At 61.6% G+C, this 55976-nt stretch carries 68 protein-coding genes (2 of these 68 cut by a window edge); 67 read left to right on the top strand and 1 reads right to left on the bottom strand.

What is annotated here, in order from left to right; all coding sequences use genetic code 11:
- The 14 genes from atpG to fabZ form a co-directional block, all read left to right on the top strand.
- Positions 1 to 565: the 3' portion of an ATP synthase F1 subunit gamma gene (atpG, locus tag AMA01_RS02260; RefSeq protein WP_067846647.1), read on the top strand. 299 nt of this gene lie to the left of the window's left edge; 565 of the gene's 864 nt are visible here — the last part of the coding sequence; the start codon falls outside the window, past its left edge; the stop codon is at positions 563 to 565.
- Positions 566 to 595: 30 nt separating this feature from the next.
- Complete coding sequence (gene atpD / locus AMA01_RS02255; protein WP_067846643.1) at positions 596 to 1999, top strand: F0F1 ATP synthase subunit beta; 1404 nt, start codon at positions 596 to 598, stop codon at positions 1997 to 1999.
- A 27-nt stretch (positions 2000 to 2026) separates the two neighbouring features.
- The gene (gene atpC / locus AMA01_RS02250) at positions 2027 to 2473 is read left to right on the top strand and encodes an ATP synthase F1 subunit epsilon (RefSeq protein ID WP_067846640.1); all 447 of its coding nucleotides are present in this window, start codon (positions 2027 to 2029) and stop codon (positions 2471 to 2473) included.
- 106 nt (positions 2474 to 2579) lie between these two features.
- Entirely contained in the window at positions 2580 to 2831 is a 252-nt protein-coding gene (locus AMA01_RS02245) for a DUF1146 family protein (protein WP_067846637.1), read from the top strand.
- Between the two features lie 141 nt (positions 2832 to 2972).
- Entirely contained in the window at positions 2973 to 3827 is an 855-nt protein-coding gene (locus tag AMA01_RS02240) for a YwmB family TATA-box binding protein (RefSeq protein WP_067846634.1), read from the top strand.
- Between the two features lie 57 nt (positions 3828 to 3884).
- Positions 3885 to 5186, top strand: coding sequence for a UDP-N-acetylglucosamine 1-carboxyvinyltransferase (gene murA, locus AMA01_RS02235; RefSeq protein ID WP_067846631.1), 1302 nt, complete (start codon positions 3885 to 3887; stop codon positions 5184 to 5186).
- A gap of 207 nt (positions 5187 to 5393) precedes the next feature.
- On the top strand, positions 5394 to 6410 hold the full coding sequence (locus AMA01_RS02230) for a SpoIID/LytB domain-containing protein (RefSeq protein WP_067846627.1): 1017 nt from the start codon (positions 5394 to 5396) through the stop codon (positions 6408 to 6410).
- A 76-nt stretch (positions 6411 to 6486) separates the two neighbouring features.
- Entirely contained in the window at positions 6487 to 7164 is a 678-nt protein-coding gene (locus AMA01_RS02225; RefSeq protein WP_067846624.1) for a M23 family metallopeptidase, read from the top strand.
- 228 nt (positions 7165 to 7392) lie between these two features.
- Positions 7393 to 7713 carry a sporulation transcriptional regulator SpoIIID gene (spoIIID, locus tag AMA01_RS02220; RefSeq protein ID WP_067846621.1) on the top strand — a complete coding sequence of 107 codons (321 nt, stop codon included), beginning with the start codon at positions 7393 to 7395 and terminating at the stop codon, positions 7711 to 7713.
- A 93-nt stretch (positions 7714 to 7806) separates the two neighbouring features.
- A complete protein-coding gene (gene mreB, locus AMA01_RS02215; RefSeq protein WP_067846618.1) occupies positions 7807 to 8826 on the top strand; it encodes a rod shape-determining protein in 1020 nt (339 codons plus the stop codon).
- Positions 8827 to 8841: 15 nt separating this feature from the next.
- Positions 8842 to 10053: a flagellar basal body rod C-terminal domain-containing protein gene (locus tag AMA01_RS02210; protein WP_067846615.1), complete on the top strand. Its 1212-nt coding sequence runs from the start codon at positions 8842 to 8844 to the stop codon at positions 10051 to 10053.
- 17 nt (positions 10054 to 10070) lie between these two features.
- Positions 10071 to 10859 (top strand): flagellar hook-basal body protein, encoded by a 789-nt coding sequence (locus AMA01_RS02205; protein WP_067846612.1) that lies wholly within the window; start codon positions 10071 to 10073, stop codon positions 10857 to 10859.
- A gap of 12 nt (positions 10860 to 10871) precedes the next feature.
- Complete coding sequence (pgsA, locus tag AMA01_RS02200; protein ID WP_067846609.1) at positions 10872 to 11411, top strand: CDP-diacylglycerol--glycerol-3-phosphate 3-phosphatidyltransferase; 540 nt, start codon at positions 10872 to 10874, stop codon at positions 11409 to 11411.
- A 26-nt stretch (positions 11412 to 11437) separates the two neighbouring features.
- The gene (gene fabZ, locus AMA01_RS02195) at positions 11438 to 11884 is read left to right on the top strand and encodes a 3-hydroxyacyl-ACP dehydratase FabZ (RefSeq protein WP_067846606.1); all 447 of its coding nucleotides are present in this window, start codon (positions 11438 to 11440) and stop codon (positions 11882 to 11884) included.
- A 23-nt stretch (positions 11885 to 11907) separates the two neighbouring features.
- Here fabZ and AMA01_RS02190 read toward each other — a convergent pair whose 3' ends face one another.
- Positions 11908 to 12519 (bottom strand): RNA polymerase sigma factor, encoded by a 612-nt coding sequence (locus tag AMA01_RS02190; RefSeq protein ID WP_067846603.1) that lies wholly within the window; start codon positions 12517 to 12519, stop codon positions 11908 to 11910.
- A gap of 381 nt (positions 12520 to 12900) precedes the next feature.
- Here AMA01_RS02190 and AMA01_RS02185 point away from each other — a divergent pair, with 381 nt between their 5' ends.
- From AMA01_RS02185 to secY, 53 genes are all read left to right on the top strand, one after another.
- Positions 12901 to 13371 (top strand): CtsR family transcriptional regulator, encoded by a 471-nt coding sequence (locus tag AMA01_RS02185; RefSeq protein ID WP_067846600.1) that lies wholly within the window; start codon positions 12901 to 12903, stop codon positions 13369 to 13371.
- 16 nt (positions 13372 to 13387) lie between these two features.
- Positions 13388 to 13909: a UvrB/UvrC motif-containing protein gene (locus tag AMA01_RS02180; protein WP_067846597.1), complete on the top strand. Its 522-nt coding sequence runs from the start codon at positions 13388 to 13390 to the stop codon at positions 13907 to 13909.
- Positions 13910 to 13921: 12 nt separating this feature from the next.
- Entirely contained in the window at positions 13922 to 15001 is a 1080-nt protein-coding gene (locus tag AMA01_RS02175) for a protein arginine kinase (RefSeq protein ID WP_067846595.1), read from the top strand.
- Positions 14998 to 17436, top strand: a complete 2439-nt coding sequence (locus tag AMA01_RS02170; RefSeq protein ID WP_067846592.1) for an ATP-dependent Clp protease ATP-binding subunit — start codon at positions 14998 to 15000, stop codon at positions 17434 to 17436. Before AMA01_RS02175 ends, AMA01_RS02170 begins: the two co-directional genes overlap by 4 nt.
- A 189-nt stretch (positions 17437 to 17625) precedes the next feature.
- Positions 17626 to 18972 carry a DNA repair protein RadA gene (gene radA, locus AMA01_RS02165; protein ID WP_067846589.1) on the top strand — a complete coding sequence of 449 codons (1347 nt, stop codon included), beginning with the start codon at positions 17626 to 17628 and terminating at the stop codon, positions 18970 to 18972.
- Between the two features lie 9 nt (positions 18973 to 18981).
- Positions 18982 to 20061, top strand: a complete 1080-nt coding sequence (gene disA / locus AMA01_RS02160; RefSeq protein ID WP_067846586.1) for a DNA integrity scanning diadenylate cyclase DisA — start codon at positions 18982 to 18984, stop codon at positions 20059 to 20061.
- A 21-nt stretch (positions 20062 to 20082) separates the two neighbouring features.
- Positions 20083 to 20811, top strand: a complete 729-nt coding sequence (pssA, locus tag AMA01_RS02155; RefSeq protein WP_067846584.1) for a CDP-diacylglycerol--serine O-phosphatidyltransferase — start codon at positions 20083 to 20085, stop codon at positions 20809 to 20811.
- A 191-nt stretch (positions 20812 to 21002) separates the two neighbouring features.
- The gene (locus tag AMA01_RS02150) at positions 21003 to 22094 is read left to right on the top strand and encodes a PIN/TRAM domain-containing protein (protein ID WP_067846581.1); all 1092 of its coding nucleotides are present in this window, start codon (positions 21003 to 21005) and stop codon (positions 22092 to 22094) included.
- A 108-nt stretch (positions 22095 to 22202) separates the two neighbouring features.
- A complete protein-coding gene (locus AMA01_RS02145; RefSeq protein WP_067846899.1) occupies positions 22203 to 22934 on the top strand; it encodes an IspD/TarI family cytidylyltransferase in 732 nt (243 codons plus the stop codon).
- Positions 22912 to 23406: a 2-C-methyl-D-erythritol 2,4-cyclodiphosphate synthase gene (gene ispF, locus AMA01_RS02140; RefSeq protein ID WP_067846578.1), complete on the top strand. Its 495-nt coding sequence runs from the start codon at positions 22912 to 22914 to the stop codon at positions 23404 to 23406. Before AMA01_RS02145 ends, ispF begins: the two co-directional genes overlap by 23 nt.
- Positions 23403 to 24887, top strand: coding sequence for a glutamate--tRNA ligase (gene gltX / locus AMA01_RS02135; protein ID WP_067846575.1), 1485 nt, complete (start codon positions 23403 to 23405; stop codon positions 24885 to 24887). The genes ispF and gltX overlap by 4 nt, the downstream gene beginning before the upstream one ends.
- A 7-nt stretch (positions 24888 to 24894) precedes the next feature.
- Positions 24895 to 26319, top strand: coding sequence for a cysteine--tRNA ligase (cysS, locus tag AMA01_RS02130; RefSeq protein ID WP_067846572.1), 1425 nt, complete (start codon positions 24895 to 24897; stop codon positions 26317 to 26319).
- The gene (locus tag AMA01_RS02125) at positions 26316 to 26729 is read left to right on the top strand and encodes a Mini-ribonuclease 3 (protein WP_067846569.1); all 414 of its coding nucleotides are present in this window, start codon (positions 26316 to 26318) and stop codon (positions 26727 to 26729) included. The genes cysS and AMA01_RS02125 overlap by 4 nt, the downstream gene beginning before the upstream one ends.
- The gene (gene rlmB, locus AMA01_RS02120; protein ID WP_067846566.1) at positions 26726 to 27493 is read left to right on the top strand and encodes a 23S rRNA (guanosine(2251)-2'-O)-methyltransferase RlmB; all 768 of its coding nucleotides are present in this window, start codon (positions 26726 to 26728) and stop codon (positions 27491 to 27493) included. Before AMA01_RS02125 ends, rlmB begins: the two co-directional genes overlap by 4 nt.
- Complete coding sequence (locus AMA01_RS02115; RefSeq protein ID WP_067846563.1) at positions 27468 to 28010, top strand: YacP-like NYN domain-containing protein; 543 nt, start codon at positions 27468 to 27470, stop codon at positions 28008 to 28010. The genes rlmB and AMA01_RS02115 overlap by 26 nt, the downstream gene beginning before the upstream one ends.
- 115 nt (positions 28011 to 28125) lie before the next feature.
- Complete coding sequence (gene sigH / locus AMA01_RS02110; RefSeq protein WP_062305105.1) at positions 28126 to 28797, top strand: RNA polymerase sporulation sigma factor SigH; 672 nt, start codon at positions 28126 to 28128, stop codon at positions 28795 to 28797.
- A 102-nt stretch (positions 28798 to 28899) separates the two neighbouring features.
- Positions 28900 to 29049 (top strand): 50S ribosomal protein L33, encoded by a 150-nt coding sequence (rpmG, locus tag AMA01_RS02105; protein ID WP_008339831.1) that lies wholly within the window; start codon positions 28900 to 28902, stop codon positions 29047 to 29049.
- A 34-nt stretch (positions 29050 to 29083) separates the two neighbouring features.
- Entirely contained in the window at positions 29084 to 29317 is a 234-nt protein-coding gene (gene secE / locus AMA01_RS02100; protein WP_231862780.1) for a preprotein translocase subunit SecE, read from the top strand.
- Positions 29318 to 29353: 36 nt separating this feature from the next.
- Positions 29354 to 29899: a transcription termination/antitermination protein NusG gene (nusG, locus tag AMA01_RS02095; protein ID WP_067846556.1), complete on the top strand. Its 546-nt coding sequence runs from the start codon at positions 29354 to 29356 to the stop codon at positions 29897 to 29899.
- A 151-nt stretch (positions 29900 to 30050) separates the two neighbouring features.
- Positions 30051 to 30479, top strand: a complete 429-nt coding sequence (gene rplK / locus AMA01_RS02090) for a 50S ribosomal protein L11 (RefSeq protein WP_067846553.1) — start codon at positions 30051 to 30053, stop codon at positions 30477 to 30479.
- 59 nt (positions 30480 to 30538) lie between these two features.
- Complete coding sequence (gene rplA / locus AMA01_RS02085; protein ID WP_067846550.1) at positions 30539 to 31240, top strand: 50S ribosomal protein L1; 702 nt, start codon at positions 30539 to 30541, stop codon at positions 31238 to 31240.
- Between the two features lie 221 nt (positions 31241 to 31461).
- The gene (gene rplJ, locus AMA01_RS02080) at positions 31462 to 31971 is read left to right on the top strand and encodes a 50S ribosomal protein L10 (protein ID WP_067846547.1); all 510 of its coding nucleotides are present in this window, start codon (positions 31462 to 31464) and stop codon (positions 31969 to 31971) included.
- A gap of 68 nt (positions 31972 to 32039) precedes the next feature.
- Entirely contained in the window at positions 32040 to 32414 is a 375-nt protein-coding gene (gene rplL / locus AMA01_RS02075) for a 50S ribosomal protein L7/L12 (RefSeq protein WP_231862779.1), read from the top strand.
- A gap of 64 nt (positions 32415 to 32478) precedes the next feature.
- On the top strand, positions 32479 to 33078 hold the full coding sequence (locus AMA01_RS02070; protein ID WP_067846541.1) for a class I SAM-dependent methyltransferase: 600 nt from the start codon (positions 32479 to 32481) through the stop codon (positions 33076 to 33078).
- A 385-nt stretch (positions 33079 to 33463) separates the two neighbouring features.
- Complete coding sequence (gene rpoB, locus AMA01_RS02065; protein ID WP_376738330.1) at positions 33464 to 36982, top strand: DNA-directed RNA polymerase subunit beta; 3519 nt, start codon at positions 33464 to 33466, stop codon at positions 36980 to 36982.
- A 48-nt stretch (positions 36983 to 37030) separates the two neighbouring features.
- The gene (gene rpoC / locus AMA01_RS02060) at positions 37031 to 40669 is read left to right on the top strand and encodes a DNA-directed RNA polymerase subunit beta' (protein WP_067846535.1); all 3639 of its coding nucleotides are present in this window, start codon (positions 37031 to 37033) and stop codon (positions 40667 to 40669) included.
- 124 nt (positions 40670 to 40793) lie between these two features.
- Positions 40794 to 41051, top strand: a complete 258-nt coding sequence (locus AMA01_RS02055; protein WP_067846532.1) for a ribosomal L7Ae/L30e/S12e/Gadd45 family protein — start codon at positions 40794 to 40796, stop codon at positions 41049 to 41051.
- A 113-nt stretch (positions 41052 to 41164) separates the two neighbouring features.
- Complete coding sequence (gene rpsL / locus AMA01_RS02050) at positions 41165 to 41578, top strand: 30S ribosomal protein S12 (RefSeq protein ID WP_067846529.1); 414 nt, start codon at positions 41165 to 41167, stop codon at positions 41576 to 41578.
- A gap of 69 nt (positions 41579 to 41647) precedes the next feature.
- Entirely contained in the window at positions 41648 to 42118 is a 471-nt protein-coding gene (gene rpsG / locus AMA01_RS02045; protein ID WP_067846526.1) for a 30S ribosomal protein S7, read from the top strand.
- 27 nt (positions 42119 to 42145) lie between these two features.
- Positions 42146 to 44221, top strand: a complete 2076-nt coding sequence (gene fusA, locus AMA01_RS02040; RefSeq protein ID WP_067846524.1) for an elongation factor G — start codon at positions 42146 to 42148, stop codon at positions 44219 to 44221.
- Between the two features lie 13 nt (positions 44222 to 44234).
- Positions 44235 to 45422 (top strand): elongation factor Tu, encoded by a 1188-nt coding sequence (gene tuf, locus AMA01_RS02035; RefSeq protein ID WP_067846519.1) that lies wholly within the window; start codon positions 44235 to 44237, stop codon positions 45420 to 45422.
- A 277-nt stretch (positions 45423 to 45699) separates the two neighbouring features.
- Positions 45700 to 46008, top strand: coding sequence for a 30S ribosomal protein S10 (gene rpsJ / locus AMA01_RS02030; RefSeq protein WP_067846516.1), 309 nt, complete (start codon positions 45700 to 45702; stop codon positions 46006 to 46008).
- Positions 46009 to 46062: 54 nt separating this feature from the next.
- The gene (gene rplC / locus AMA01_RS02025; RefSeq protein ID WP_082743888.1) at positions 46063 to 46698 is read left to right on the top strand and encodes a 50S ribosomal protein L3; all 636 of its coding nucleotides are present in this window, start codon (positions 46063 to 46065) and stop codon (positions 46696 to 46698) included.
- A gap of 28 nt (positions 46699 to 46726) precedes the next feature.
- Positions 46727 to 47347 carry a 50S ribosomal protein L4 gene (rplD, locus tag AMA01_RS02020; RefSeq protein ID WP_067846513.1) on the top strand — a complete coding sequence of 207 codons (621 nt, stop codon included), beginning with the start codon at positions 46727 to 46729 and terminating at the stop codon, positions 47345 to 47347.
- Entirely contained in the window at positions 47347 to 47634 is a 288-nt protein-coding gene (gene rplW, locus AMA01_RS02015; RefSeq protein ID WP_067846510.1) for a 50S ribosomal protein L23, read from the top strand. Before rplD ends, rplW begins: the two co-directional genes overlap by 1 nt.
- Before the next feature lie 30 nt (positions 47635 to 47664).
- Complete coding sequence (rplB, locus tag AMA01_RS02010; protein ID WP_067846507.1) at positions 47665 to 48495, top strand: 50S ribosomal protein L2; 831 nt, start codon at positions 47665 to 47667, stop codon at positions 48493 to 48495.
- A 39-nt stretch (positions 48496 to 48534) separates the two neighbouring features.
- The gene (gene rpsS / locus AMA01_RS02005) at positions 48535 to 48816 is read left to right on the top strand and encodes a 30S ribosomal protein S19 (RefSeq protein ID WP_067846504.1); all 282 of its coding nucleotides are present in this window, start codon (positions 48535 to 48537) and stop codon (positions 48814 to 48816) included.
- A 61-nt stretch (positions 48817 to 48877) separates the two neighbouring features.
- On the top strand, positions 48878 to 49234 hold the full coding sequence (rplV, locus tag AMA01_RS02000) for a 50S ribosomal protein L22 (RefSeq protein WP_067846502.1): 357 nt from the start codon (positions 48878 to 48880) through the stop codon (positions 49232 to 49234).
- Between the two features lie 15 nt (positions 49235 to 49249).
- Positions 49250 to 49930: a 30S ribosomal protein S3 gene (rpsC, locus tag AMA01_RS01995; RefSeq protein WP_067846499.1), complete on the top strand. Its 681-nt coding sequence runs from the start codon at positions 49250 to 49252 to the stop codon at positions 49928 to 49930.
- Between the two features lie 6 nt (positions 49931 to 49936).
- Positions 49937 to 50374, top strand: a complete 438-nt coding sequence (gene rplP, locus AMA01_RS01990) for a 50S ribosomal protein L16 (RefSeq protein WP_067846496.1) — start codon at positions 49937 to 49939, stop codon at positions 50372 to 50374.
- On the top strand, positions 50361 to 50558 hold the full coding sequence (gene rpmC, locus AMA01_RS01985; RefSeq protein WP_008339776.1) for a 50S ribosomal protein L29: 198 nt from the start codon (positions 50361 to 50363) through the stop codon (positions 50556 to 50558). The genes rplP and rpmC overlap by 14 nt, the downstream gene beginning before the upstream one ends.
- A gap of 17 nt (positions 50559 to 50575) precedes the next feature.
- Positions 50576 to 50845 carry a 30S ribosomal protein S17 gene (rpsQ, locus tag AMA01_RS01980; protein ID WP_067846493.1) on the top strand — a complete coding sequence of 90 codons (270 nt, stop codon included), beginning with the start codon at positions 50576 to 50578 and terminating at the stop codon, positions 50843 to 50845.
- Positions 50846 to 50876: 31 nt separating this feature from the next.
- Entirely contained in the window at positions 50877 to 51245 is a 369-nt protein-coding gene (gene rplN, locus AMA01_RS01975; RefSeq protein ID WP_067846490.1) for a 50S ribosomal protein L14, read from the top strand.
- A gap of 38 nt (positions 51246 to 51283) precedes the next feature.
- Positions 51284 to 51595, top strand: coding sequence for a 50S ribosomal protein L24 (gene rplX, locus AMA01_RS01970; RefSeq protein WP_067846893.1), 312 nt, complete (start codon positions 51284 to 51286; stop codon positions 51593 to 51595).
- Between the two features lie 27 nt (positions 51596 to 51622).
- Positions 51623 to 52162: a 50S ribosomal protein L5 gene (gene rplE, locus AMA01_RS01965; protein WP_067846488.1), complete on the top strand. Its 540-nt coding sequence runs from the start codon at positions 51623 to 51625 to the stop codon at positions 52160 to 52162.
- Positions 52163 to 52181: 19 nt separating this feature from the next.
- Entirely contained in the window at positions 52182 to 52367 is a 186-nt protein-coding gene (locus AMA01_RS01960) for a type Z 30S ribosomal protein S14 (protein WP_008339767.1), read from the top strand.
- Between the two features lie 27 nt (positions 52368 to 52394).
- Positions 52395 to 52790: a 30S ribosomal protein S8 gene (gene rpsH / locus AMA01_RS01955; RefSeq protein ID WP_067846485.1), complete on the top strand. Its 396-nt coding sequence runs from the start codon at positions 52395 to 52397 to the stop codon at positions 52788 to 52790.
- Between the two features lie 25 nt (positions 52791 to 52815).
- A complete protein-coding gene (rplF, locus tag AMA01_RS01950; RefSeq protein WP_067846482.1) occupies positions 52816 to 53355 on the top strand; it encodes a 50S ribosomal protein L6 in 540 nt (179 codons plus the stop codon).
- 39 nt (positions 53356 to 53394) lie between these two features.
- On the top strand, positions 53395 to 53754 hold the full coding sequence (gene rplR / locus AMA01_RS01945; protein ID WP_067846479.1) for a 50S ribosomal protein L18: 360 nt from the start codon (positions 53395 to 53397) through the stop codon (positions 53752 to 53754).
- Between the two features lie 24 nt (positions 53755 to 53778).
- Positions 53779 to 54273, top strand: a complete 495-nt coding sequence (gene rpsE / locus AMA01_RS01940) for a 30S ribosomal protein S5 (protein WP_067846476.1) — start codon at positions 53779 to 53781, stop codon at positions 54271 to 54273.
- Between the two features lie 16 nt (positions 54274 to 54289).
- Entirely contained in the window at positions 54290 to 54478 is a 189-nt protein-coding gene (gene rpmD, locus AMA01_RS01935; protein ID WP_067846473.1) for a 50S ribosomal protein L30, read from the top strand.
- A 16-nt stretch (positions 54479 to 54494) separates the two neighbouring features.
- Positions 54495 to 54938 carry a 50S ribosomal protein L15 gene (rplO, locus tag AMA01_RS01930; RefSeq protein ID WP_067846470.1) on the top strand — a complete coding sequence of 148 codons (444 nt, stop codon included), beginning with the start codon at positions 54495 to 54497 and terminating at the stop codon, positions 54936 to 54938.
- Position 54939: 1 nt separating this feature from the next.
- Positions 54940 to 55976: the 5' portion of a preprotein translocase subunit SecY gene (gene secY / locus AMA01_RS01925; RefSeq protein WP_067846468.1), read on the top strand. Its footprint extends 256 nt past the window's final position; only the first 1037 of its 1293 coding nucleotides appear in the window; its start codon is at positions 54940 to 54942; its stop codon lies beyond the right edge, outside the window.

Here is a 55976-nt window from a genome sequence, read left to right as displayed (position 1 = left end):
CGCGATGCAGGAGTTTGGCAAGCGCGACAAGGGCTCGTACGCCATTTATACCGTCGGCAAGCGGGGCCGGAACTTCTTCCAGCGCCGAGGACTGCCCATCGCGGCCGAGGTCGTCGATCTCCCGGATACGCCGGCGTATCACTCTGTGCAGCACTTGGCGGAGAGCATCATCGCGGCGTACGAGCGGGAAGAATTCGACGAGCTGTATTTCATCTACAACGAATTCATCAACGCAGCGGTTCAACGCCCGGTCGTGCGCAAGGTGCTACCGCTCGCTTCCCTGGGCGACCAGGTCCAAGGGCCTCGTCGCAACTACCTGTTCGAACCGGACGAGGAGTCGGTCATGGCGGCTCTCCTCCCGCGATATGCCGAGACGCTGGTGTATCAGGCCGTGTTGGACGCGAAGGCATCGGAGCATGCGGCGCGCATGAATGCGATGGGCAACGCGACCGACAACGCGCTTGAGTTGATCGACAAACTGACGTTGTCGCTGAACCGGGCGCGCCAAGCGGCGATCACGACGCAGATCGCGGAGATTGTTGGCGGCGCGGAAGCGTTGAAGTGACGAAGGAAACGGCCGCAAGGAGGGACATTCGTGAACAAAGGGTATGTGGTGCAGGTCATGGGCCCGGTGGTCGACGTCCGCTTTCCTGAAGGACAGCTGCCGGCCATCAACAACGCCCTCCGCATCGACTACGAGGGCGACTTGCCCGTGCATCTGACGCTTGAGGTGGCGCTCCACCTCGGAGACAACGTGGTTCGCGCTATCGCGATGTCGTCGACGGACGGGCTCATTCGTGGCGTCGAAGTCGTCGACACCGGGCAGGCCATTTCGATGCCCGTGGGTGCGGGTACGCTGGGGCGCATCTTCAACGTGCTCGGCGAGACCATCGACGAGCTCGGGCCTGTCGAAGGCGCGGAGCGCTGGCCCATTCATCGCCCAGCGCCGGCGTTCGGCGACCTGACGACGAAGACAGAGATTTTCGAGACAGGCATCAAGGTCGTGGACCTGCTCGCTCCGTACGTGAAGGGCGGTAAGGTCGGCCTGTTTGGCGGCGCGGGCGTCGGCAAGACGGTGCTCATTCAGGAGCTCATCCACAATATCGCGAAGGAGCACGGCGGTTATTCCGTGTTCGCTGGCGTCGGCGAGCGGACGCGCGAGGGTAACGACCTCTACCATGAAATGAAGGAGTCGGGCGTCCTCGACAAGACGTGCATGGTGTTCGGCCAGATGAACGAGCCGCCGGGCGCTCGTCTGCGCGTGGCGTTGTCCGGCCTGACGCTCGCCGAGTACTTCCGCGACGTGGAGCAGCGCGACGTCCTGTTCTTCATCGACAATATCTTCCGCTTCACGCAGGCCGGTTCCGAGGTGTCGGCGCTTCTCGGCCGCATGCCGTCAGCCGTAGGTTATCAACCGACGCTGGCCACGGAAATGGGCCAACTGCAGGAACGCATCGCGTCGACCGTGCGCGGATCCATCACGTCCATTCAGGCTGTGTACGTGCCGGCGGACGACTATACAGATCCGGCCCCGGCCAACACGTTCACCCACCTCGACGCGACGACCGTGTTGGAGCGCCGGATCGCCGACATGGGCCTGTATCCTGCGGTGGATCCTCTCGCGTCGACGTCGCGCGCGCTTCAGCCGGACATCGTGGGCGATGAGCACTACCAGGTGGCGCGTGGCGTGCAGGCCGTGCTGCAGCGGTATCGCGAGCTGCAGGACATCATTGCCATCCTCGGTATGGACGAACTGACGGACGAGGACCGACTCATCGTGTCACGCGCGCGCAAGATCCAGAACTTCCTGTCGCAGCCGTTCTTCGTCGCCGAGGTGTTCACAGGTACGCCTGGCAAGTACGTGCCGGTGAAGGACACGGTGCGTTCGTTCAAGGAAATCCTGGAGGGCAAGCACGACGACATTCCCGAGACGTACTTCCGTTACTGCGGCGCCATCGAAGACGTGATCGAAAAGGCGCGCAAGGACGGCTACGCCTGATCCCATCCGGAAGCGAGGTGAGCGCAGATGTTGACCGTGCCGCTCGAAATCGTCACGCCGGAGCGGATTGTGCTTTCGATGGACGTGCGCATGGTGATCCTGCGGGGCGGCGATGGCGAGATCGGCATTCTGCCCCGCCATATGCCGCTCGCGACCGCCGTCAAGCCCTGCCTGGTGCGCATTCGGTTGGCGGACGACCGCCAGGATGTCGTCCCCGTCTCAGGCGGTTTCGTGGAGGTCCTGCCTGAGAAGATCACCATTCTCGCGGACACGGCCGAGTTGCCGGAGGAGATCGACGTCGATCGCGCCCTTCACGCAAAAGACCGCGCGGAGAAGCGACTGCAGGCGGCCGTGGACGAGGAGGAAGCGGATCGCGCGCGGCAGGCGCTCACGCGCGCAGAACTGCGGCTCCAGGCGGTGGAAGAGCATAAGCGCCTGAACGGATTTTTGCACGCGAGTGTCCCGAACGCCTAATTCCATGGTATGATGGATACCGACAGCTGGCCGTCTCTTCACGATAGGTTGAGAGGCGGCCAGCCTCGTTTGGGTGCATTCGAGCGGGTGAGCGGGAGGTGAACGGGTGCAGCTGGCGTATCGGGTGAGTGCGACGATGGGGGCGGACGGTATTGTCCTGCTCTTGGTCTTCTTCCTGGGCGTCGTGGCCAGTTGGTGGGCGCTCGGCGCACTCAGGTGGGACAAGTTTACTCACCAACCGTTCGCGGGGCAGGCCCAGCTCTTGCGGTTCTTCCTCGCGCTTGCCGGAGGTGTGCTCTCCGTCATCGTGGGACTCATTCTGCTCGGTGCCATGCAGTTGTTGAACGGCGCACTTTGAGGGAGACGGATGAATCCCCTCTACGAAATCTATGAAACCTTCGGGCGCCGGGTTTAGCCACGGCCGGATCCGTCGAGACTGGAAATCAGGTGAAGGTGAGACTGGACTCCTGATTTTCAGGATCGGATGGAGGTATCCGCCATGGCACACACTAAAGTCATTCGGCGGGCTCGTCTCGTGCGCCGCCGCGGGAAAAAGGCTTGGAAGCGCGCTATGTGGCTGGCGCTTTGGATCGGGCTTGGCGCCGTGATCGCACACCCGCCCGGTACGGCGAGTGCTGAGACGTCCACTTCTGCTCAGTCGGACGGGGCCCAGCAGTACGCGTTCCTCATGAGTGGTCTGCGGGCGACCGGCACATCGCCGAGCTCGTATCTCATCCACGACTGGACACAGTTGAATGCGTCGTTCTTGAACGAGGCGCAGCTTACCGCGCTGGGTGCTCAGGTCGTGCAGGAGCTTGGCATCGCGGACGTGCAGACACAGGCTACGCAACTCGCGAATGAGACGTACTGGCGAGCTGCAGGCGTTTGGCCAGGTGGGACGCGCGCCGAGGTGATCCTGACCAGTTTTCCCGGAGCGACGAGCGGCGCAGGAGACGGCCAACCGGAGACCGTGATGACCGTGACAGCATCGAGTTCCAACTTGACGGAAGGCCAATTTTCATCGCAATATGACCAGGTGGAGCGCACGGTGGCGTCCGTCAATGGCACGCCGCAGATGAGCGCATACATAGCTGGTTTCAAACCGAGCGAAGTCAGCGAGGCGGAAGCGGACGGAATGGCAATCGCGGCCTTGAGAGCGGTGGGCGCCGGAGTGGTGGAGGGAATTCGGACGCCACTTGAGACGAGCTTGTCGGGGTACAGCGCCCGTGTGCCGGTGTACGTGCTGTCGGGAGACCATCGGCGTGTGAACATGCAGGTGGCTGTGCACGACGACTCGTTTCGACGAGGAACCGATGTGTATGTGGGCTCCCCTCTCGTGATCGCGACCTATTGACGACGCGTCCGCGCCGCCGCTTCGTGAGGCTCAGGAAAGCCGTGCGGAGGTAGCGGAATGGGAAAGATCGTGATTGAGGGTGGATATCCCCTGGAGGGGACCGTTCGCGTCAGCGGAGCGAAAAATGCGGTGTTGCCTATCCTCGCGGCCAGTCTGCTCGCCGAGGAGGGCGTGAGTCAAATCGAGGAGGTCCCCCGCCTGCTGGATGTGCGCGTGATGGCGGACACGGTTTCGGCCCTCGGCGCGAAGCTGGAGTGGAACGGCAGTTCCATCCGCGTCGACGCGCGGCGACTGTTGAGTGTGTGTCCTCCAGCCGAACTCGTGCGCAAAATGCGGGCTTCATTTGTGGTGGCGGGGCCCCTTCTGGCGCGCTTTGGTGAAGCCATGGTGGCGTTGCCCGGAGGATGCAACATCGGGCCGAGGCCCGTGGATCTTCACATCAAGGGCCTCGAGGCGCTCGGCGCCACGGCCGTGGTGGAGAACGGATATGTGCATTTTCGGGCGCCCCGCGGTGGCCTCCATGGTGCGCGCATCTACTTGGATGTGCCAAGCGTCGGCGCCACGCAGAACATCATGATGGCCGCCGTGCTCGCCAAGGGACAGACCATCATCGAGAACGCAGCGAAAGAGCCCGAGAACGTCGATCTCGCCAACTATCTGAACGCGATGGGCGCTCGCGTTCGCGGAGCAGGCACGGACGTCATCCGCGTCGAGGGCGTCGATCGCCTGCACGGCGCCACGCACGCGGTCATTCCAGATAGGATTGAGGCGGGCACGTTTCTCATCGCGTCCGCGCTCATTGGGCGCGGCGTGTACGTAGAAAACGCCCTGTCTCACCACTTGATGCCGCTCATCGCGAAGCTGGAAGAGGCCGGCGCGGTCATCGAGGACCGAGTCGAGGGCATCAAGGTGTGGCCATGCCAAGGTGGCCGCATGCGGCCGCTCGACGTCAAGACGCATTACTATCCGTCGTTTCCGACCGATTTGCAGGCGCAGATGGTCGCTGCCCTCACGGTGGCGCAGGGAACCAGCACCGTCACGGAAACCGTGTTTGAAAACCGCTTCATGCATGTGGCGGAGCTGCAGCGCATGGGCGCCAACATTCACATCGAAGGCCGCACGGCGGTGATTGAAGGTGTGCCGCGCTTGACCGGAGCGCGCGTCACCGCAACGGACCTCCGCGCCGGCGCCGCCCTCGTCATCGCCGGGCTTCTCGCCGAGGGACAGACGGAAGTGTACGGGCTTCATCATATCGATCGCGGCTACGACAATCTCGTTGGTAAGTTCACGCAGCTCGGCGCGCGCTTGGAGCGAATTGAGGGAGACGCGGAGCTTCAAATCGCCAAGTCCGTGGGTTGATGCATGAGGCGCATACGGGCCGTAGAACCGAGACCGGGTTCTGCGGCTTTTTTTCGTCTGATCGACTCCATCTGACCGAATGACGCCTCGGCATATTGCCGCACCGAGGCGCATATGTTCCATTGAACGGGTTGTCCTCGCCAGTTCGCGATCAGTCGCCCAAATGTCAGCATGTATCGCCGGCAGGTCACCGGGAGGATCAGCGCCATGTCCAAACAAAGTCTCCTTCGCGGCGTCCTACAGTTCGCAGTTCGAATTGCGCTCGCCTTTTCCGCGCTGGTGCTCTTTCCTGTGGGGATTGCAAAAGCGTTTCAGCAATCGGCCATGCCTGACGTGTCCGCCTGGATCTCCCAGCACGATGCGCGCGTCCAAGTTCGAGTCTTTGACGTTGAAACAGGTCAGTCCAAATCGATGCCGCTCAACACGTACATCCTCGAAGCTTTGTTGGCCAACTGCGACCCGGGGGCTCCGCTGGCCAGCCTTGAGGCTGCGAGTGTGGCCGTGCGCACCTACGCCGTGCGCGCCATGCTCCACCCGTCTCCCCAAGCTGAGCGCGAGCACGCCGATCTTACGGACAACCCTGCTCTCGATCTCCCCGTGGAAACCGAGCACGAACTGGAGCTCTCCATTGGTTCGCAGGCTGCACTGTCGTTCATCGCGCGTGCCCAGGCCGCGATCGAAGCGACCGACGGGCGCATTTTGACCTATGCCGGCCAGCCCATCCTCGCGTTTTTCTGCCAAATTTCCACCGGCTGGACCCGGTCGGCCGAGATGGCACTCGGCTATTCCGTGCCGTACCTCAAACGCACACCATGCCCGGCGGATGCCGCCAGCCCCGCCCGCATTTCCACCGTCGCGTACACCTTGGGTGCTTTCAATCAAGCTCTGGGTGCGCATTTGACCAGCTTCACTGGCCTTCGAGAGGTGCGCGCGAGCGATGGCTTTGTGCAGGCTGTGAAAGCAGGCTCCGAGGCTTGGAGTGGCGCCGCGTTTGCCGCGAGCCTCGGACTGGCCTCGGACGACTTCCGCTTTGTGACGAGCGGAGATAATCTTCTTTTCACCTGTTACGGCAGGGGATCCGATCTCGGCCTGAGTTTGCACGAGGCGGACGCGCTCGCATCGCACGGGATGTCGTTCCAGGCGATTCTCGCGCATTTCTATCCCGGTACACGCCTGGCATCTATGCAACCATTTGTCCAGAGTGTGGAAACATCCGGTAACTAACTCTAGCCAAAATTTGAGGGCGACACGTATAGACGGTCATCCGAGTGGCGAGACTCACTATTGAGGTGAGCGCCACATGGATGAGAAGCAACAGCTTGATCCCAAACCCGACACACCACAAGCGCAAAATCGAGGTCCTGTGCGCAAGTGGCTGTCGAAGCGATGGGTCTACCCGGCGATGTACCTTGGAGCGGCTGCGGTCGTGATCGGCGTCATCTATGCGCGCATTGAAAACAACAGCACGCCGACGTCGGTGACGACCACGGAAACCAACCAGACGTCGCAGACGGGGACCACGTCGAATGGGCTGCAGCCCTGGGTGTGGCCGTACGCGCAGGGGACAGACGCCACGGTGACGATGGGGTTCTTCCCTGTGCACGGCTCGATGAAGCAACAGGCCGCGGCGGTGGTCGAGTACGACAACACGTTCTATCCGCATAAGGGTATCGACATTCGCGCCGCTGGCGGCAGGCAGTTCACGGTCGTATCCGCGCAACGCGGCACCGTGGAGAGCGTGACCAACCAGCCGCTCTATGGGTACGAGGTGGTCGTCAGTTCGCCTGACGGCTACACCGAGACCTATCAGTCTCTCGGTTCGGTCGATGTGAAGCCGGGTGAGAGCATCGCCGCAGGAGATACTATTGGCACGACGTCGACCAACCTGTTCGAGCAGAACCAGGGCAACCACCTGTACTTCCAGGTCAATCAAAACGGCCAACCGGTCGATCCCCAGTCGCTCCTCCCCAAGCAGTGAACGGGTAGACCGTCCGCCCGCCCCAGCGCGGGCGTTTTTCTTTCCCGTCGAGTGCGTTCGACGTATTTCCCGGAAAAAGATCATCATTCCCCTCGTTTTCCGCCGCTATCGGACCGTGTCGAAATCCCCTGGAAGATTCGAAATGGCCAGGCCTGGCGCGGCATACGGTGTACACCCCCTCATATACATAAAGCAGACCAACTGACCTGCCACGGGGAGGCGAGGGGAGTGCATGACTACATCAAGGAGCGTACTCTTAAGATTGGGGAGTACATTGTCGAAACGCGCAACACCGTTCGAACCATCGCGCGCGAATTTGGTGTCTCGAAGAGCACTGTGCACAAGGACCTGACCGAGCGCCTGCCGGAGATCAACCCGGAATTGGCCAACAGGGTCAAGGAAATTTTGGAATATCATAAGGCGATCCGGCACTTGCGCGGTGGCGAAGCGACCAAAATGAAGTATCATAAGGGAGACGATGAGCGGGCTGGGTCGGCCGTGAAGCCGAAGAAGATCGAGCGGCGCAAAGGAGTTTCGAGCGGACTGTAGAACTACATCCTTGCATCCCCACTCCATTCATGCGAGCAGACGAACGACCTTCCCCAATCTCGTACGCTCTACACGTAGGAGGACTCGCCGCACATGTTTTCAAGGGACGTTGGTGTGGATCTGGGCACCGCCAATGTGCTGGTGCACGTCAAAGGCCAAGGCATTGTACTCGACGAACCATCGGTCGTTGCAATAGATCAGGTGACGAAGCAGGTTGTCGCGGTTGGCGAAGAAGCTCGCCGCATGTTGGGGCGAACGCCGGGGAACATTGTCGCCATTCGTCCGCTTCGGGATGGCGTGATCGCCGACTTTGAGGTGACGGAGATCATGCTCCGCCATTTTCTCAACAAGACTCTCGGCAAGCGGTTCTTCGGGCGCCCGCGTGTGATGATCTGCGTCCCCGCGGGCATCACCTCCGTCGAGCAAAAGGCGGTTCGAGAGGCGGCGGAAGCGGTTGGCATCAAACAGGTGGATTTGATTGAAGAGCCGAAGGCCGCCGCCATCGGCGCAGGGCTCAACATCTTCGAGCCGAGTGGCTCGATGGTTGTCGATATTGGCGGGGGTACGACGGACATCGCGGTGCTTTCGCTGGGCGACGTGGTCACATCGACGTCGCTCCGGATTGCGGGGGACAAGCTTGACGAGGCCATCGTGAAATACATCCGGCGGGAGTACAATCTGATGATCGGCGAGCGAACGGCGGAGGAATTGAAGAAGGAACTGGCAACCGTGTTCCCGGGCGGGCGTCAGACGAGCACGGATGTGCGCGGGCGAGACATGGTGACCGGCTTGCCGAAGACGGTCACGGTTCACTCGGAGGAGCTCCGCGAGGCCCTGCAGGAGCCGGTGTACGCGATTGTACAGGCGACGAAGTCGGTGCTCGAACAGACGCCGCCAGAACTCGCCGCGGACATCTTCGACAAAGGCGTCGTGTTGACGGGCGGCGGGGCGCTCGTGGACGGCCTGGACAAGCTCATGCAGTCCGAGCTGGAGATTCCCGTGCACATCGCCGAAAATCCCATGCACTGTGTGGTCATCGGGACGGGGCGCGTGCTGGAGAGCCCTGAATGGAACAGGTATCGCGATCGCGGCCGGCGGCGAGCGCGGCGGTGACGGAGGTGTGTGGCGATGATCCAGGGGCTAACGGCGGCCGCCTCGGGCATGGTGGCGGAAGATCGGCTCGAGCAGCTTCTGTCGAACAACCTGGCCAATCAGGAGACTCCGGGCTTCAAGGCTTCTATCGGCGAGCTCATTGAGGACCCTGTGTTCAACATGGAGCGCTATTCGTATGGGGACGGGGCGGACGGGATCGGCATCGGCGAGATGGGTGGCGGCGTGGATTTTCAAGAGGGAGTCCCATCCTTCGCCGAAGGTGGGCTTGAGACGACCGGTCGCCCGCTCGATCTCGCCATCGTGGACGCCGTATCGTCGAGCCAGGTGGCCTACGCGCTCACGCCGCAGGGCGTCGCACCCGTGGCAGGTCCGGTGACGGTGGGCGCGGGCGCCAGGCTGACCGCAGGCGGCATGCCGCTCGCCGTCTACGGGACGGACGCGCAACCGGTGCAAGGGCTCTATGCCGTTCGCAACCCTGCCTACCAAGGATCGGAGCTTGTTGGCGAAGATGGTGCACCTGCGTATGACGCGGCCGGACGGCCTTCGTACGTGATTGAAAATGCGGCGGGGCAGGTGGTGTACACGCCGGGCAGCGAAACGGACGATCCGTACGCCATTCGCGTCGGAAGCGCAGAAGACATGGGCTATCACGCGTTTTTACCGGTGAATTATGCGGATGCCAGTGGTCAGGCGGGCCTGGCCGTGACCCGGGACGGCGGCTTGCAATTAAATGCAAACAACGTCGTGGTCGATGCCGCGGGGCACGCCATCGCCCCGTTGGATGCGGCGGGACGCGTCTTGGTGGGTGGGCGCATCGTGGTCAATCCGCTCTACCATGGCACGCAAATCTTTTCGCAGAACGGGACGCCGGTGTATGATGCCAATGGGCAGCCGTCGTTTCGCGTCTACGACGCCCAGGGCAATCTTGTGGCGGGAGGCCGATTGGGTCTCGTGGACGCAGATGTCACGCAACTCCAGCCGCTGGGCGAAGGCGAATACATGGTGGGTAGTTCGTACCAGCCAGCTGCGGTTGCGCCGCTTCTGCGCGCTGGCACGGGGCGCATGGTTTTCGGCGCGATCGAGACATCAAATGTGAATGTGGCAGCGACGATGACCCAGATGATGCAGGCGTTGAACGCGTATGAGGCCAATCAGCGCGTGGCGCAGTCGGTCGATTCCATGTTGAATGAGGCGGCCACGGATATCGGCAGAGTTCAGGGCGGCTGAACGCGGGAGGCGGGCACATGGGCCAGATGATATGGAATGGGCTGTCCGGCATGCAGGCGGCCAACGCTTGGATAGATCAAATCGCGGACAACCTGGCGAACTTGGAGACACCAGGGTATGCGGCCGAGCAGGGGACGTTCGCCGACCTGCTTACAATGCAGGTCTACGGCAACGCGACAGACCCTGCTGCAGCCAATCGGGCGACGCCTCCCGGCTGGCGCGGGGGGACGGGCGTCGCGCGCACGGGTGAAGAGCGGGATTTCAGCCAGGGTACCGTAGTGCAGACGGGCATCCCGACTCACCTTGCCATCGAGGGCCCCGGATTTTTCACCGTCCAGACGCCCTCGGGCCGCATGTACACCCGGGCGGGCAACTTCATCTGGAGCCGGCGCGCCGATGGTTCGTTCGTGCTCGCGACCCAAGCGGGCGATCCCGTCCTCTCCACCAACGGTCAGCCCATCGTCAAGCCGGCAGACGCACCGTCCATGACCGTCGCGCCGGACGGCACCATCCAATTCGGGCGTGGACGGACTGCGAAACTCGCATTGGTGGAAATCGGGGAGCCGTCCAGCCATCTCATTCCGGAAGGCAACGGTCTGTATCAGCTGGCTGCGGGCGGCGTGGCGGTACCAGCGCGCAACTCGTCTGTCATTCAAGGGGCCGTGAACGCGTCCAATGCGGACGAGAGCACCGACATGGCTCAGCTCGTCGCCGCGCAGGATTTCTATGAAGAAAACGCGCAGGCCGTCTCCATGGCGAATCAGTTGCTCGGGTTGGCAGACACCATCCGGACGTCGGGAGGTTGAGGAGGCGATTGCGTGAACCTGCCCAATCTGTTGACGCTCTTGCGTCTGCTTTTGATTCCCTGCTATCTATGGGCATTTTATGGCGTGGAAAGTCCGCACAAGATTTTGGCCTTATCCGTCTTGTTGTTCGCAGGTCTTACCGACGTCCTGGATGGTTACTTGGCTCGAACGTACAAGCTCGAAACGTACACCGGGCAGTTGCTTGACCCTCTGGCGGACAAGCTCATGATTGTGTCAGTCTTGTTCACTCTGCTCGCGTCTGGACGCCTTCCCTGGCTGGTGGCCGCTCTCCTCGTCTTCCGCGACGTCGCGATGATCGCGGGTGCGGCGTTCTTTTACTTTCAAGGCAAACGTGCCGTCCCAAAGGCGAACGGGTGGGGAAAGGTCACGACGTGCTTCTACTACGTCGGCATTTCGCTCTGCATCCTGGCGTGGCCCACGCCTGAGGCGGGCGAGATGGTCCTCTGGTTCACCGTGGGGCTGTCTTACGTTACGACTGTGATTTACGTTCGAAGCATGAAAATCATTCCCGTGCGGCGCCGCGTGTATTGAGGCGTCCCATCTAGTGGAGGTCCTTGATGGAACAGAAGCTTCCGCTCGGTATCGATGAGATTCAACGGATTTTACCCCATCGCTACCCGTTTCTCCTGGTCGATCGCGTCACGGAGATCGACGGCGGCCGCGCGGTGGGCTACAAGCTCGTGACCGCGAATGAGCCGCACTTTCAAGGGCACTTTCCCGCTTATCCCATCATGCCCGGCGTGCTCATCATCGAGGCGATGGCGCAGCTCGGAGGCGTCGCCATCTTGGCCGATCCGGCCTACCGCGGCAAGCGCCCGCTGCTCGCTGGAGTGGACGGCGCGCGTTTCCGGGGTGAGGTGAGGCCCGGAGATCGGCTGGACATGGAGGTCGTGATCGACCGTATGAAGGGCCGCATGGGGCGAGGAATGGGAAAGGCGCATGTGGACGGCAAGCTGGTGGCGGAAGCCACCATCCTGTTTGCCATCGCGGACGGCGAGGCCTGATACGGCCTCGCCATTTTCATTGCTCACAGGTCGTTTGGCGACAGCCCTGCGCTCAGGGCTTGCTGCCGCATCTTGTGAACGGCGCGCATGCGCCACGTGCGGATGGTTGCTGGGCTCACGCCAAGGCGCTCTGCCAGCTGGTTCGTTTCCAGCCCGGCGAGTTCCATCGTGAGCCACGCAGCTTCCCGTGGAGACAGTTTCGCTTCGCGCGCCAGGCACAAAAGTGTCAGGCGCTGATCCACGCGGTCAAATGGATCCTCTCCCGGCGGGTTGCCCGGACCTTGGCGCTTCAGCTGTTGGTCCCAATCTTCGTTTCCCTCTTCGTCTGATGCTTTCGCAAACGCGGTCCGTTCTTGCGCCAACCACATTTTCCGCATGGCGGTGCGGGTATCGCCATACACTCGACTTGCGGCGTACGCCGGAAACGGCGCAGAGTCCGGACGATGAGTGGCAATGGCGTGCAGAAACGCGGCGCACGCCTCCTGATAAGCCTCGTCGTAGCCTGCGACGCGCGCATAGCGCTTGGCGGCGCCTCGCAGCAGAGGGCGAAACATTTCGAAGAGCGCGTGCAGACAGACGTCATCCCCAGCGCGAGCGTGAATGACCATATCGTGCAACACCGACAGCGGAAGCATGAACCTTTCCCTCGCTCCGGCGGGCCGGCCCGCGAATTTTGCATGCGAGGGAAGCGTAAACCCTCTCAAGCGGTCGATCCCGTCCCGGATCCGCGCAAGACACCGTACGGGACTTGGCGGGCGGTTCACCGGAGTCGCTTGTTGCGTCGACGCCTCCTTCGAAGCAATGCATGTCTCTTCCGAAGCGGTGGGCCTGTGAAGGAGACCTTGTGGCAAGAGGCGGAGCGCGCGCAGATTCCGTTGGATTTTTGTGCACACTAGAACCAAACCCCTCTTGCATTTCCCGCAGGCAGGTGTATAATAAGGTCAAGAAAAGTCAAAGTCAAAATATCAAAGTCGAATGGAACCTCAGAGGACGGTGCTGCGTTAGGGGTTGTCATCATGGCGAGCAACATCTCCGACATCATTGAGGCCTATCTGAAACGACTCATGGAGGAGAGCGGGCTGGACGTGATCGAGATTCAGCGCAATGACCTGGCCGAGCAGTTTCACTGCGTCCCGTCTCAGATCAACTACGTCATCAGCACGCGCTTCACAACGGATCACGGCTACATCGTCGAGTCGAAGCGCGGCGGCGGCGGTTACATCCGCATTCGGCGCGTCAAGCTCGATAAGGAGCATTTGCTGTGGGACGTGCTGAGATCGCTTGGGGACGAGGTGAGCCAGTCTGCCAGCGAGGCGCTGATTGAACGCCTGCACCGCGATGGATGGCTGACGGATCGCGAAGCCATGTTGATTTCCGCCATGTTGCGGCGGGAGGTGCTGGCACTGGATCTGCCGTATCGGGACCGGCTGCGGGCGAAGCTGCTGACGAGTGCGCTCCAGGCGTTGGCGGCGCACCGAAAACCGTGAAAGCGAGGTGGGACCGATGCTTTGCGAGCGCTGCCACGAGCGACCGGCGACGGTCCACGTGACGAAAATCATCAATGGTGTGCAAACGGCTTATCACCTGTGTGAGGTATGTGCCAAAGAGCAGGGCGACGTGTTCCCAAACCCGTTTTTGATGGGAAGCCCGTTCGATTTCAACAAGCTCTTGAGCGGGCTCTTAAACATGGAGTCGTCCTCAGGGTTCGCGCCCGTCACGACGCAGGTTCAGACGAGGTGCGGAACGTGCGGGATGACGTACAACCAGTTCACGCAGATCGGCAGGTTCGGCTGTCCGGACTGTTACGACGCGTTCTCGGCACGGCTTGAGCCTCTCTTGCGGCGCATCCAGAATGGTCTGCGTCACACCGGAAAAGTCCCAGGCTCGGCGGGCGAACGCCAACAGGTGGCCCGGAAACTTGAACAACTCCGCCGGGAACTTCAGCAGGCCGTGGCGCAGGAACAGTTCGAGCGCGCGGCGCAACTGCGCGACGAAATCCGCAAACTGGAACAGGGCGCGCAGTGAGGAGGTGTGCAGATGTCCCTCGCAGACTTCGTCAAGCGTACCATTAGCAAATGGATGAAAGAAACGGGACCCGAAGACGACATCGTGCTGACGAGCCGGATTCGCATTGCCCGGAACCTGAAAGGCTTTCCTTTTCCCACGTTGGCGACTGACGCGCACGCCAACGAGGTCATGGAGCTCGTGCGGCAGGCAGCCGAGAACGACGCCATGAAGCAACTCGGCAGGTTTGAGTTCATTCGCTGCCGTGATCTCTCGCCACTCGATCGCCAGATGTTCGTCGAAAAGCACCTGATCAGTCCCGATCTCGCGCAGCAGGAAAAGCAAGGAGCCCTCGTCCTGCGTGACGACGAGGCCGTGAGCATCATGGTCAATGAGGAGGACCACCTGCGCATTCAGTGCATTCTCCCGGGGCTTCGGCTCCAGGAAGCCTGGAACGTCGCGAGTCAGGTGGACGACGCCCTCGAGCAGACCTTGACCTACGCGTATCACGATCAGTACGGTTACCTGACGGCCTGTCCGACAAACGTCGGAACCGGTATTCGGGCATCGGTCATGATGCACCTGCCGGGTCTCGCGCTCACCGGCGGAATTCAGAGGCTGCTCACGGCCGTGTCCCAGGTCGGGCTGGCGGTGCGCGGCATCTACGGCGAAGGCTCGGATTCGTTCGGGAACCTGTACCAGGTATCGAACCAAATCACGCTGGGCGAGAGCGAAGAAGAGATCATCGCGAATCTCATGAGCGTCGTCCAGCAGATCATCGAGCAGGAGCGGAACGCGCGCAAACTCCTGATGGAACGCAATCGCGTCCAACTTGAGGACCGCGTCAGCCGATCGTTTGGCATCCTGGCGTACGCGCGCAGGATGGATTCGAAGGAGACGCTGGAGCGCCTGTCGGATGTGCGGCTCGGCATCGATCTCGGCATTATTCAGGGCGTGTCCTCGAGCATCCTTAAGGAACTGATGGTGTTGACGCAGCCAGCCTGTCTGCAAAAATACTACAATCGCGAGTTGAGCCCCAACGAGCGCGACGTGCGGCGCGCGCAGTTGATTCGAGATCGGCTGAGAATGAGTGATACGGAGGTGCATGGATGATGTACGCGCGGTTCACGGAGAGAGCGCAAAAGGTGTTGGCGTTGGCGCAAGAAGAGGCCTCGCGCCTGAATCACCCGGGTGTGGGCACGGAGCATATTCTGCTTGGCCTGATCCGCGAAGGAGAAGGGATTGCAGCGAAAGCCCTGCAGATGCTCGGCGTACAGGCGGACAAGGTGCAGCAGGAGATTGAGCGGATGGTGGGCCGCGGGCAGACCCCGGTCACGGCCATGACCTACACGCCGAGGGCGAAAAAGGTCATTGAGCTGTCCATCGACGAAGCCCGGAAGCTCGGTCATTCGTACGTGGGAACGGAGCATTTGCTGCTCGGTCTGATTCGCGAAGGCGAAGGTGTTGCGGCGCGCGTGCTCGCCAACATGAACGTGAATCTGAACAAGGCGCGCCAGCAGGTGCTGCAGCTGTTGGGCGGCGACGCCATGGATATGGCGGGCGACAAGGACGCTTCCGTCGGCACGCCGACGCTGGACAGCCTGGCGCGCGATCTGACGCAGATGGCGCGCGACGGCAAGCTCGATCCCGTCATCGGGCGCGAGAAGGAAATTGAGCGCGTGATTCAGGTCTTGTCGCGGCGCACGAAGAACAATCCGGTGCTCATCGGCGAACCCGGCGTCGGGAAGACCGCCATCGCCGAAGGGCTGGCGCAGCGGATTGTGACCGGGGATGTGCCGGAGACGCTGCGCAACAAGCGCGTGATGGTGCTCGACATGGGCACGGTGGTCGCCGGTACCAAGTACCGCGGTGAATTCGAGGATCGGCTGAAGAAGATCATGGACGAAATCCGCCAGGCCGGCAACGTCATCCTGTTCATCGATGAGTTGCACACGCTCATCGGCGCAGGCGGCGCGGAGGGCGCCATCGACGCATCCAACATCCTCAAGCCGGCTCTTGCGCGGGGCGAGCTGCAGTGCATCGGTGCGACCACGCTTGACGAATACCGCAAGCACATCGAGAAGGATCCAGCGCTCGAGCGGCGCTTCCAACCCATCACGGTCGACGAGCCGTCGCCGGAGGAGGCGCTGGAGATCCTCAAGGGCTTGCGGGATCGGTACGAAGCGCATCACCGCGTCAAGATCACGGACGAGGCGCTCGATGCCGCGGTGAAGCTGTCGGATCGATATATCTCGGATCGATTTTTGCCGGATAAGGCCATTGACCTAATTGACGAGGCTGCTTCGCGCGTTCGGCTGCGCACGCACACGGCTCCGCCGAACCTCAAGGAGCTGGAACAGAAGCTGGAGAAGGTGCGCAGCGAAAAAGACGCCGCCGTGCAGAGCCAGGAGTTCGAGTTGGCGGCCAACCTGCGCGACGAGGAGCAGAAAATCAAAGAGGAGCTCGAACACCTGAAGGAGACGTGGCAGAAGACGCAGCAGCTGGACGACGTGCGCGTGACGGCCGAGGACATCGCCCACATCGTGTCGTCGTGGACGGGAATTCCGGTGCAGCAGCTCCAGCAGGACGAGTCTGAGCGGCTGCTCAGCCTGGAGAAGATCCTGCACGAGCGGGTCATTGGGCAGGACGAGGCAGTCGAGGCCGTGGCCAAGGCCATTCGCCGGGCGCGCGCTGGCCTGAAGGATCCCAAGCGGCCCATTGGCTCGTTCATCTTCCTCGGGCCGACGGGCGTCGGCAAGACGGAACTCGCGCGTGCGCTGGCTGAAGCACTGTTTGGCGATGAAGACGCGCTCATCCGCATTGATATGTCAGAGTACATGGAGCGCCACTCGACGTCGCGGCTCGTCGGATCGCCGCCGGGGTACGTCGGGTATGAGGAAGGCGGTCAGTTGACCGAGAAGGTGCGACGGAAGCCGTATTCGGTGGTGCTTTTGGACGAGATCGAAAAGGCGCATCCGGAAGTGTTCAACATCCTGCTGCAGGTGCTGGACGACGGCCGCCTCACGGACGGCAAGGGCCGCACGGTCGACTTCCGCAACACGGTGATCATCATGACGTCGAACGTGGGTGCCGAGGAGTTGCGCAGGGGCGGTGCGCTCGGTTTCAAGCGGGAAGAGGATAAGTACCTGGGCATGAAGGATAAGGTGATGGACGAACTGAAGCGCACCTTCCGACCCGAGTTCCTCAACCGCATCGACGAGATCATCGTGTTCCACCCGCTGGATGAGACGCATATCGAGCGGATCGTGGACAAGATGGTGGACAATCTGAAGCACCGCCTGAAGGAGCAAGAGATCGAGTTCGAGCTCACGGACGAGGCGAAGAAATTCCTCGCGAAGGTCGGTTTCGATCCGCAGTACGGCGCGCGGCCGCTGCAGCGGGCCATTGTCCGCAACGTCGAGGATCTCCTCTCGTCGGCGCTCATCGCGGGCGAGATCAAGAAGGGCGATCGCGTCCTGCTCGGCGTGGACGGCGACAAGTTGCGGATCGAAAAGGTGAACGAGCAGCCGGTCGGCGCGGGGGCGTGATCGCAGAAACAACTGCACAGAGCGTCAAGGGGGCAGGGCTGAGCGTGCGTGCACGTCGGCGCTGCCCCTGTGTGTTGCGCGCTGTTGGGGTTTATCACACCCCTTCCCGCAGAAATTTCGCGTCTGGCATGGACGTACGCGGAGAGTTCTGTATCATGTTGATGAGGAGTTGGAAGGCGGCGAGGCGGATTGCCGAAGGTCAAGACGCGATACGTGTGCCAGATGTGTGGCCACGTCGAAGTGAAGTGGATGGGGCGCTGTCCCGCCTGCGGCGAGTGGAACACGCTGGTGGAGGAAGAGGTGGCGCCGAGCGGCCGGTTCGCGCCATCGAAGGCGCGGGTGTCGCCCAAGCCCATCGCATCCATCCCGGCTCAGGCGGAGAATCGGTTGAGCACGGGCCTGTCCGAGTGTGACTTCGTGCTCGGGGGAGGCGTTGTGCCTGGGTCGCTCGTGCTCATTGGCGGAGATCCCGGCATTGGAAAGTCGACGCTGTTGCTGCAGGTCTCGCACGCCATCGCGAAGAACGGGCACCGCGTGCTCTACATTTCGGGCGAGGAGAGCGCGACGCAGATTCGCCTGCGGGCCGAACGCCTCGGCACCGTGCACGGCGAGCTATACGTGCTCGCGGAGACCGATCTCGACGCAGCCCTGGAAGCGGCGGTGGAACTGAAGCCTCAATTCCTGATTGTCGACTCCATCCAGACAGTGTTTCGCCCGGGCCTCGCCTCCGCGCCCGGAAGCGTGGCGCAGGTTCGGGAATGCACGGGACTGCTTTTGCGTGTGGCCAAGGCGGAGAGCATGGCCACTTTCATTGTCGGACACGTGACGAAGGACGGGGCCATTGCGGGGCCGCGCATGCTCGAGCACATGGTCGACGCCGTCTTATACTTCGAGGGCGATCGCCATCATATGTATAGAGTGCTGCGCGCCGTCAAAAATCGGTTTGGTTCGACCAACGAGTTGGCGGTCTTTGAAATGAGGGACGACGGGTTGCGCGAGATCTCCAATCCGTCCGAACTGTTTCTGTCCGAGCGCCGCGAGATTGCCCCTGGCTCGGCGGTGGTGTGCGCCATGGAAGGGCGGCGCCCGCTTCTGCTCGAGGTGCAGGCGCTGGTGGCGTCCACGTCGTTCGGCACGCCGCGGCGCATGACGACAGGTGCGGACCTGCAGCGCATGAACATGCTCCTGGCGGTACTGGAGCGGAGGCTCGGCATGCAACTCGGCTCGTGTGACGCATACGTGAACATCGCGGGCGGGGTCCGCGTGGAGGAGCCAGCGGCCGATCTCGGCATTGCCCTCGCACTTGTGGCGAGCCATCGGGATCGCCCCTTGCGGCAAGGTGTGTACATCGGGGAAGTGGGCCTCACGGCAGAGGTGCGCGCGGTGACGCGGCTCACCGAACGCATTCGCGAGGCGCGCAAACTTGGGTTCCAGCGTTGTATGGTTCCGGCGGGGCAGGCCGTGCCCGAGACCATGCCCGGCATGGAGATTGTCCAGGTCCGCTCCGTGCAGGACGCGATCGATCAAGCCTTTTGAGGTGACATTGTGAAGGACGACGCCAAGCGGGAAGCTGCCATCAACAAAATCCTGCGCATGGTTGCGCCAGGAACGGTTCTCCGAGAAGGAATTGAGAACATCCTCCGCGCGAAGACGGGCGGGCTCATCGTCGTCGGCGCAACGGAAACGGTGCTCTCGATGATGGACGGTGGGTTTGCCATCCAGTGCGATCTGACGCCGTCCCATCTGTACGAACTTGCGAAGATGGACGGCGCCATCATCATCAGTGAGGACGCGAAGAAGGTCCATTACGCCAACACAACGCTGAACCCGGACCACACCATCCCGACTTCTGAGACGGGGACGCGGCATCGCACCGCGGAACGCGTGGCCCGCCAAAGCGGCCAGTTGGTCATCTGCATCTCGCAGCGCCGAAACGTGATCACGCTATACCAAGGCAATTTGAAATACGTGCTGCGCGACATCAGCGTGATTTTGGCAAAGGCGAACCAGGCGCTGCAGACGCTTGAGAAGTACAAAACCGTGTTGGAGCAGGAGCTCACCGATCTCAGCACGCTGGAATTCGAGGAGGCGGTGACGCTGGAGGACGTCACGCGCGTTCTGCAGCGGTTCGAAACTGTGCTGCGCGTGACCAACGAGATCCGCCGCTATATCATTGAGCTCGGCAACGAGGGACGTCTGGTCAGCATGCAGCTGGAAGAGCTCGTATCGGACGTCGACGAGCAGGCGTATCTGCTCATCAAGGACTTCGTCCATCCCGAGTGTCCCCACACGCCGCATCAGATCATGTCGCAGATTCACAATCTGTCCTCGGAGGAACTGCTGGATGGCGCGCTCCTGGCCCGCTTTCTGGGCTATCCACCGGGCGTGAACCAGCTTGAGGAGAGCGTACCGTCGCGGGGTTATCGCATTTTGAACAAGATCAGCCGTTTGCCGCAGCCCGTGATCGAAAACCTCGTCGAGCATTTCGGCGTTCTGTCGAGCATTCTCAAGGCGTCGATGGCGGACCTGGATAAAGTGGAGGGCGTTGGTCCAGTTCGGGCTCGTATGATTCAGACCGGACTCGGACGCATTCAAGAGCAAGTGTTGATCGATCGCCAGATTTGAGCCGCCCGGGAGGCGTGAGGTTTGTACATTCGATGGATTCCCAACGCACTGACGTCCCTGAACCTCGTCGCTGGGCTAGGTTCCATGCTGGTCCTGCAGACGGGGCGCGTGGGTATCAGTGCGCTTTTCGTCGTCTTCGGCATGATCATCGACGGCTTGGACGGTCGAGTGGCGAGGTGGCTTCGGGTAGAAAGCGAATTCGGGCGGATCCTCGACTCGCTGTCCGATATCGTGACGTTCGGGGTCGCCCCGGCGATGATCATGTATCACGAGGTGCTGCGGCATCTCGGGGTCCTGGGCGATCTCGTCGCCATCCTGTTTCCTCTGTGCGGTGCCCTTCGGCTGGCGCGGTTTCACACGCAGCGCGGACCCGCGGATACTTTCATCGGACTTCCCATCACGGCCGCTGGTGGGGTGGAGGCCACGCTCGCCCTGACCAAGTCTGCATTCGAGCCGGCGGCGGTCTTCCTGTCCGCAGCCACCGTGCTCCTGTCGCTCTTGATGGTGAGCTCCATCCCGTATCCCAATTTCAAGCGACTGTCTTATCCGAAGTCCATGTTGGTGCTGGTGCCGCTCATGGCCTTGTTGATCGCCTGCCTCTTGCGCTTTCAGATCGTCGGCACGGACGTCTTGATTTTTGCCGTTCTCGGGCTGTACGCCGCATACGGGATGATTCATGCCATTCGCTCCTCCATTCTCGGCCGGAAGCACGGCAACGGCGACGTGGCGCACGGAACGAAAAAGTCATGAGGTACCCGACAGATGCGGACCGCGGTGTCTCTTTACGCAAAACCTGAAACATGTTACACTGAACACGACTCACCAATTTTTGCAAAAGGATGAGCAGTTCTCTTTTGCGCTCGAAATTCCAGGTGTTTTGGAAGTGCGTCGGTTAGGATGGGATAGAAGACGTGCATACTAGTCACAGGAGGTGACGTCGGGTGATGAAGAAGGTCGTGCACCTGTTTTTCGTGGTAGTCGGTGTCTTGTTAGGTTATCAGCTTTGTCCGGACTTATTCCTTGATGTTTTTCATCTGCACCGTTCATTTGTGACCACCAATTGGTTTGGTGCCGCCGTGGGCGGCGCGCTGTTTTTGGTGGCGACCGTGTCTCTCGCAGGGTATGTGTCCGCTTTGTTGCGATGGCTTGAGGAGCGGCTGAAAAACGCTCCCCTTGCCGATATCTTGGGCGGAACCATCGGCATGGTCATTGGACTCGTCGTCGCATATCTGTTCTCGCCTGAAATTCGCGCAATTCCGCTGGTGGGCGTCGCGGTGGAATTTTTCGTGGCGGTCTTTTTCGCGTATCTTGGCCTGCGCATCGGGTTCACAAAGCGCGAGGAACTGTGGAGCCTATTTGCGGGCCGCCTCTCGCGTGACCGCGACCGTTCCGAAGGCAAGGAGAAGAAGGCAGGGCTGCGCCCCGGGGACGCGAAGCTCCTGGATACCTCTGTCATCATCGATGGCCGGATCGCGGACCTCGTGGAGACGGGATTTCTCGACGGAACGCTCGTCATCCCTTCCTTCGTCCTGGCCGAGCTCCAGCACATCGCGGATTCTTCTGATGCGCTGAAGCGCAACCGCGGGCGCCGGGGGCTCGACATCCTGAATCGCATTCAGAAGGAATCCAAGGTCCAGGTACAAATCGTCGAGACGGACTTCGAGGACATCCAGGAAGTCGATGCAAAGCTCGTCCGGCTCGCCAAACAAATGCGGGGCAAGGTCGTGACGAATGACTTCAACCTGAACAAAATCTGTGAGCTGCAGGGCGTGCAGGTCTTGAACATCAATGACCTCGCCAACGCACTCAAGCCCGTGGTTCTGCCGGGTGAAGAACTGCAGGTGCACGTAATTAAGGACGGCAAGGAGCACAACCAAGGTGTGGCCTACCTCGACGATGGCACCATGATCGTCATTGAGGGCGGGCGAGAGTACATTGGCGGCAAGATCACCGTGTTGGTGACGAGCGTCCTGCAAACGTCCGCGGGGCGAATGATTTTCGCCAAGCCAAAGCTGCTTGAAAAGGCGCTGTGATTCGCGCAGCGCGCGTGCGCGTGCGTAGCACAGGCGGTCGAGGGCGAGGGCGTGAAACGCGTCCTCGGCCTTGCCGTGCTTTCGGGAGTTGGAGAAAGGGGAACGGGGATGTGGGTGGCCATCGTGGTGGCGGCCGGTGAGGGCCGCCGCATGGGTTTCAAGAAGCAGTTTCTCGATCTCGCCGGGCGTTCGATGTGGCTTCGCTCGGCCGAGGCGATGATAGGCGGAGGCGCGGACGAGATCGTCGTGGTGGCGTCCTCGGCGGACGTGGAACGCATGCGCGGAGAAGCGCAGGAGGCCGGGCGCGATGTCCATTTTGTGGAGGGCGGTGAGACGCGTCACGCGTCCGTGGTGTCGGGTGTCAAGCGCGCATTGGAATTGATGGCGAGCCGAGGGGCTTCACCGCGCCAGACCGCCTTCGCCATCCACGATGCGGCTCGCCCGTTCGTGGCCGAGGAAGATGTGCGGCGCGTGTTTGAGGCTGCTCTGCAGGCGGGGGGCGCGGTCTTAGGCTCACCGTGTCGCGATACCGTGAAGCGGGTCGATGGCGGATGGGTGCGGGAGACCGTGCCGCGGGACGGGCTGTTTCTCGCGGAGACGCCGCAGGCCATTCGGGCCGATCTCGCGCCGAAAGTGTATCTCGAGCGACGTTATTCCGCGGACGAGTCCCCCACGGACGACAGTGGGGCGATGGAGGCGGTGGGCGTGCCGGTTTTCGCCGTGGCCTCGACGGCCTTCAACGGCAAAGTCACCACGCCGGCCGATCTCGACTATGCGCGCTGGCTTGCGCGCGAACGGTGGGGGAGGGCTGAAGGGTATGCGCATCGGACTCGGGTATGATGTGCACCGGATTGTGGAAGGCAGGCCGCTTGTGCTAGGCGGCGTGCGCATCGATGCCCCGTTTGGGCTCCTCGGCCATTCCGACGCGGATGTCGTCGCGCACGCCATCATGGACGCGCTGCTTGGCAGCTTGGGCCTCGGCGACATCGGGCAGCACTTTCCGCCGGACGACGACCGGTTTGAGGGGGCGGACAGCCTGTCCCTGATGCGCGAGGTACTCGCCATGGTCGAGCGCGAGGGGTATCGCGTGGGCAATGTCGACGTGATGGTCATCGCAGAGCGACCCAAGTTGTTGCCGCACGTGCCCGCGATGAGGAGGCGCCTTGCTGAGGTGCTTCAGGTTCGCGAGCGAGACGTGTCCATCAAGGCCACGACGAACGAGAAGATGGGTTTCATCGGGCGAGGCGAGGGCATTGCCGCCCAGGCTGTGGCCTTGCTCCTCCCGTTCGCGGAGAGGGGGCGGATGTTGTGACTGTCCGCGTGCGATTCGCCCCTAGTCCGACCGGTCATCTTCATATCGGAGGTGTGCGCACGGCGCTGTTCAATTTCCTCTACGCGCGCCACACCGGGGGGCAATTCATCCTGAGGCTCGAGGACACGGACGTGGAGAGAAACATCCCCGGCGCGGAGCGGGCGTTCGCGGAAGCGTTCCGCTGGCTCGGCCTTGCGTGGGACGAGGGTTTCGACGTCGGCGGACCGTACGGGCCATATCGGTGCAGCGAACGAACATCTGTGTACCGGAGCCATGCGGAGAAACTGCTCGAATCGGGGATGGCGTACGCGTGCTTCTGCTTGCAGGGCGAGACGGGGGAAGTTCGCCGCGAGGAGGACGACGACGATGGCCCGAGTGCGGGCGCGAGCGGCTGCGCCGGATCCTGTTTGTCGCTCGATCCGGCGGAGGCTTGGAAGCGCATGAAGGCCAGCGAGCCGCACGCCATCCGGTTTCGCGCGCCGTCTGGCCCGCCCGTCGTGGTGCGGGATATCGTCCGGGGCGAGATCGCCTTTGAGCGAGAGGATCTGAGGGACTTCGTCATCATCAAGCGGGACGGCATGCCCACGTACAACTTTCAGGTGGCCGTCGACGATCACCTCATGGCCATCACGCACGTGATCCGAGGCGAGGAGCACTTGTCCAACACGCCTCGCCAACTACTCATCTACGAGGCGTTTGGCTGGAAGCCGCCGCAATTCGCGCACCTGCCGATTGTCCTGGATGAGTCGCGCAAAAAGTTGTCGAAGCGAGATCCGAACGTTCTGCCGGTGTCGGCGTATCGCGAGCAGGGCTATGTCCCGCAGGCCATCGTGAACTTTTTGGCGCTCCTCGGTTGGTCACCCGGGGATGAAGAGGAGATCTTTGACCTGGACGAGCTTTGCGCGCGGTTCGATCTCGACCGCGTGGGACGCGCCGGTGCAGTGTTTGACGTCGCCAAGTTTCGCTGGATGGCCAATCAGTACTTCAGGGCGCTTGATCCCAAGGATGCGGTTCGCCTCATTCGAGAACAGGCGCTGCACCTGGATTATCAGTTCCCGCCGTACGTGGACGACGAGTGGTTGGAGCGAGCCGTGGCGCTCGTCGAGGATGGCCTCGCCTGCGCGAGAGATTTCTTCAGCGCCGCCAGGGTGTGGCTTGAGCCCGAAGTGGCGTACGATGAAGAAGCGCGCGCGCTGCTTGCGACCGAGGGGGCTCTTCGCGTCGTGCAGGCGTATCTGTCGGCGACCGAGCAAGACCCAGCCTGGGACGAGGTGACCAATCGGGCCCGCTTGCAGGCGGTGGGACGATCGCTTGGCGTGAAGGGGCGAGATCTGTTCATGCCCGTGCGTGCCGCGTTGACCGGCCACACGCACGGCCCCGATCTGCAGAAGTCGATGGCGCTTCTGCCGAAAGAGATGGCGGTGGCGCGTATGCGCTGCGCCCTTGCGCTTGCACAAGCGCCAGAGCATCAGGGGAGGTGAGGGTGGCGTGGGGATTGTCCTGTACAACAGCCTGACGAGCAAAAAGGAGCCGCTTCAGACGCTCGAACCCGGCAAAGTGCGGTTTTACGCGTGCGGCCCGACGGTCTATCACTACTTTCACCTCGGGAACGCGCGCATGTTCGTCGTCTTCGACACCATTCGCCGTTATCTCGAGTATCGAGGCTACGATGTGCGATTCGTGCAAAATTTCACCGACATTGACGATCGCATCATTCAACGCGCGCAGGAGCTTGGCATCAGCCCGCGCGAACTCGCCGAGGAAAATATCCGCTATTACTTCGAGGACGCAGGCAAGTTGTTCGTTCGGCGTGCCACTGTGCATCCCAGGGTCACCGAATGCGTCGACGATATCATTCGCTTCGTCCAGGATTTGATAAATCGCGGCCACGCCTACGAGCGAAACGGCAGCGTCTATTTTGACACGTCTTCCTTCCCGGAGTACGGGAAGCTCTCACATCAGTCGCCGGACGACATGCGAGCAGGCTATCGCATCGAAGTTCAGGATGAAAAGGACGATCCGGCCGATTTTGCACTCTGGAAGGCGGCGAAGCCTGGCGAGGAGTGGTGGTCGAGCCCGTGGGGGCCTGGGCGTCCAGGTTGGCATATCGAATGCTCCGTCATGAATTACCTGTACCTCGGTGAGCAAATCGACATCCACGCGGGCGGGCGCGATCTCGTCTTTCCTCATCACGAGAACGAGATCGCCCAGAGCGAGGCACATTCGGGCAAGACGTTCGCGCGGTATTGGTTGCACAACGGGACACTGAACATCAATGGCGAGAAGATGTCCAAGTCCACAGGCAACTTCATCATGACGCGAGATCTTCTCGAGCGCCGGGACCCGAGGGCCGTGCGCTTCTTCCTCCTGTCCGCGCACTATCGGAACCCGCTGAATTACACCGAGGAGGCGCTGGACCAGGCGGAGCAGGCGCTGGCGCGGATCGACCGCTTGATTCGGGACTTGGAACACCGCGCGGAGGCGCTGGCGTCGCTGCGCGGCGCGCTCGATCGCGCGGAGCATGAACCGTCTACCGAGGGGCGATCCGACGTGGATCAGATCCGCAGCGCCTTCATCCAGGCGATGGACGACGACTTCAACACGGCGGACGGGATGGCGGCCATCTTCGACGGCGTGCGCTTGGTCAACACGCGCTTGGAAGAGGGCGGCTTGAGCGTCGGCGACCTCCTCTTGTACCGCGACCTGTTCGTCGAACTGCTCGACGTCCTTGGTATTCCGAAGAAGGAAGAGGAGCGGCTGGAAGACGAGATCGAGCGACTCATCGCGGAGCGCGCCGAAGCCCGGAAGCGGCGCGACTTCGCGCGGGCGGACGAGATTCGTGACAAGCTTCGGCATCGAGGCATCGTCCTTGAAGATACCCCGTACGGCACGCGCTGGAGCTACGAATCATGAAGCGGAACTGGCGGGTGGAGGACGTCTCACCGCTCGCGCTCGCGTTTTTGGGTGACGCGGTGTGGGAGATCTATGCGCGCAACCACTGCCTAAATCTCGGCATCCTCCGCCCGCACGATCTGCAGCGCCAGGCGACACGCTACGTCTCCGCCGCTTCACAGGCCGAGGCGCTTCGGCTGCTGGAGCCCATGCTGACGGACGCCGAGCGAGACGTGATTCGCCGAGGGCGCAATCAGAAGTCGGCCCACACGCGCCGGAATGTCGATGTCGTGGTCTACCGGCTCGCGACCGGTTTCGAGGCGCTGGTGGGCTACCTGTACGCCACGGGCGAGCGGGAGAGGCTTGACGAAATTGCCGCTCGTGCGCTCGCGGCGCTGGATGCGCAAAATGACGAAACAGGGGAGCCATGAACATGTCGATGAGAGACGGCGTGCGGCGCCGAACGGCACAAACCGAAGAAGCGGCCGATCTCGTCAAAGGCCGCCACGCCGTGCTGGCGGCGCTCGAGAGCGAACGGCCTGTGAACAAGGTGTGGGTGGCGGAAGGCGCTTCTGGCATGGACGCCATTGTGGCGAAGGCGAGGGCGCGCGGGGCGGTGGTGCAGTTTGTGCCTCGAAATCGGCTCGACGAGATGGCGGGTGCGCACCAGGGCGTCATTGCGCAGGTGGCCCCGTATGCGTACGTCGATCTCGACGACGTGTTTCAGCGCGATACCGGCGTTGCCCCGCTTGTGGTGGTGCTCGACGAGATCGCCGATCCACACAACTTTGGGGCGATTTTGCGCACGGCGGAGGCATCGGGGGCGCAGGGCGTCATTATCGGCAAGCGCAGGCAGGCGCAGGTGACCGACGTCGTGGCGAAAGCGGCGGCAGGCGCGCTCGAGACGATGCCCGTGGCGCGTGTGGCGAATATCGCGCAGGCACTGCAGCGGCTGAAGCAAGCGGGGTATTGGATTGTCGGCGCCGACGTGGAGGCCAAGGTGCCCTATACCGAGGTCGATTACCGGGGGCCCACGGCTATCGTCATCGGCTCCGAGGGCCAAGGGATGCGCCGGTGGGTTCGCGAGCAGTGTGACTTTCTCGTCTCCATCCCAATTCTGGGTCGAGTGCAGAGTCTAAACGCCTCGGTCGCGGCGGGGGTCCTGCTGTATGAAGCGGTCCGCCAGCGGGCGTAAGGGGCGTTCAGCGCGCCTCGTGATTGTCGATGGGTACAATGTCATCGCGAGGCGCGCGGGCCGAAGCCTGGCGCAGATTGAGGATCTGGAGGAGGCGCGCCGCGAGATCGAGGACCTGTTGAGCCAGTACCGCGCGATGTACGGTGAGGACGTGATCGTCGTGTATGATGCGCACCGCAGGTCGGGGCCGGGGCACGAGGAGGAGCAGGCGGGCGTGCGCATCGTCTTCACGGAGTCGGGGGAGACGGCGGACGCGCGAATTGAGCGGCTAGTGTACGAACTGCGGGACGAATACCGGGAGATCACGGTGGCCACGTCGGATGCGGCCGAGCAGCAGGTGGCGCTCGGCGGTGGCGCGTTGCGCATCTCCGCGAACGAGCTTTTGGTGCGGCTGGACAGGATGAGAGAGGATATTGATCGCGAAACGCGGCGGCACACGACGGGCGAGCGACGCACGCTGCGCGATGCGCTCACGGATGACTTGGCGAATCAGCTCGAACGATGGCGACGGCGATAGGTGCAATGTGTCGAAAATGGCGTCCTGACGCCTATTTTGCTGTCTGAACGCAATTGATCCTCTCAAATGCCATCATGTATAATGGCGTCATTCACGAGGCTCGGGGTGATAGAGTTTGTCGACGCAGCCGACACCAAGAGACGCCGACGCGGCCCCGCCGTACGACACGGCGCCCTACGAGAAGATGACAGACGAAGAGCTGGTCGAGGCTGTTCATCGCGGCGACACCGACGCGCTCGACTATCTAATTCACAAATACAAGAATTTCGTTCGCGCGAAGGCGCGGTCATATTTCCTCATCGGGGCTGATCGGGAAGACATCGTGCAGGAAGGCATGATTGGACTGTACAAGTCCATCCGCGATTTTCGCGGAGACAAGCTCTCCTCCTTCAAGGCGTTTGCCGAACTGTGCATCACGCGCCAGATTATCACCGCTATCAAAACGGCCACGAGACAAAAGCATATTCCGCTCAATTCCTACGTTTCGCTGGACAAGCCCATTTATGACGAGGATTCGGATCGCACGCTGCTGGATGTCATCTGCACCGTGCGCGTGGCGGATCCGGAAGAACTGATTATAAACCAGGAAGAATTCGACGATATTGAGGGTAAGATGTCCGAATTGCTGAGCGATCTGGAGCGCCAGGTACTGATGCTGTACCTCGACGGTCGCTCGTATCAGGAGATTGCCGTGGATCTCGCCCGGCATGTCAAATCCATCGACAACGCACTTCAGCGGGTCAAGCGAAAGCTGGAGAAATACTTGACGGTGCGCAACGTGATATGATAATGTTGTGCAGGTATGAGCCCCGGTTCGGGGGTTCTTCTGTTTCTGCGTCCATGACCGAGAGATCGGTTTCGTGGTCGGTTGACACGGGGAGGTGCCAAAATGCGCGAGATCATCACCCTCGCTTGCACGGAGTGCAAACAGAGGAACTATACGACGACGAAGAACAAGAAGAATGATCCGGATCGTCTCGAGCTGAAAAAGTATTGCCCCACCTGCAACTCGCACACGACGCACCGCGAGACCCGTTAAGGCGCCGCTCTTGGCCCACAAAGGAGCATCGAACGTGGCGAAACCGAACGATACCCTCGTGGAACTGAATCAGCACGCGAAGCGCACGGGCATCGTCGCCTTCTTCAAGGAGTCGTTCCGGGAGTTAAAGCGCGTTCGTTGGCCGAAGCGCCGTGAGGTCATTGTGTACACGGCGGCCTGTCTTTTGGTGTGTGCCATTTTGGGCGTGCTCATCTGGGGTTTTGACATCGGGATTTCTGCGGCGATGTCGGCCATCGGCGTAGACTAACGCGTCATGGGGGTGGCGGGCTGCTCGCCCTGCTCAATGGAGAATCTTGAGAAGCAGTGGTATGTGATTCACACATACTCGGGCTACGAGAACAAGGTGAAGAGCAACCTCGAAAGCCGGGTGCAGACCATGGGCATGGAGGACCGAATTTTTCGCGTCGTCGTGCCCACGGAAGAGGCTGTGGAAATTAAAAACGGCAAAAAGCGCGTGGTGCAGCGCAAGACCTATCCGGGATATGTCCTCGTCGAGATGATCATGACGGACGATTCCTGGTATGTCGTGCGCAACACGCCTGGGGTGACCGGCTTTGTCGGATCGCCCGGCGCCGGATCGAAACCTATGCCGCTCATGCCGCACGAGGTCGAACAGATCCTGAGTTCCATGGGTGTCAACGAGGCGAAGCCTGTGGCCCAGTTCAAGGTCGGCGACGTTGTGCGCTTGATCAGCGGTCCGTTTGCAGACATGGTTGGGACGGTGGAAGAGGTTCACCCTGAGCATCAAAAGCTCAAGGTTCTCGTCTCCATGTTCGGGCGGGAAACGCCGTTGGAGGCCGATTTTACCCAGGTGGAGCACCTTCCATGAGGTGGCTTGCGCCGTCTGACATATGGCAGTGAGCTCGTCGGCGTCACGCCGGCGGCTTTCTGTAGCCTGGCCAACGCTGGGCTCGCATAGATGGTTTCCTGTGGGAGGGCAAACCCCGAACACCACATCTCGAGTGAAGGAGGTGGCTGTGTTGCCGAAGAAGGTCGTCAAGGTTGTGAAGCTGCAAATTCCAGCCGGGAAGGCAACGCCTGCGCCGCCGGTAGGTCCTGCGCTCGGCCAAGCGCAAGTGGGCAACATCATGGGCTTCTGTAAGGAGTTCAATGCGCGCACGGCCGATCAGGTCGGTTTGATCATTCCGGTCGTCATCTACGTGTATGAGGATCGCTCGTACACGTTTGAACTGAAGACCCCGCCGGCTTCCGTGTTGCTTAAGAAGGCGGCCGGCGTCGAGTCGGGTTCGGCTGAACCGAATCGCGTCAAAGTGGGCAAGGTCACGCGAGCGCAAGTTCGCGAGATCGCCGAACAGAAGATGCAAGACCTGAATGCTGCGTCGATCGAGGCCGCCATGCGGATGGTCGAGGGCACGGCCCGCAGCATGGGCATCACGGTTGTCGACTGACGGCATGCGGGAGGCCGTGGGAGGTTTCCACAACCGATTACCACGCGGAGGTGAGTGACATGGCAAAGCTCAGCAAGCGTCTCCAGGAGATTCACAAGCTCGTGGATCGCGATAAACTGTACGACGTGGACGAGGCGATGGACCTCGTGAAGAAGACCGCCACCGCGAAGTTTGATGAGACGGTGGAAGTCGCGGTGCGGCTGGGCGTGGATCCGAAGAAGCAGGATCAGCAGGTCCGCGGCGCGGTCGTGCTGCCGCACGGAACGGGCAAGACGCCACGGGTGCTCGTGTTTGCCAAGGGTGAGAAGGCTCGCGAAGCGCAGGAGGCGGGCGCGGACTTCGTCGGCGACGACGACCTGATTCAGAAGATCTCGCAGGGCTGGCTCGACTTCGACGTGGCCGTGGCGACGCCGGACATGATGCCGGCGGTTGGCCGCCTCGGTCGTATTCTGGGTCCCCGCGGCTTGATGCCAAACCCGAAGACCGGTACGGTGACCTTCGACATCGCGCGCGCGGTGAACGAGATTAAGTCCGGTAAGGTCGAATATCGCTTGGACAAGGCTGGCATCATCCACTGCCCGATTGGCAAGGCTTCCTTCGAGAAGGAGCAGCTTGTGGAGAATTTCCGGGCTCTCTTGGGTGCGCTGGTGAAGGCGAAGCCGGCGGCCGCCAAGGGCACGTACGTGCGCGGCGTGACGGTTTCGTCGACGATGGGCCCTGGCATTCGAGTCAACCCGCAGCGCGCGGCCGTTGGCGAGTGAGCCGTCGGGTCTGGCCGCTGGCCAGAATGGTGTTTGTATGATATAACATCCATAGCGAAAGGCCGTAGACAGCAGGTCTGCCCTCATCGGGCAGTGAAAGTTGCCTGCCGAGGCGTTTCCCGCACCGATGTGCATTGGGCATGTCGAATTTCGTGGGCGCCTCGCGTCGTCGAGGCGCCTTTCGCTGTGTAAAGGTGACATTTTGCGGGGAGGTGGGCGATTTGGCGATTCGCCGTGCCGAAAAAGAGCAGATCGTGCAGTCCGTCGCCGAGCGGATGCGCCGCAGCAAGAGCATCGTGCTCGCTGACTACCGCGGCCTCACGGTGGCGGAGGACACCGAGCTGCGGGCGCGCCTGCGCCAGGCCGGGATCGAATACTCCGTCGTCAAGAACACGTTGACGACGCGCGCCGCCGAGCAGGCCGAGATTGAGGGGCTGGACGCGCTCCTGGCTGGACCAACGGCCATTGCCTTCAGCTATGACGATCCGGTTGCGCCGGCAAAAATCCTGCACGAGTTTTCGCGCGAACACAAGGCGCTCGAGCTCAAGGGCGGCTATGTCGAGGGCAAGGTCGTCGATGCCAAGGAGATTGAGTCGCTTGCGAAGCTGCCGTCGCGCGAGGGGCTTCTGTCGATGCTGCTCAGCGTCCTGCAGGCGCCCATGCGCAACCTGGCGTACGTGCTGTCGCAGGTGGCCGAAAAGCAGGACGGCGAGGCTGCTCCTGCCGAGTGAAGCAGGCGCTCGGTGCGTGAAGTTCGGAGTTTGGATTCGAATACAGAACATTGGATGAGGAGGGCTTTGTGATGACCACGGCTGAGATCTTGGAAGCTGTGAAAAACATGACGGTGCTCGAGTTGAACGAGCTCGTAAAGGCCATCGAGGAAGAGTTCGGCGTGACGGCGGCTGCGCCGGTCGCGTTTGCGGGTGCCATGCCGGGGGCTGGTGAGGCCGCTCAGGCGGAGCAGACGGAGTTCGACGTGATCCTCGCGTCCGCGGGCGCCTCGAAGATCAACGTCATCAAGGTGGTGCGCGAGATCACGGGCCTCGGCCTGAAGGAAGCGAAGGACCTCGTGGACGGCGCCCCGAAGCCCATCAAGGAGAAGGTCTCCAAGGAAGAGGCCGAGAGCATCAAGGCGAAGCTCGAAGAGGCTGGCGCTTCGGTCGAGGTCAAGTAAGACAACTGCAGTGCGAGAGGGGTGCCCATTGGGCACCCTTTTTCGATGCGCCGGAGGTGGCGACGTGGAGCATTACTTTCGGGACAATCCTTCTGCGCCGAGCGAAGAACGCGTCGTGCGGATTGAAGTCCGCGGCTTCACGGTGGAGTTGGTGACGGATCGCGGTGTGTTCAGCAAGGCGGGTTTGGACGAAGGCACGCGCCGCCTGATTGAATCGGTGGATTTGACAGGCGCCGCATCCGCGCTCGATCTCGGCTGTGGCTACGGCCCGGTGACGGCGATTCTGGCCCGCGCCTACGCTGGCGTTGAATGGTGGATGATCGACGTCAATCGCCGGGCGGTGGAGCTGGCGCGTCGCAATACGATGGACCTTGTGCCTCCACCTAAGGTGATTGAACACGACGGCATCCCTCCGCAACTTGAGGTTCAATTCGATCACGTCCTGATGAATCCGCCGATTCGCGCGGGAAAGGCGACGGTGTTTCGCCTGTACGAAGAGGCGCGGCGAGCCCTGAAGCCCGGAGGGAAGCTCTGGGTTGTGATTCAGAAGAAGCACGGGGCGCCGTCCACCGAGGCGAAGCTGCGGGAACTGTTTGAGCGGGTGGATATCGCGCACAGGAAGGCGGGCTACTATGTGTTCTGCGCGGTGAGGCAACCTCGGTAGGTCCGGCATCGCCACCATCGGGAGGTGGGAAGGGCATTTTTCACTTGATCAACATAACGGCATGTGATATCATCAACCAATGCAAACTGAGTTGTTTGGACGGATGCCTCCTCTTCGCGCATAAAATCCATCATTTTGGGGAATAGGTGAATACGACTGGCGTGTCCATCATCGTCTAGCATGCCGAGTTGAAAGAGAAGTGCTGCACGCAAAAGTCCAGAACAGGCGGTCGCTCATCGGGCGTCGTCCTGGCGTCTTTTTGTGTGCGGCGCTTGTCTCTTTGTCTGACTTGGCTCGTCCGAGCTCAAGAAGACCTCTGATGCAAAGCCTCCTTTGCGCATCGTCCAACAAATCCGCTTGAGGGGTGACGGTTTTGCAGGGACACATGGTCAAGTACGGATGGGCGGAGCGCCGCAGTTACGCGCGCATTCGCGAGGTCCTCGATCTCCCAAACCTCATTGAGATCCAGCAGAAGTCGTACGAGTGGTTCCTGCGGGAAGGACTGCGCGAGACCTTCGCGGACATCTCTCCCATCACGGACTTCACCGGGAACCTTGTGCTCGAATTCGTGGATTACAGCCTCGGCGAGCCCAAGTACGACGTGGAAGAATCGAAGGAGCGCGATGTGACTTACGCGGCGCCGCTTCGCGTGAAAGTTCGTCTGCTCAACAAGGAGACGGGCGAGGTCAAAGAGCAAGAGGTGTTTCTCGGCGACTTTCCGCTCATGACCGAGACCGGCACCTTCATCATCAACGGTGCGGAGCGCGTCATCGTAAGCCAGCTCGTCCGCTCCCCCAGCGTCTATTATAGCAGCAAGATCGACAAGAATGGCAAACGTACGTTCGCGGCCACGGTGATTCCCAATCGGGGCGCATGGCTCGAATTTGAGACGGACGCGAAGGACGTCGTGTACGTCCGAATTGACCGCACCCGCAAGTTGCCCATCACGGTCCTGCTCCGGGCGCTCGGCTTGTCGTCGGACGCCGAGATCATCGAACTGTTGGGCGAGGACGAGTACTTGCAGAATACGCTGGACAAGGATACCACGGACTCGACGGAGCGCGCGCTCATCGAGATTTATGAGCGCTTGCGCCCGGGTGAGCCGCCGACGGTGGAGAACGCGCGTGCCCTGCTTGCGTCGCGGTTCTTCGATCCCAAGCGGTACGATCTCGCCGCGGTTGGGCGGTACAAGATCAACAAGAAGCTCCATCTGAAAAATCGCCTGTTGAATCAGCGCTTGGCGGAGACCATCGTCGACGAAGAGACGGGCGAGATCATTGCCGAAGCCGGGGCCGTCTTGGACCGCCGCACGCTGGACCGGTTGATTCCTCGCCTGTCGGGCAGGGTTGGGCGATTCAGCATCCGCGGCACGCGCGACTTGTTTGAGCACGACGAGATTCCGCTGCAGATGGTGAAGATCTTCAGTCCGGCGGAGGACGGAAAGATTCTGCACGTCATCTCGAACGGAGAACTGCCGTCGGACGTCAAATACATCACGCCGTCCGACATCATTGCCGCCATCTCGTACTTCTTCAACCTGCTGCGCGGCGTTGGGACGACGGATGACATTGATCACCTGGGCAACCGGCGCCTCCGGTCGGTGGGCGAGCTGTTGCAGAATCAGTTCCGCATCGGGCTCTCCCGCATGGAGCGCGTGGTGCGCGAGCGCATGTCCATTCAGGACGCGAGCGCCATCACACCGCAGGCGCTGATCAACATCCGCCCGGTGATTGCGGCCATCAAGGAGTTCTTTGGATCGAGCCAGCTGTCGCAGTTCATGGATCAGACGAATCCGCTCGCCGAACTCACGCACAAGCGGCGTCTTTCGGCGCTCGGGCCCGGTGGCCTCACGCGTGAGCGGGCCGGCTTCGAAGTGCGCGACGTGCACTACTCGCACTACGGCCGCATGTGCCCCATCGAGACGCCCGAAGGTCCGAACATCGGCCTCATCAACTCGCTCTCGACCTTTGCGCGCGTCAACGAGTACGGCTTCATCGAGACGCCATACCGGCGCGTCGATCCAGAGACGGGCGTGGTCACGGATCAGATTGATTACCTGACGGCGGATGAGGAGGAAAACTACCTCATTGCGCAGGCGAACGAGCCTCTGACAGAGGACGGTCATTTCGTCTCCGAGGAGATCACGGTGCGCTCGCGCGAGGACGTGATCACCGTGAGCCGAGATCGAATTGACTACATGGACGTGTCGCCGAAGCAGGTGGTGTCCGTTGCGACGGCGCTCATCCCGTTCCTTGAAAACGACGACGCGAACCGCGCGCTCATGGGATCGAACATGCAGCGCCAGGCAGTGCCGCTGCTCGTGACGGATTCGCCGTTCGTGGGGACGGGGATGGAGTACCAGGCGGCGAAGGACTCCGGGGTTTGCGTGGTTTCCAAGCACAATGGCGTCGTGGAGCGTGTGACGGCCCGCGAGATCTGGGTGCGCGAAGAGGCCGTCGTGGATGGGCAGGTCGTGAAGGGGAACATCCACAAATACAAGCTGATCAAGTTCGCGCGTTCGAACCAGAACACGTGCCTGAACCAGAGGCCCATCGTGCGCGAGGGCGATCGCGTCAAAGTTGGGGACATTCTCGCGGACGGCCCGGCGACACAAAAGGGCGAGCTGGCGCTCGGCCGGAACGTGCTCGTCGCGTTCATGACCTGGGAGGGCTACAACTACGAGGACGCGATTCTCATCTCGGAAAAGATGGTGAAGGAGGACGTCTACACGTCCATCCACATCGAGGAGTACGAAATTGAGGCGCGCGACACGAAGCTCGGGCCAGAGGAGATCACTCGCGACATCCCGAACGTCGGCGAAGACACGCTCAAAAACCTCGACGAACGCGGGATCATCCGTATCGGCGCGGAGATCACGACGAACGACATCCTCGTCGGCAAGGTGACGCCGAAGGGCGTGACGGAGCTTACCGCGGAAGAGCGGCTGCTGCACGCGATTTTCGGCGAGAAGGCTCGCGAAGTGCGCGACACGTCGCTGCGCGTGCCGCATGGAGGTGCCGGGATCGTCGTGGACGTCAAGGTGTTCACGCGCGAGAACGGCGACGAGCTGCCCGCTGGCGTGAACCAGTTGGTGCGCGTCTACGTCGCGCAGAAGCGCAAGATCTCGGAGGGCGACAAGATGGCCGGTCGCCACGGGAACAAGGGTGTCGTGGCGCGCATCCTGCCGGAGGAGGATATGCCGTTCCTCGAGGATGGGACGCCAGTCGAGATCGTCCTGAATCCGCTCGGCGTGCCGTCGCGTATGAACATCGGTCAGGTGCTGGAGACGCACCTGGGCATGGCCGCGAAGGTGCTGGGGCTGAAGATGGCCACGCCGGTGTTTGACGGCGCCAAGCCGGAGGACGTGTTTGAGACGCTGCGCGAGGCTGGCTTGCCCGAGGACGGCAAGCAGGTGCTCTACGACGGCCGGAGCGGCGAGCCGTTCGAAAACCGCGTCACCGTGGGATACGTGTACATGATGAAGCTGCATCACCTGGTGGACGACAAGATCCACGCGCGCTCCACGGGTCCGTACTCGCTCGTCACCCAACAGCCGCTCGGAGGCAAGGCGCAGTTCGGAGGACAGCGGTTTGGCGAGATGGAGGTCTGGGCCCTGGAGGCGTACGGCGCGGCTTACACGCTGCAGGAGCTCCTCACGGTCAAGTCGGACGACGTGGTGGGACGCGTCAAGACGTACGAGGCCATCGTCAAGGGCGAGAACGTGCCGGAGCCGGGTGTGCCGGAGTCGTTCAAGGTGCTCATCAAGGAGCTCCAGAGCCTGGGGATGGACGTGAAGATCTTGAGCGGCGACGAGCGCGAGATCGAGATGAAGGAGATGGACGACGACGAGGACAGCCCCGACAAGCTCAATCTGAACCTGGAGTACAACGAGGTCGGCGATTGACCCTGTGCGAGACCGATACCCAGGCACGACGATTGGAGGGTGCACAAGTTGTTTGACCTGAACAACTTTGAGTTCATGAAGATTGGGCTCGCGTCGCCAGAAAAGATCCGCTCTTGGTCGCACGGCGAGGTGAAGAAGCCGGAGACCATCAACTACCGCACACTCCGCCCGGAGAAGGAAGGGCTGTTCTGCGAAAAGATCTTCGGCCCGACGCGGGATTGGGAGTGCCACTGCGGCAAGTACAAGCGGATCCGCTACAAGGGCGTCGTGTGTGACCGGTGCGGCGTCGAGGTCACGCGGTCCAAGGTGCGGCGCGAGCGCATGGGGCACATCGAGCTGGCGGCGCCTGTCTCGCACATCTGGTTCTTCAAGGGCATCCCGAGCCGCATGGGGCTGATCCTCGACATGTCGCCGCGGGCGCTCGAGGAGGTCATCTACTTTGCATCGTACGTGGTGACCGATCCCGGCGACACGCCGCTCGAAAAGAAGCAGCTTCTTTCGGAGAAGGAGTACCGCTCCTACCGCGAGAAGTACGGCTATGCGTTCAAGGCGGGCATGGGCGCCGAGGCGATTCGCACGCTTCTGCAGGAGATCGATCTCGACCGCGAGGTGGAGGTCCTGCGCGAGGAGCTGCGCACGGCCCAGGGACAGCGGCGGAACCGCGCCATCAAGCGGCTTGAAGTCATTGAGGCATTTCGCCAGTCCGGCAACAAGCCGAGTTGGATGATCCTCGAGGCGCTGCCGGTGATTCCGCCTGACTTGCGCCCGATGGTGCAGTTGGACGGCGGTCGTTTCGCCACGTCCGACCTGAACGACCTGTACCGCCGTGTCATCAACCGCAACAACCGCCTGAAGCGCCTGCTCGATCTCGGCGCGCCCGACATCATTGTGCAGAACGAGAAGCGGATGCTGCAGGAGGCTGTGGACGCGCTGATCGACAACGGCCGGCGGGGTCGCCCGGTGACGGGGCCAGGCAATCGGCCGCTGAAGAGCCTGTCGCACATGCTGAAAGGCAAGCAGGGCCGCTTCCGCCAGAACCTGCTCGGCAAGCGCGTCGACTATTCCGGCCGATCCGTCATTGTGGTGGGGCCCGAGCTGCGCATGTACCAGTGCGGCCTGCCGAAAGAGATGGCTCTCGAGCTCTTCAAGCCGTTCGTCATGAAGGAACTCGTGGCGCGCGGCCTTGCGCACAACATCAAGAGCGCGAAGCGCAAGGTCGAGCGCGTGTCGGACGAGGTTTGGGACGTTGTGGAAGACGTCATCAAGCAGCACCCCGTGCTGTTGAACCGCGCGCCGACGCTGCACCGCTTGGGTATTCAGGCCTTCGAGCCCATTCTCGTTGAAGGCCGGGCGATCAAGTTGCACCCGCTCGTCTGCACGGCATACAATGCGGACTTTGACGGCGATCAGATGGCGGTGCACGTGCCGCTGTCTGCGGAGGCCCAGGCGGAAGCGCGCCTGCTCATGCTGGCTGCCCATAACATCCTCAACCCGAAGGATGGCAAGCCGGTCGTGACGCCGACGCAGGACATGGTGCTCGGCTCGTACTATTTGACCATTGAGCGGGAGGGCGCCCCTGCCGAAGGCAAGGTGTTTGCGTCCGTGTCCGAGGTGGAGTACGCCCTCCAGCAGCGGCTGATCACGCTGCAGACGCGCATCGTGCTGCCAGCCAACGTGATCGGTAAGACGTCGTTTACCGAGGCGCAGGCGAACGCACTCTTGATCACGACGCCGGGCAAGCTCATCTTCAACAGCATTTTCCCGGCCGACTTCCCGTACCTGAATTCGGCGGCGAAGTCGAACCTGCTCGGAGGTCCGCCGGACGACACGTTCATCTTCGAAAAGGGCGTGGATGTCCGCGAGGCGATTCGCAACCGTCCGGTGCCGAAGGCGGTCATCAAGAAGGACCTGGGCAACATCCTGGCGGAATGCTTCCGCCGCTATGGCACAACGATGACGGCCGAGATCCTCGACAAGGTGAAGCGGCTCGGGTTCCACTACTCGACGCTCGCGGGCATCACAATCTCCATCAGCGATGTCGTGGTGCCTGAGGAGAAGAAGCGCATCATCGCCGAAGCGGACGCCAAGGAGCACAAGCTGAAGCTTCAATATCGGCGCGGCCTCATCACGGAAGAGGAGCAGTATGTGACCTTCAGCCAGATTTGGTCGGAGGCCAAGGAGCAGATCTCGTCCATCCTCATGGAGAGCATGGACCAGTTCAATCCTATTTACATGATGGCCACCTCGGGTGCGCGTGGTTCCAACTCGCAGATCACTCAGCTCGCCGGTATGCGCGGTCTAATGGCGAATCCGTCCGGCGAGATCATCCAGCTGGCCATCAAGTCGAACTTCCGTGAGGGGCTGTCCGTGCTGGAGTACTTCATCTCGACGCACGGTGCACGCAAAGGCCTTGCCGATACGGCGCTCCGGACGGCCGACTCGGGTTACCTCACGCGCCGCCTCGTCGACGTCGCGCAGGACACGATTGTCCGCGAGCACGACTGCGGGACCGACAAGGGCCTGCGCGTGATGGAAATCCGCGACGGCAGCGAGGTCATCGAAGACCTGCGCGATCGCCTCGAAGGCCGAATCGCGTTCCAGGATGTGTATCATCCGGAGACGGGCGAGAAGATCGTCGGCAAGAACGAGATGATCGACGAAGAGGCCGCGGACAAGATTGTCACGGCGGGCATCAAAGAGGTCACCATCCGCTCCGTGCTGACCTGTCGCACGCGCCACGGGGTGTGCCAGCTCTGCTACGGCCGGAACCTGGCGACGGGCGACATGGTCGAGGTGGGAGAAGCGGTCGGCATTATTGCCGCGCAGTCCATCGGCGAACCGGGCACGCAGCTCACGATGCGCACGTTCCACACGGGTGGCGTCGCGGGCGACGATATCACGCAAGGTCTGCCGCGCGTGCAGGAGCTCTTCGAAGCGCGTAACCCGAAAGGCCAGGCCGTGATCGCGGAGTTCGATGGCGTGATCACCGACATTCGCGAGGGCAAGGACAAGCGCGAGATCGAGCTCACCGGCGAGAGCGAGACGAAGACGTACCAGATCCCATATGGCTCTCGGATTCGGGTCAGTGTCGGCCAGCAGTTGGAAGCCGGTGAGGAGCTCACGGAGGGCTCGGTCGACCCGAAGGAAATGCTGCGCGTCAAGGGCCTGCAGGGTGTGCAGAACTATCTGCTGCGCGAAGTACAGCGCGTCTATCGGCTGCAGGGCGTGGACATCAACGACAAGCACATCGAGGTCATGATCCGGCAGATGTTGCGCAAAGTTCGCATTCTCGATGCCGGCGACACGGAACTGCTGCCGGGGACCTATGTGGATCTGTTCGATTACGAGGCGGCCAACCGCGAGGCGCTCCTCTCGGGCCAAGAGCCTGCGGTGGCGCGTCCGGCCCTGCTCGGCATCACCAAGGCGTCCCTCGAGACCGATTCGTTCCTTTCGGCTGCGTCGTTCCAGGAGACGACGCGCGTGCTCACCGAGGCGGCCATCAAGGGCAAAGTGGATCGGCTGCTCGGCCTGAAGGAGAACGTGATCATCGGCAAGCTGATCCCGGCGGGCACGGGCATGGTGAGGTACCGCAGCGTGGAGCCGGAGCTGGTGCACCAGGGCGACGCAGAAGTCGCGGTCACGGGCGACGCGGATGCCGAACCAGAGGCCGTCCCGAGCGCGGAATAAGGGCTGCCGAGGCGCTGGGAAATTCGGGCTGTCGACCTGCGTTTGGTTGACAGCCCGGAAAGCGCGATGATAGAATTCCCTAGTGTGCGTCAGCACGATGTTTTCCATTGAGGAGGATCGTGCGGTGTCCCTTGACGACATACGCCAAGCGAAGAAGAAGACCGTCGGCACCAACCAGACGCTGAAGGCGTTGAGGCAACCGTCTGGTCGTGTGGTGTGCGTGTATGTCGCGAAGGATGCCGAGCCGAGGGTGACAGAACCCGTGGTGCAATTGGCGTCGAAGCTCGGAGTTCCGATTGAATGGGTCGACACCATGCGGCAACTCGGGAAGGCTTGCGGCATAGAGGTCGGCGCGGCTTCCGCCTGCATTCTGGGGGAGTAGCGGCGTTTCGCTTCGGCGTGCTTTTTGTTTGCGGACCGATGAACCGCCAGGGTCTGTGGTCTTGCGAAAGGGTCAACCGCGGTGATTTGGAACACACGAGAGGAGGTGCACGGGTGCCGACCATCAACCAATTGGTGCGCAAAGGCCGGAAGGCCGTCGTGAAGAAGTCCAAGGCGCCTGCGCTGCAATTCGGCTACAACAGCCAGATCAAGAAGCTCACGGATCTGCCGTCTCCGCAAAAGCGCGGTGTCTGCACGCGTGTGGGCACGATGACGCCGAAGAAGCCGAACTCCGCCCTGCGGAAATACGCGCGTGTTCGCCTGACGAACACGATTGAAGTCACGGCGTATATTCCGGGCATCGGGCACAACCTGCAGGAGCACTCGGTCGTGCTTGTGCGCGGCGGACGCGTCAAGGACCTGCCTGGCGTTCGCTACCACATCGTCCGCGGTGCGTTGGATGCGGCCGGTGTGAAGGATCGCATGCAGGGTCGCTCGAAGTACGGCGCGAAGCGGCCGAAGAAGTAAGGGCGTTCGGCTGCGCGCGGTTGAGCATTTCAGTTTGGCGTGAGGTTTGTTTGGAAAGGAGGGGGCAGTGTGCCGAGAAAGGGGCCCGTCCCAAAGCGTGACGTGTTGCCGGATCCCGTGTACAACAACAAGTTGGTGGCTCGCCTCATCAACAAGGTGATGGTGGACGGCAAGAAGGGGATCGCGGAGCGCATCGTCTACCGGGCGTTCGACATCATCCGCGAGCGCACCGGCAAGGATCCGATGGAGGTCTTTGAGGCGGCGATGCGGAATGTGATGCCCGTGCTGGAGGTCAAGGCTCGCCGCGTGGGCGGATCGAACTACCAGGTGCCCGTGGAGGTGCGCCCGGAACGCCGGATTTCCCTCGGCCTTCGCTGGTTGGTGCAATACGCGCGCCTGCGGAGCGAAAAGGGCATGGAGTACCGCCTGGCTGCCGAGTTGATGGATGCCGCCAACAACGCCGGTGGCGCCGTCCGCAAGCGTGAGGACACCCACCGCATGGCGGAAGCCAACAAGGCATTCGCACATTATCGCTGGTAATCTGACGGTTAGAAGGGAGGCGGCGCGATGGCACGCGCATTCCCGCTCGAGAAGACGCGGAATATCGGCATCATCGCTCACATCGATGCCGGTAAGACAACGACGACCGAGCGTATCCTGTTTTACACTGGCCGCGTCCACAAGATCGGCGAGGTGCACGAAGGTGCCGCGACGATGGACTGGATGGTCCAGGAGCAGGAGCGCGGGATCACCATCACGTCCGCCGCTACGACCTGTCAATGGAAGGGGCACCGCATCAACATCATCGACACGCCAGGGCACGTGGACTTCACGGTCGAGGTGGAGCGTTCCCTGCGCGTGCTCGACGGGGCGGTCGCGGTCTTCGACGCCAAAATGGGCGTCGAGCCCCAGTCGGAGACGGTGTGGCGGCAGGCAGACAAGTATCACGTTCCTCGTATCGCCTATGTCAACAAGATGGACATCGTGGGCGCGGACTTCCTCGCGTGCGTCGATCAGATGAAGAACCGCCTGGGTGCCAAGGCGGTCCCGATTCAGCTGCCCATCGGCGCGGAGGACACGTTCAAGGGAATGGTCGATCTCATCGAGATGAAGGCCATCATTTACACGGACGATCTCGGCACGCGCGCCGAGAACACGGACATCCCGCCGGAGATGCAGTCGCTCGCCGAGGAAAAGCGCGCTGAGATGATCGAGGCCGTCGCCGAGGTCAACGAGGAACTCATGATGAAGTACCTCGAGGGCGAAGAGCTGACCATCGAAGAGATCAAGGCGGGGCTCCGCGAGGGCACCTGCAAAGGCGTCCTCTTCCCGGTGCTGTGCGGATCTTCCTACCGCAACAAGGGCGTCCAGCCGATGTTGGATGCCGTCGTGGAGTATCTCCCGGCACCGAACGACATCCCGGCCATCAAAGGCTTCACGCCCGAGGGTCAAGAGGTGGAGCGCCACTCGTCCGACACCGAGCCGTTTGCGGCGCTCGCGTTTAAGATTATGAGCGACCCGTTCGTCGGAAAGCTGGCCTTCTTCCGCGTGTACTCAGGCACGCTGCAGTCGGGCTCGTACGTGCTGAACTCGACCAAGGGCAAGCGCGAGCGTATTGGACGCATCTTGCAGATGCACGCCAATCACCGCGAGGAGATCGAAGAGGTCTACGCGGGCGACATCGCCGCTGCTGTGGGACTCAAGGATACCACCACGGGCGACACTTTGTGCGACGAGAAGAACGTCGTCGTTCTGGAGTCCATGGACTTCCCGGACCCGGTCATCTCGGTGTCCATCGAGCCGAAGACCAAGGCGGACCAGGACAAGATGGCGCTCGCGCTCCAGAAGCTCGCCGAAGAGGATCCGACCTTCCGGACGTACACGGACCAGGAGACGGGTCAGACCATCATCCAGGGAATGGGCGAGCTGCACCTGGAGATCATCGTCGACCGCATGCAGCGCGAGTTCAAGGTCGAGTGCAACGTGGGCAAGCCCCAGGTGGCGTACCGCGAGACCATCACGAAGCGCGTGGATCAAGAGGGGCGCTTCGTCCGGCAGTCGGGCGGGCGCGGCCAATATGGCCACGTCAAGATCATTTTGGAGCCGCTCGAGCGCGGGCAGGGCTTCGTGTTCGAGAACAAGATCGTCGGCGGTGTGGTGCCGAAGGAGTACATCCCCGCTGTCGAAGAAGGCATCCAGGAGGCCATGCGCAATGGCGTGCTGGCGGGTTATCCGCTGGTAGACATCAAGGCCACGCTGTACGACGGCTCGTATCACGAGGTGGACTCCAGCGAAATGGCCTTCAAAATCGCCGGATCCATGGCGCTGAAGGCTGGTGCCGAGAAGGCGAATCCCACCCTCCTCGAACCTGTCATGCGCGTCGAAGTGACGGTGCCCGAGGAGTACATGGGTGATATTCTGGGCGACGTCAACGCCCGCCGCGGCCGCGTGGAGGGCATGGAGACGCGCGGCAACGCCAGCGTCATCAAGGCCTATGTGCCTCTGGCTGAGATGTTTGGTTATTCGACCTCTCTGCGGTCGCGCACGCAAGGGCGCGGCACGTATTCGATGGAACTCGCCTATTACGACGAGGTTCCGCGGAACGTTGCAGAGGGGATTATCAAGAAGAACAAAGGCGAATAAGGAGTGAACTCTGGTGGCTAAGGAGAAATTTGAGCGCACGAAACCCCACGTCAACATTGGGACCATCGGCCACGTCGACCATGGCAAGACGACCCTGACCGCTGCCATCACGTCCGTGTTGGCTGCGAAGGGTAAGGCAAAGGCGCAGCGTTACGAGGACATTGACAGGGCTCCGGAAGAGCGCGAGCGCGGTATCACCATCAACACGGCGCACGTCGAGTATGAGACCGACAACCGCCACTACGCGCACGTGGACTGCCCTGGGCACGCTGACTACGTGAAGAACATGATCACCGGTGCTGCGCAGATGGACGGCGCCATCCTCGTGGTGTCCGCTGCTGACGGCCCGATGCCGCAGACCCGCGAGCACATCCTCCTGTCCCGGCAGGTCGGCGTTCCGTACATCGTCGTGTTCCTCAACAAGTGTGACATGGTGGACGACGAGGAACTGCTCGATCTCGTCGAGATGGAAGTTCGCGAGCTTCTCAACGAGTATGAGTTCCCTGGCGACGATGTGCCGGTTGTCCGCGGTTCCGCTCTGAAGGCTCTGGAAGGCGATCCGCAGTGGGTTGCGAAGATCGACGAGCTCATGGCCGCGGTGGACGAGTACATCCCGACGCCGGAGCGCGACACGTCGAAGCCGTTCCTCATGCCGGTCGAGGACGTGTTCACCATCACCGGTCGTGGTACCGTGGCGACGGGTCGTGTGGAGCGCGGCACGTTGAAGGTCGGTGACGAGGTCGAGATCGTGGGCCTGCGTGAGGACCGCCGCAAGACGGTTGCGACAGGTATCGAGATGTTCCGGAAGCTCCTCGACGAGGCGCAGGCGGGTGACAACATCGGTGCTCTGTTGCGCGGCGTGGAGCGCAAGGACGTGGAGCGTGGACAGGTTCTCTGCAAACCTGGCAGCATCAACCCTCACACGAAGTTCGAGGCTGAGGTTTACGTCCTGACGAAAGAAGAAGGTGGCCGCCACACGCCGTTCTTCAACGGCTATCGGCCGCAATTCTACTTCCGTACGACAGACGTCACGGGGGTTGTCCAGTTGCCGGAGGGCACCGAGATGGTGATGCCTGGCGACAACATCTCCATGTCTGTGGAGCTCATCGCTCCCATCGCTGTCGAGGAGGGTACGCGCTTCTCGATTCGCGAGGGCGGTCGTACGGTCGGCGCTGGCGTCGTGACCAAGATCACGCAATAACGCCGTTCCGCGCGGCAAGTGCATAGCAATGGTGAGAAGGCGGTCATCAGGCCGCCTTCTCGCATGTGGGCGGACTCAGCGCCGGTGCGGAGCTGCCGAGACTGAACTGGCGCGCGGCTCTTGTCAGCGCATCGAGCGTCTAGTATAATATCGGGCGTTGGTCTCTTAAGGCGATGAGGCGGAAGGTTGCCCATGTGTCCAGCGCCATATGGGATACCGCTGGGGGAATTTCCGCTGAGTATGTCCAACGAATTGGGCGACAAAGGAGGGAAAACATATGGCGAAGCAAAAGATCCGGATCCGCCTGAAGGCGTATGATCACACGGTATTGGATCAATCTGCGGAGCGCATCGTCGAAACGGCGAAACGCTCGGGGGCGAAGGTGTCTGGGCCTGTGCCGCTTCCGACGGATCGCGAGGTGTACACGATTCTGCGCGCTCCTCACAAGTACAAGGATTCGCGGGAGCAGTTTGAGATTCGCACGCACAAGCGATTGATCGACATCCACAATCCGACGCCGCAGACGGTGGATGCGCTCATGCGCCTCGACCTGCCTTCGGGTGTGGACATCGAGATCAAGCTTTGATCATAGTGTGAAACGCGTGGATGCGTTGTAACGTGCGACGAGGAGGTGCACGCTTTGAAAGGAATTCTCGGGCGCAAGCTCGGCATGACGCAGGTCTTCACGGAGGACGGAGACGTTGTGCCGGTGACAGTGATTGAGGCAGGCCCGTGTGTCGTGCTCCACAAGCGCGTCCTGGACAGGGATGGCTATGAGGCGATTCAGCTGGGCTTTGCGGACAAGAAGGCGAGTCGTGCGACGAAGCCGGAAGTTGGGCATGCGGCGAAGGCCGGTACGGCCCCCAAGCGGTACATCCGTGAGATCCGCGGCGTGAACGTGGGAGACTACGAGGTTGGGCAACAGTTGAAGGCTGACATCTTTGCGCCTGGCGATATCGTGGATGTGACCGGCGTGTCGAAGGGCAAGGGCTTCGCGGGCCCCATTAAGCGCCACAATCAGCATCGCGGGCCGATGGCGCACGGTTCGAAGTATCACCGCGGCGTGGGTTCGCTCGGATCCATCGCGCCAAACCGCACGTTCAAGGGTCAGACGATGGCGGGGCGCATGGGAGGCGAGCGGGTGACCGTGCAGAACCTCGAGGTCGTCAAGGTCGATTCGGAGAAGAACGTCATTCTGATCAAAGGTTCGGTGCCGGGGCCTCGCAATTCGTTTGTGACTATCCGCTCGGCTGTGAAGCAGCCGGCTCAGCAGTGAGGAGCCTGACTGAAAGGAGGAAGACGACATGCCGACAGTCGCTGTATTGAACACGGCCGGCCAGCAGGTGGGCGAGATCGAGCTGAAGGAGAAGATCTTCGGTGCGCCGATCCGGCCGGATCTGATGCACATCGTGGTCCTGCAGTATCTCGCCGCTCGGCGCCGCGGGACGCACAAGACGAAGACGCGCTCGGAAGTTTCCGGCGGTGGCCGCAAGCCCTGGCGCCAAAAGGGTACGGGTCGTGCGCGCCAAGGCAGCATTCGCGCGCCGCAGTGGCGCGGAGGCGGCGTGGTGCATGGGCCGACGCCGCGGTCGTACGCGTTCAAGGTGCCGAAGAAGGTACGGCGCGCCGCGCTGTACAGCGCCCTCTCTTCCAAAGTGCAAGAGGGCAAGATTGTCGTGGTGGAAGGATTCGAGTTTGAACGCCCGAAGACGAAGGACATGGTCGGCGTCCTGCAAAACTTGAATGTGGAGAAGGCGCTGATTGTGGACGGCGAAAAGAAGCGGCCGGTCTACCTCTCGGCGCGCAACGTTCCGAACGTGAAGTACATGGAGGCGGCGGGCCTCAATGTGTACGAACTCCTCCGTCACGACCATCTCGTGCTGACCAAGGACGCCGTTCAGAAGGTGGAGGAGGTGTTCGCCTGATGGATCCGCGCGATTTGATCAAGCGCCCGATTATCACGGAGCGCTCCACGGAATTGATGGAAGAGAACAAGTATGTGTTTGAGGTCGATCGCCGCGCGAACAAGGTTGAGATCCGTAAGGCGATTGAAAAGTTGTTCGACGTTCAGGTGGAGTCCGTGCACACCATGAATGTGCACGGCAAACAGAAGCGCGTGGGGAAGTTCGTCGGCCGCACGCCGGACTGGAAGAAGGCTATTGTCAAACTGAAGCCCGGCTCGAAGACGATCGACTTCTTCGGCGAGTCGTGATGGTAGTCCACTGATAAGGAGGTCGTCTCGATGGGGATTAAGAAGTATCGCCCGACTTCTCCCGGTCGCCGCTTCATGTCGGTCTCGACGTTCGACGAGATCACGACGGACCAACCGGAGAGGTCGCTGCTCGTCCCGCTGAAAAAGAAAGCGGGTCGCAACAATCAAGGCCGCATCACCGTGCGCCATCGGGGTGGCGGGCACAAGCGGATGTACCGCCTGATTGACTTCAAGCGGAACAAGGATGGTGTGCCGGCGAAGGTCGCCACGATTGAGTACGACCCGAACCGGTCCGCCCGCATCGCGCTGCTTCACTATCTGGACGGCGAAAAGCGCTACATCCTGGCGCCGCACGGCCTGAAGGTGGGCGATGTGGTGATGAGCGGAGACGACGTCGATATTCGCGTCGGCAACGCGCTGCCGCTCCGCTCGATTCCTGTGGGTACCGTCATCCACAACATCGAGCTTCGCCCCGGCCACGGCGGCCAGCTGGCTCGCGCGGCGGGCGCAAGCGCGCAGCTCATGGCAAAAGAGGGCGACTACGCGCAAGTCCGTCTGGCATCGGGCGAGGTGCGCAAGATCCGCGTGGAATGCCGTGCGACCATTGGACAGGTCGGAAATCTGGATCACGAAAACATCACACTCGGCAAGGCTGGGCGCAGCCGCTGGATCGGGCGCAGGCCCACGGTTCGCGGTTCTGCCATGAACCCGGTGGATCACCCGCACGGCGGTGGCGAAGGCAAGGCGCCGATCGGCCGCAAGTCGCCGATGTCGCCGTGGGGCAAGCCGACGCTGGGTAAGAAGACCCGGAAGAAGAACCATCCGACCGACAAGTACATTGTCCGCCGTCGGACGAAGTAAGGCGAAAGTTACGTTGACTTGGAAGGGAGGTCGTTCGCAGTGGCTCGTTCTTTGAAGAAGGGTCCGTTCTGTGACGCCCATCTCATGAAGAAGGTCGAGGCTCTGAACGCCTCGGGCGAGAAGAAGGTCATCAAGACGTGGTCTCGCCGCTCGACCATCTTTCCGCAATTCGTGGGGCACACGTTCGCGGTGCATGACGGACGCAAACACGTGCCGGTGTATGTGACGGAGGATATGGTCGGACATAAGCTGGGTGAGTTCGTCCCGACGCGGACATTCCGCGGTCACGCCGGAGATGAGAAGTCGTCGCGCTCGCGTTGACGTGATGGGAGCATGCTGGGGTGGCTGGTAGAGGCCAGCCCCAAACGAAGGAGGTCGTGTCATGGCATCGACGCAGTCGGAAACGCGGACGGCTCGCGCGGTTGCGCGTTACCTGCGGATCGCGCCGCGGAAAGCTCGCCTGGTGGTCGACTTGGTGCGCGGCAAGAACGTGCAGGAGGCGCTCGCCATCCTGAAGTTTACTCCGCGGGGCGCGTCGCCGTTGGTCGAAAAAGTGCTGCGCTCTGCAATCGCAAACGCAGAAAACAATCACAACATGGACGTGGATAGGCTGTACGTCAAGGAAATCTACGTGGACGAGGGACCGACGCTGAAGCGCTGGCATCCCCGCGCGCAAGGCCGTGCCTTCAGCATTTTCAAGCGCACGAGCCATATCACCGTCGTGGTGGCGGAACGGTAAGGAGGGATTGCCTGCATGGGGCAAAAAGTCAACCCAATCGGCCTTCGCATTGGGATCATCCGTGACTGGGAAGCGAAATGGTACGCCAACAAGAAGGACTATCAGGACCTCCTTCACGAGGACCTGAAGATCCGCAACTATGTCATGCATCGCCTGAAGGATGCCGCCGTGAGTTCGGTCGAGATCGAGCGCGCCGCGAATCGGATCAACGTGACGATTCACACGGCGAAACCCGGCATGGTGATCGGCAAGGGTGGCCAGGAAGTCGACGCCCTGCGCAACGAGCTGAACAAGCTGACGGCGAAGCGCGTTCACATCTCCATCTCGGAGATCAAGCAACCGGATCTGTGCGCGAAGCTGGTGGCGGAGAGCATTGCGCAACAGCTTGAACGGCGCGTGGCATTTCGCCGTGCGATGAAGCAGGCCATCCAGCGTTCGATGCGCGCTGGCGCAAAGGGCGTGCGCGTGCAGGTGTCCGGCCGGTTGGGCGGCGCTGAAATTGCCCGCACGGAGGGCTACGTGGAGGGCACGGTTCCTCTGCAGACGCTTCGGGCGGATATCGATTACGCGCTCGCCGAGGCGCACACGACGTACGGACGGATCGGCGTGAAAGTATGGATTTACCGGGGAGAAGTGTTGCCGAAGCGGAAGAACACCCAGGCGGAGGCGGCTTCCGAAGCGGTTCAGGGAGGTTGATGGACCATGTTGATGCCAAAGCGCGTGAAGTACCGCAAGGAGCATCGCGGTCGCATGAAGGGGCGCGCGAAGGGCGGACAGACGGTCGCGTTTGGCGAGTACGGGTTGGTGGCGCTTGAGCCCGCCTGGGTGACGAACCGGCAGATTGAAGCCGCCCGTATTGCGATGACGCGCTACATGCGCCGCGGTGGCAAGGTGTGGATTAAGATCTTCCCGTCCAAGCCTGTGACGAAGAAGCCTGCCGAGACCCGTATGGGTAGCGGTAAGGGTTCGCCGGAGATGTGGGTTGCGGTTGTGAAGCCGGGCCGCGTGTTGTTCGAAGTGGCCGGCGTGAGCGAAGAGGTTGCGCGTGAAGCGATGCGCCTTGCTGCGCACAAGCTGCCGATCAAGTGCAAGTTTGTGACTCGTGAAGAAGTGGGTGGTGACGCGAATGAAGGCAACTGAGCTTCGGAGTCTGAGTGACGAGGAGCTGAAGGCCCGGATCGATGGGCTGAAGGACGAGTTGTTCAACCTCCGCTTCCAACTCGCTACGGGTCAATTGGAGAATCCTATGCGCATTCGGCAGGTTCGCAAGGATATCGCGCGCGCGAAGACGATCCTGCGTCAACGCGAGTTGGGTATCGGTTAAGAGAGGAGGTTCTTTGTATGGCTGAGAATGAGCGCAATCAACGCAAGGTTCGCGTCGGCAAGGTCGTGAGCGACAAGATGGATAAGACCATTGTCGTCGCCGTCGAGGAGCACGTGATGCACCCGCTCTACGCGAAGACGGTCCGTCGCACGAAGAAGTTCAAGGCGCACGACGAACATAACGAGGCGAAAATCGGGGACATCGTGCGGATTATGGAGACTCGGCCGCTCAGCAAGGAGAAGCGCTGGCGCCTGGTCGAGATCGTGGAGCGGGCCGAGATCGTTTGATTTGGCTGCCTGTTGAAGGGAGGATACGGCGATGATTCAACCGCAAACGCGGCTCGTGGTTGCGGACAACTCGGGCGCGAAGGAGATCATGTGCTTCCGCGTGCTCGGCGGTTCGAACCGAAAATACGCGAACATCGGCGACGTGATCGTGGCGTCCGTCAAGAGTGCAACACCCGGTGGCGTTGTCAAGAAGGGCGACGTCGTGAAGGCCGTCATCGTGCGGAGCAAGCGCGGCATTCGCCGCAATGACGGCTCGTACATCCGGTTCGACGAGAACGCGGCTGTCATCATCCGCGAAGACAAGAGCCCTCGCGGAACGCGCATCTTTGGGCCGGTTGCGCGTGAGCTGCGCGATCGCGACTTCATGAAAATCATCTCGTTGGCACCCGAGGTGCTGTGACTGGAAGAGCGCGAGGAGGGGGTGTGACCGTGCCAAAGCTGCGTGTGAAGACCGGCGATAAGGTGGTCGTGATCGCAGGTAAGGACAAGTCGAAGCAGGGGCGGATCCTGAAGGTGTATCCGAAGGAAGGCCGTGTGGTGGTCGAGGGCGTGAACGTCGTGAAGCGCCACACGAAGCCGAATCCACAGCACCCCGAGGGCGGGATTGTGGAGAAAGAGGCCCCCATTCACGTGTCGAACGTGATGATTGTGGATCCGAAGACGGGCGAGCCCACGCGCGTGGGATACAAATTCCTCGAGGACGGGCGCAAGGTCCGGTACGCGAAAAAGTCTGGCGAAATCCTTGACTGAGTAGCCAGGTGAAAGGAGGGAACAGCGTTGGCTCGTTTGTTGGAAAAGTACCGGAATCAGGTGGTTCCGGCATTGATGAAGCAGTTCGAGTACAAAAATGCGATGCAGGTTCCGCGGCTCGAGAAGATCGTGATCAACATGGGCCTCGGCGAGGCGACGCAGAACCCGAAGGTGATTGACGCGGCGGTGGAAGACCTGCGCGCCATCTCGGGCCAGCAGCCTGTGGTCACGCGGGCGAAGAAGTCCATCGCAGGTTTTCGCCTGCGGCAGGGTATGCCCATCGGCGTGAAAGTCACGCTCCGGGGCGAGAGGATGTATCACTTCCTGGATAAGCTGATGAATCTCGCGCTTCCGCGCGTTCGTGACTTCCGCGGAGTGTCGCCGCGCTCGTTCGACGGCCGGGGGAACTACACGCTGGGTCTGCGCGAGCAGCTGATTTTCCCCGAGATCGACTACGACAAGATCGACAAGGTCCGCGGCCTGGAGGTCGTGGTGGTCACCACCGCGAAGACGGACGAAGAAGCGCGGGCGCTTTTGACCGAGCTGGGAATGCCGTTCCGCCAGTAATGGAAAGGGAGGTCCTACGGTGGCCAAGAAATCGATGATTATCAAGGCGCAGCGGAAGCCGAAGTTCAGCACTCGCGCGTACACGCGCTGCCGCATCTGCGGTCGGCCGCACTCCGTGTACCGCAAGTTCGGCGTGTGCCGCATCTGCTTCCGCGAGCTGGCATACAAGGGACAGCTGCCGGGCGTCAAGAAGGCCAGTTGGTAATCGGGAAGTGGAAGGAGGCGAGCTCGCATGATGACGGATCCGATTGCAGATATGCTCACGCGCATTCGCAACGCGAACCTCGTTCGCCATGAGAAGGTGGAGGTTCCGGCTTCGAAGGTGAAGCGCGCGATCGCGGAGATTTTGAAGAACGAAGGCTACATCCGGGATGCGGAGTACATCCAGGACGGCCCGCAGGGCACCATTCGCCTGTTTCTCAAGTACGGCAAAAACAATGAGCGCGTGATCACCGGGGTGAAGCGCATTTCGAAGCCCGGGCGCCGCGTGTACGTGGGCCACGAGGACCTGCCGCGTGTGCTCGGTGGACTCGGCATCGCGATTATCTCGACGTCGAAGGGCATTATGACGGATCGCGAGGCGCGCAGGCAGGGTGTCGGCGGCGAGGTTATTTGCTACGTCTGGTAAGTCGGGACGACGGGAGGTGTCATGAATGTCTCGTATTGGTCGCAAGCCGATCCCGATCCCGGCAGGGGTTGAGGTGTCGGTCAACGCCGGGGAAGTGACGGTGAAAGGGCCGAAAGGCCAACTTGCTCGCCGTATCCATCCTGACATGAAGGTCATCGTGCAGGACAACCAGGTGGTCGTGGAGCGCCCGTCGGATGAGAAGGTGCATCGTGCGCTGCACGGCACGACGCGGAGCGTCATCGCCAACATGGTTGAGGGCGTGACGAATGGGTACGCGAAGAATCTCGAGCTGGTTGGCGTGGGTTACCGCGCCACAAAGCAGGGGAACAAGGTGACCCTGTCGGTCGGCTTCTCGCATCCGGTGGAGTTGCCGCAGACGGAAGGCATTGAGCTGGAAGTGCCCGCGCAGAACAGGATCGTCGTGCGTGGCATCGACAAGGAGCTCGTCGGCATCTACGCTGCGAAGGTCAGGTCCATCAGGCCGCCCGAGCCGTATAAGGGCAAGGGCATTCGTTATGAAGGGGAAAACGTGCGGCGCAAGATCGGCAAGACCGGTAAGAAGTGATGCCGGCGGTTGTGCCGCTTGAGCAAAGGAGTGAACAGCGTGATTACCAAGGCAAACCGCAACGAAGCGCGCAAACGGCGTCACGTGCGGGTTCGGTCGAAGGTGTTCGGAACGCCCGAGCGGCCGCGACTGAACGTGTTCCGGTCCAATAAGCACATCTATGCTCAACTCATCGATGACACCGTGGGACACACGATTACGGCCGCATCGAGTCTGGAAAATGGCTTTGAGGGCAACGGCGGGAACGTGGAAGGGGCGCGTCAGGTGGGGCGCCTGATCGCCGAGCGTGCACTTGCGAAGGGATACAAGAAGGTCGTGTTCGATCGCGGCGGTTACCTGTACCATGGTCGTGTTCAGGCGCTTGCGGATGCCGCCCGTGAAGCGGGGCTCGATTTCTAATCCGACAGAGAGGAAGGTGTGCACGTGCGCATTGACCCGAATCAATTGGAGTTGACGGAGCGCGTCGTCCATGTGAATCGCGTGGCGAAGGTCGTGAAGGGCGGCCGGCGCTTCTCGTTCTCGGCGCTCGTGGTGGTCGGCGACGGTCACGGTCGTGTGGGTGCGGGCCTCGGCAAGGCACAGGAGGTGCCGGATGCGATTCGCAAAGGCATTGAGGACGCGAAGAAGCATCTGATCGAGGTTCCCCTTCGAAAGACGACCATTCCGCACGAAGCGTTGGGCCACTTTGGCGCAGGCAAGGTGCTGGTGAAGCCGGCTCCGGAAGGTAGCGGCGTGATCGCCGGCGGCCCTGTTCGCGCTGTGCTCGAGTTGGCAGGGATTAAGGACATCGTGACGAAGTCACTCGGGTCCAACAACCCCATCAACATGGTGCACGCGACCATCGATGCGCTGAAGCAGCTGAAGCGGCCGGAGGAAGTCGCGCGGCTTCGCGGAAAGTCGCTTGAAGAGATTCTGTGAAGAGGAGGCGTACACGGTGGCGAAGAAGCTCGCAATTCGGCTCGTTCATAGCCCCAACGGACGCCAACCCGTGCAGCGCAAAACGGCCGCGGCACTAGGGTTCCGCAAGTTGTATCAGACGGTCGTGCGGGAAGACACGCCGGTGATTCGCGGCATGGTGAACCGCATTCGCCATCTGGTTGAAGTGTCAGAGGTCGACGAGTGAGAGGGAGGTGTGACGGATGAAACTGCATGAGCTGAAGCCCGCAGAAGGTTCGAAGCACCGCAAGAAGCGGGTGGGCCGCGGCACCAGTTCCGGCCACGGCAAGACGTCCACGCGTGGCTCGAAGGGCCAGTGGGCGAGATCGGGTGGCGGCGTGCGTCCAGGATTCGAAGGTGGTCAGACGCCGCTGTTCCGACGCTTGCCGAAGCGGGGTTTCACCAATGCCCGGTTCAAAAAGGTGTACGCGACGGTCAACGTGGATCGGCTGAACGTCTTCCCCGCTGGAACGGTCGTGACGCCGGAGATGTTGCTCGAGCGCCGGATCATTCGCGAACCGCTGGACGGGCTCAAAATTCTCGGCGAGGGCGAGTTGCAGGTGAGCCTGACGGTGAAAGCCCACGCGTTCTCATCCTCGGCGAAGGCGAAGATTGAGGCCGCGGGTGGCACCGTCGAGGTGATCTGACGTGTGGCAGGCCATCGCCAACTTATGGCGCCTGAAGCACCTGCGCAAACGCATCCTGTTCACGTTGATGGTTCTTGCCGTGTACCGGATTGGAACGTACATTCCGGTGCCCGGCATGAACGTGAGCGCCCTGAATGCGGGCGCCGGGAACAACGCCCTGTTCAGCTTGCTGAACATGTTCTCCGGCGGCGCATTTTATCGGTTTTCGATCTTCGCGATGAGTGTCACGCCGTACATCACTGCGTCGATCATCGTGCAATTGTTGCAGTCGGGCGTGATCCCGCGGTTTGAGGAGTGGCAGAAGGAGGGTGAGTCCGGGCGGCAAAAGCTGACCCAGGTCACCCGCTATCTGACCGTGGCTCTCGGTCTGCTGCAGGCCGCGGGCTTCACGTATATGTTCGCAAAATCGGGACTGCTGCTTCCCGGGGCGAACAACTGGTGGTCGTACGTCGTGATCGTGGTCACGTTGACGGCCGGAGATACGCTCCTCATGTGGTTCGGCGAGATGATCACGGAGAAGGGCGTCGGAAACGGCATCTCGCTGCTCATTTTCACAAGCATCCTGTCTCGCTTCTCGACCCTCGGGCAAGAGGTGTACGCGAGCTGGTTCATGAATCAGTCGGGTCACCTCTTCCTCGGGATTCTGAAGACGCTGATCCTGATCGCGGGGATCGTGGTCATCTTTGCGCTGATCGTGCTCGTTCAGCAGGCGGAGCGAAAAATCCCAGTTCAATACGCGAAGCGCGTGGTGGGACGGACGGTCTATTCGGGCCAGCAGTCGTACATCCCCATCAAGTTGCTCGCGGCTGGCGTGATCCCAGTGATCTTCGCCATCTCGCTCCTGTTTCTGCCCTACACCATCGCGTCGTACTTTCAATCGCATCACTGGGCCGAGTTTATTCTGCGCTACTTGAGCCCGCAGACCGGCTGGTTCATGGGCGCAGAAGTGATTCTCATCATCCTGTTCACGTTCTTCTACACGCACGTTCAGATCAACCCGCAGCAGCTGGCAGAGCAGTTGCAAAAGCACGCGGGCTT

The organism is Alicyclobacillus mali NBRC 102425 (assembly GCF_001570745.1).
Lineage (GTDB): Bacteria > Bacillota > Bacilli > Alicyclobacillales > Alicyclobacillaceae > Alicyclobacillus > Alicyclobacillus mali.
The sequence above is the reverse complement of the archived record's forward strand: the minus strand, read 5'-3'. Positions and strand labels throughout refer to the sequence as shown.

Excerpts from the sequence above, each read along its gene's own strand:
- murA (WP_067846631.1), top strand. The coding sequence starts at position 3,885 with ATGGGAAAGATCGTGATTGAGGGTGGATATCCCCTGGAGGGGACCGTT.
- rplV (WP_067846502.1), top strand. The coding sequence starts at position 48,878 with ATGGCATCGACGCAGTCGGAAACGCGGACGGCTCGCGCGGTTGCGCGT.
- AMA01_RS02115 (WP_067846563.1), top strand. The coding sequence starts at position 27,468 with ATGAAGCGGTCCGCCAGCGGGCGTAAGGGGCGTTCAGCGCGCCTCGTG.
- AMA01_RS02170 (WP_067846592.1), top strand. The coding sequence starts at position 14,998 with ATGATGTACGCGCGGTTCACGGAGAGAGCGCAAAAGGTGTTGGCGTTG.
- rpsQ (WP_067846493.1), top strand. The coding sequence starts at position 50,576 with ATGGCTGAGAATGAGCGCAATCAACGCAAGGTTCGCGTCGGCAAGGTC.
- rlmB (WP_067846566.1), top strand. The coding sequence starts at position 26,726 with ATGAACATGTCGATGAGAGACGGCGTGCGGCGCCGAACGGCACAAACC.
- ispF (WP_067846578.1), top strand. The coding sequence starts at position 22,912 with ATGCGCATCGGACTCGGGTATGATGTGCACCGGATTGTGGAAGGCAGG.
- rpmC (WP_008339776.1), top strand. The coding sequence starts at position 50,361 with ATGAAGGCAACTGAGCTTCGGAGTCTGAGTGACGAGGAGCTGAAGGCC.
- rplP (WP_067846496.1), top strand. The coding sequence starts at position 49,937 with ATGTTGATGCCAAAGCGCGTGAAGTACCGCAAGGAGCATCGCGGTCGC.
- nusG (WP_067846556.1), top strand. The coding sequence starts at position 29,354 with ATGGAGAATCTTGAGAAGCAGTGGTATGTGATTCACACATACTCGGGC.
- AMA01_RS02180 (WP_067846597.1), top strand. The coding sequence starts at position 13,388 with ATGCTTTGCGAGCGCTGCCACGAGCGACCGGCGACGGTCCACGTGACG.
- mreB (WP_067846618.1), top strand. The coding sequence starts at position 7,807 with ATGTTTTCAAGGGACGTTGGTGTGGATCTGGGCACCGCCAATGTGCTG.
- rplN (WP_067846490.1), top strand. The coding sequence starts at position 50,877 with ATGATTCAACCGCAAACGCGGCTCGTGGTTGCGGACAACTCGGGCGCG.
- rpsH (WP_067846485.1), top strand. The coding sequence starts at position 52,395 with ATGATGACGGATCCGATTGCAGATATGCTCACGCGCATTCGCAACGCG.
- atpC (WP_067846640.1), top strand. The coding sequence starts at position 2,027 with ATGTTGACCGTGCCGCTCGAAATCGTCACGCCGGAGCGGATTGTGCTT.
- fabZ (WP_067846606.1), top strand. The coding sequence starts at position 11,438 with ATGGAACAGAAGCTTCCGCTCGGTATCGATGAGATTCAACGGATTTTA.
- AMA01_RS02225 (WP_067846624.1), top strand. The coding sequence starts at position 6,487 with ATGGATGAGAAGCAACAGCTTGATCCCAAACCCGACACACCACAAGCG.
- rplF (WP_067846482.1), top strand. The coding sequence starts at position 52,816 with ATGTCTCGTATTGGTCGCAAGCCGATCCCGATCCCGGCAGGGGTTGAG.
- rpmG (WP_008339831.1), top strand. The coding sequence starts at position 28,900 with ATGCGCGAGATCATCACCCTCGCTTGCACGGAGTGCAAACAGAGGAAC.
- AMA01_RS02210 (WP_067846615.1), top strand. The coding sequence starts at position 8,842 with ATGATCCAGGGGCTAACGGCGGCCGCCTCGGGCATGGTGGCGGAAGAT.
- rplD (WP_067846513.1), top strand. The coding sequence starts at position 46,727 with ATGCCGACAGTCGCTGTATTGAACACGGCCGGCCAGCAGGTGGGCGAG.
- rplO (WP_067846470.1), top strand. The coding sequence starts at position 54,495 with ATGAAACTGCATGAGCTGAAGCCCGCAGAAGGTTCGAAGCACCGCAAG.
- rplB (WP_067846507.1), top strand. The coding sequence starts at position 47,665 with ATGGGGATTAAGAAGTATCGCCCGACTTCTCCCGGTCGCCGCTTCATG.
- AMA01_RS02240 (WP_067846634.1), top strand. The coding sequence starts at position 2,973 with ATGGCACACACTAAAGTCATTCGGCGGGCTCGTCTCGTGCGCCGCCGC.
- AMA01_RS02125 (WP_067846569.1), top strand. The coding sequence starts at position 26,316 with ATGAAGCGGAACTGGCGGGTGGAGGACGTCTCACCGCTCGCGCTCGCG.
- fusA (WP_067846524.1), top strand. The coding sequence starts at position 42,146 with ATGGCACGCGCATTCCCGCTCGAGAAGACGCGGAATATCGGCATCATC.
- AMA01_RS02205 (WP_067846612.1), top strand. The coding sequence starts at position 10,071 with ATGGGCCAGATGATATGGAATGGGCTGTCCGGCATGCAGGCGGCCAAC.
- AMA01_RS02185 (WP_067846600.1), top strand. The coding sequence starts at position 12,901 with ATGGCGAGCAACATCTCCGACATCATTGAGGCCTATCTGAAACGACTC.
- AMA01_RS02175 (WP_067846595.1), top strand. The coding sequence starts at position 13,922 with ATGTCCCTCGCAGACTTCGTCAAGCGTACCATTAGCAAATGGATGAAA.
- AMA01_RS02190 (WP_067846603.1), bottom strand. The coding sequence starts at position 12,519 with ATGCTTCCGCTGTCGGTGTTGCACGATATGGTCATTCACGCTCGCGCT.
- AMA01_RS02230 (WP_067846627.1), top strand. The coding sequence starts at position 5,394 with ATGTCCAAACAAAGTCTCCTTCGCGGCGTCCTACAGTTCGCAGTTCGA.
- rpsJ (WP_067846516.1), top strand. The coding sequence starts at position 45,700 with ATGGCGAAGCAAAAGATCCGGATCCGCCTGAAGGCGTATGATCACACG.
- rpsC (WP_067846499.1), top strand. The coding sequence starts at position 49,250 with ATGGGGCAAAAAGTCAACCCAATCGGCCTTCGCATTGGGATCATCCGT.
- rplA (WP_067846550.1), top strand. The coding sequence starts at position 30,539 with ATGGCAAAGCTCAGCAAGCGTCTCCAGGAGATTCACAAGCTCGTGGAT.
- AMA01_RS02145 (WP_067846899.1), top strand. The coding sequence starts at position 22,203 with ATGTGGGTGGCCATCGTGGTGGCGGCCGGTGAGGGCCGCCGCATGGGT.
- rpoB (WP_376738330.1), top strand. The coding sequence starts at position 33,464 with ATGGTCAAGTACGGATGGGCGGAGCGCCGCAGTTACGCGCGCATTCGC.
- rplW (WP_067846510.1), top strand. The coding sequence starts at position 47,347 with ATGGATCCGCGCGATTTGATCAAGCGCCCGATTATCACGGAGCGCTCC.